Raw genomic sequence first — 57,671 nt, forward strand, 5'->3', positions numbered from 1 at the left:
GAGCCGATAGGACGCCGGCACGCCGTCGAGGATGTCGCGCCGCGCCCGCTCGTCGGCGGCGAAGGCGCGTTGCATCGCGGTGTCGGTCGAGCCGGGCGAGACGATGTTGCAGCGGATGCCGAACGGCGCCAGCTCCAGCGCCAGACAACGCAGGTACTGGTGCGCGGCGGCCTTGGAGGCGGCATAGGCGGCCATGCCGATCCGCGGCGCGGCGGCGGCGTTGGAGCCGACGGCGACGATGCTGCCGCGGCCGCGGTCGCGCATGCGCCGGGCGACCGCGCGGGTGGTCGCGAACACCGCCCGCGCGTTGACCGCCATGCAGGCGTCCCAATCTTCGAGATCGAGCTCCAGGCTGGCGCCGACGCGCAGGATGCCGGCGACATGGGCCAGGTGCTCGATCGGGCCGCGCTCGCGCTCGATCGCCGCGACCGCCGAATCCACCGCTGCGGCGTCGGCTAGGTCGAGCGCGATCGCGCCGACTTCGGCGCCGCATTCGCGCAACCTCGCGGCGGTCGCCGCGAGCGTGTCGCCGTCGCGATCGATCAGCGCCAGCCGCGCCCCCTCGCCCGCCAAGCGCTGCGCGGTGGCGGCGCCGATGCCCCGGGCGGCGCCCGTGACCAGCACCAAGCGGCCGGCGAATTCGCCTGCGCTCGCGCTCGCAGCGACGGCGTTCATGCCGCCGCTTCCTCGAACGCATCCATGATCCGATGCCGCTCTTCGTGATACCGGTCCTCATCCCAAGTTTCTTTCCAGTACGGCACGGCGTACATCATCGAGCGCGGCACCTCGCGCTCGCGGGCGAGGAAGTCGCGGATCGCCACCACTTGAGCGGTTTCGCCGGCCAAGGTCACCGACAGCCTCTGCCCGGTCGGCCATGGCATGGCCCGCAGCGCGTCCAGCAGCCGTCGGCTCGGCGCCGCCGGCGCTCCGTCGCGCGAGAACCAGCGCGCATGCAGGCGCGGGTGCGACGGCAGGTCGAGTATCTCGCCGGCATCGGGCACTTCCAGCAACGCGTCCACCCGAGCCTGCGCCGGCAGTTGCGCGATCACCGCGCACAGCAATGCGTAACTGCTCGGGTCGCCGATCAGCACAAAGCGTTCGGCTTGCGGCTGGAACAACGGCGGACCGCCCGGACCGGCCAGGCCGAGCGGGTCGCCCGGGCGTGCAGTCGCCGCCCAGCGCGAGGCCGGACCGTCGTCGCCGTGCAGGACGATATCGACATCCAGCTCGCAGGCCTGCGGGTCGTGGCGCGCCACGGTGTAGGTGCGCACATGCGGACGCGGCGCATCGGCCGGCCACACCGGCCCGCGCTCGCCCATGCCGGGCAGCGCCGGCGCCTCGCCGGCCACGGCCGGGAACAACAGCTTGATGTGGGCGCCCTCGCAACCGCCCGGAAACCCGGCCAGGTCCGCGCCCGACAAAGTAATGCGGCGCATCTGCGGACTGCGTTGGACGATGCGCGCGACCCGCAGCAACCGCGGCCGCGACGGCGCGCTCATGCGGCCTCCGCGGCGGTGCCGCCGCAGTGCGCCGCCAGCGTCGCCAGACTGGTGTCCGGGCGGGCGATGACCGCATCGAGCAAGTTCAGCAGGGCCGCTTGGTGCGCTTCCAGCACCTCAGCCGGATAGGCCTGCGGGTTCGCCTCCAGGTCCAGGCGCAGGCCGTCGGGCAAAGGCGAGACGGTGATATCGAGGTCTTCGACCGAGCCGACCGAAATCGGATGGGCGCGGCTGCGCAAGCCGTCGAAGACGAAGCCGCGGTCGAACGGCATCAGGTTCAGCACCGGCCCATACAATTGCGCGTGGCTGTCGGCCAGGCCGAGGTCGCCGCGCAGCCACTCGTAGTTGTAGCGTTGGTGCGGGCGCAGGGCGCGCAGTTCGCTGGCGACCTCGCGCACCAGCGCATCGAAGCTCTGGCCCGGGTCGAGCGCGATCCGCAGCGGCACCACGTTCATCGCCATGCATGGGACGCCCAGCGCGGCGCTGCCCAGCCGGTTCATGACCAGCAGACCGAGCGCGATCTCGCGCGCACCGCTGCGGGCATGCATCCAGGCCGCGATCGCTGCGACCAGCCAGCTCGCCCAATCCGCACCCGCCGCCCTCGCGGCGGCTTGCCAGGCCGGGTACTGCGCCGACGGCAGCAAGTGGCGCAACGAATGCGCAGCGGCGTCGGGCGCGCACTTGCGCCCCAGCGTGACCGGCTCGCCCGCGCCCTGGAAACGCCCGAGCCAGAACGCGCGGTCTTCTGCACAGCGCGCCGAGCGCCGGTAAGCGGCGTCTTCGGCCACCACCGGCGCCAACGACCAGTCGCGCGCCGCCGACGCCGCGGGCCCGCCGACGGCGGCGCTGTACAGTTCGGCGACGCGATGGATCAGCAGCAAATAGGCGAAGCCGTCCAGCGCGATGTGGTGGACGCGCAGATACCACAGATGCCGTCGCGGCCCGAGCCGGAGCAGCGCGCTGGCGAACAACGGCCCCTGCGTCAGATCGGCGCGGCGCGCGAGGTCCTTGTGCATCCAGCCCAGCGCCTCGCTCCATGGATCGGCGGCGGTGGAGAAATCGATCGACGGCCATTCGACGCAGCGAGCCGGGTCCAACGCCTGGATCAGACCGCTTGCACCGTCGCGGTAGCGCATATGCAGCGCATCGCAGGCACGCAGGGTCTGCGTCACCGCCGCCTGCAGGGCCTCCACATCGAGTTCGCCCTCCAGTTCCACCGCTTCGGCGGTCCACAGCGACGGGCTGTCGGGGTCGAGTTGCTGCGCGGCCCACATGCCGTATTGCGGCCCGGTCAGGCCCAAAACCTCCGGTCCGCTCATCAGGCTGCCCGGCGCGAATCGATCAACCGCCACCAGTCGGCGACGCTGGCGCGTTCGGCCAACTCGACCAGGCCGATGCGCTCGCCGCCGGCCGACCAGCGTTCCAGCAAGCTCATCAACCGGATCGAATCCAGGCCGATCTCGAACGGATTGTCGTCGGCGCCGACTTCATCCAAGGGCAATTCGACGATCTGCGCCAGTTCGCTGCGCAGCTGCACCAGGCTGCGCGGCAGTCCCAGGCCCGCGCTCAGCGCCGCCTCGCAGCCGGCGCGGTCGATCACCACGCCGCAGCGGCGCGAGACGTAATCCAGCGCCATCGCATGTTCCTGGGCGGAAAAATCCGCGACCGCGTCGCCGACCAGGAACGGCTGAATGTCGTGCATGAAGGCGTCGGCCACGGTCATCATGCAGCCGATATGGGCGTAGATGCCGCACACGATCAGTTGATCGCGGCCTTGCGCGCGCATGCGCTCGCCCAGGTCGCTGGAGACGAACGCGCTGTAGCGCCACTTCGTCAGCACCGTGTCCTGCGGCCGCGGCGCGATCTGCGCCGCGACCGGGGTCAGCTCCGGCTTGGCGGTGATGCCCGGCCCCCACCACGGCTGCAGCAGCCCGCGCTGGGCCGCGCTCTGTGCGCCGGGCTGGGCGGTGTAGACCACCGGCACGCCGGCGCCGTCGCAGGCTTCGCGCAAGGCGCGGATATTGTCGATCAGCGCCGGCACCGGCGCCTGGCTGCGGTCGTAGAAGCCGAGGAAATAGTCCTGCATGTCGTGGATCAAGAGCACGGCCCGCGCCGGCTCGGGTCGCCAGTCGACGCGGTTGGCAGGCAGGCGCTCGGCGCCCGGCATGGGGTAACTGGCAATAGTCGGGATCGTCATGAAGGGTCTGCGATAACGGTAGGGAAAGCCGCCGCGGTCGGCGCGGCGGCGGAAACGGGGGCGCCCGGGGCGAGGCGCGCGCGCAAGGCCTTCTTGTCGATCTTGCCGACCGCGGTCCGCGGCAGCTGCGCGACCACTTCGATCCGGTCGGGCACCTTGTAGGCGGCCACGCCACGCTCGCGCACGAAACGTTGCAGCTCGCGCGGCGCCGGCGCCGGCTCGCGCAACACCACGAACGCGCAGCTCTTCTCGCCCAGCCAGCGGTCCGGCATCGCCACCAGGGCGGCGTCGAACACCGCCGGATGGGCGAGCAAATGGCTTTCGACTTCTTCCGCGGCGATCTTTTCGCCGCCGCGGTTGACCAGGTCCTTGGCCCGCCCCTCCACCACCAGATGACCGCTCGGCAGGCGGCGCACGCGGTCGCCGGTGCGATAGAAGCCGTCGACGGTGAAAGCGCGCGCGTTATGCGCCTCGGCCTTGTAGTAACCGCGGATGGTGTAAGGGCCGCGGGTCAGCAAATGCCCGACTTCGCCCTCGGCGACCTCGACGTCTTCGTCGTCGACGATGCGGATCTCGTCGTCGTCGCTGATCGGCCGGCCCTGGCTGCCCAACACCAGCTCCGCCGGATCGTCGTCGCGGGTGTAGTTGACCAGCCCCTCGGCCATGCCGAATACCTGCTGCAGGCGGCAGCCGAAGGCCTCCGGCACGCGCCGGGCGACCTCGCCGGCCAGATGCGCGCCGCCGATCTGGATGGTGCGCAGGCTGGACAGGTCGTAGCGGCGGCGCGCGGCCGACTCCAGCCAGGCCAGCGCCAGCGCCGGCACCACCGCGGTAAGGGTGACCCGCTCGCGCTGGATCAGTTCGAAACAGGCGTCCGCCTCGGGGCGTCGCGCCAGCACCACGCAGCCGCCGGCATCGAACACGCCCAGGGCGCCGGGCGAACTCATCGGGAAGTTATGCGCGGCCGGAAGAGCGCACAGATAAACGCAATGCGGGTCCAGGCCGCAGATCCGGGCACTGGCGCGGACGCTGTACAGATAGTCGTCGTGAGTGCGCGGGATCAGCTTGGGCACGCCGGTGCTGCCGCCGGACAGTTGCAGAAACGCGACCTCGCCCGCATCCGGGCCATCGACCGGCTCCCCGGCCGGCAGCGGTTCGTCGTAGAGCGCGTCGAACGCGTGGAATTCCTGCGCGTCGCCGACCACGATCGCCGACTCCAGGCAAGCGTGCTCGGCCTGCAGTTCGCGCAGCATCGCCCGATAGTCGAAACCGGCTTCGCGGTCGGCGACGATCGCCGCACGGGCCTGGGCGTGGCCGACGAAGTACCCGATCTCCGCGCGCCGGTGCGCCGGCAACGCGAACACCGGCAGCGCGCCGACCCGGAACAGCGCGTAGCAAGCGACGTAATGCTCGGCCAGATTCGGCAGCTGCAACACCACCCGGTCCCGCGCCGCGATCCCCACGCGGCGCAATCCGGCGGCGAAGGCGCGCACGCGCCTGTCGAACTCCGCATACGACCAGCGGCGATCGCCGCAGACCAGCGCTGTGCGCCCGGAATGCTGCGCGGCGAGCTGCGCCAGCCGCGTGTACAGGCCGATGCCGGCCCAGTGGCCGCGTTCGCGGTAGCGTCGGGCGAATTCCGCCGGCCAGGGCACGAAGCCGTCCAGGCGATCGGGCCCATTCTCCGATGCGGCGCTCATGCCCCGCCCTCCCCCATTGCCGGCTCCACGGCGTGCGCCAGCCCCATCGCTCCCAGCATGGTCCTCAGCTTGGCGCTGGTTTCGGTCAGCTCGGCCTCCGGCTCGGACCCCGCGACGATGCCGGCGCCGGCAAACACCGTTGTCCGCTGCTCTTCGACCAGGGCGCAACGGATGGTCACCGCCCATTCGCCGTCGCCGTCGGCATCGCACCAACCGACCAGGCCGGTGAACAGTCCGCGGTCGTAGCCTTCCAGTTCGCGGATCGCGTCGCGCGCGCGCTCGGTCGGCGCGCCGCACACCGCCGGGGTCGGGTGCAGCGCCAACGCCAGGCGCAGGGAGCCGGTCGCCGGGTCTTTCAGCACGCCGTCGACCCGGGTCGACAGGTGCCACATGGTCGGCGTCGCCAGCAACGACGGCATCGGCGGCACTCGCAACTCGCGGCAATACGGCGCCAGATTCGCCGCCACCGCCTCGACCACCAGGGCGTGCTCGTGCAGGTCCTTGGCCGATTCCAGCAAACCGCGGGCACGGCGCGCATCTTCGTCGGGATCGGCGGCGCGCGGAATCGACCCGGCCAACGGATTGGACACGATGCGCGCCCCGCGCTTGGCCAGCAGCAACTCCGGGCTCGAGCCGATCAGGCAAGCCGGCGCCCCTTGCAACGCGGCCAGGTCCATGGCGAAGGTGTACGCCGAAGGCGCACGCGCCAGCAGTTGCGCCAACAACTGCGGTACGTCCACTCGCGCGCCGATGCGCAGGCTGCGCGACATCACCACCTTGCGCAACGCGCCGTCGCGGATCTGCGCCAGCGAGCGTTCGACGTTGCGCTTGAACTGGGCCGGCGCCGGCACCGGCTCGATCGCCGGCCGCGCGCGCGCTTCGCCGCCGGGCACGGCGCTGAGCGCCGCTCCGCGATGGCGCGCGCGTCCGGCCGCGAACACCGCCTGGGTCGGCAACCACAACCGCGCGCCCTGGCTGCGGTCGAACGGCACCGCGCCGAGCAAAGGCAAACGGCCGTGTTCGATCGCGATGTCGGCCAGCAGGCCTTCGGCGGCGCCGGCGAGATCCTCGTCGATGGCGCGGCCGAGCGGCGCGAGCAGGCCGCGCGCGTGCAGTTGTTGCTGCGACGAGGAAAACAGCGAGTCCTGCGCCTGATAGCCGGACAACAACGGTGGCGCAGCGACGGTCGCTTGCGCCGAAACGGGAGCGGAATCCTGACGCGCCAGTCCATTGGCTTCGCCGATCATGGCGCGCCTCCGCAGGCGGCGGCGACAAGGTGGGACGTGTGCGGCCGCGGAAGCGCGCGCGCAAGGACACGGACTGGCGCGATATGCGCGCCGCGAGAGGATTTCACGGAAGCACCTGCAAGCTCTGGGAGAGGGGCGAGCTTGCGGGCGCGGGCGCCGGCTGGCTGAGAGACGGCCGCAACAGCGCCGTCGAGTGCCGGATAAAGTAAGCGCAGCGGGCGGCGTTGGCAAGGCGAAGCGCGCGCGCTTCGCTGCGAGTTGTGTGCTGCGCCGCACGGTCCGGAACGACCGTGCGGCATCGCATTGCGTGCGATCGTGCGCGGCGATCAGTAGTCCTGGTAGTAGACGTTGTCGACGAAGACGTCGACGTTGCTGCCCGGCGGATCGGCCGCGAGCATGAACATCTGCTTCAAGGCGCGCAGATCCAGATCATGGAAAGCGCTGAATGGAATACTGACCTCGTGCCAGCGGCCGTCGCGCACCAGCCCGTACTGCTGGCCGCCCGGAGCGAACACGATCCAACTGTCGCCGAAGGAGCTGTTGAGGCCGATCTTGAAGCTGTTCGTCGCGGTGGTGCGCATATGGAACTTGAGCCGGCCGTTGCCGAAACGGCTCAGGTTGCGATAGCCGGTATACACCCCGAGGCCGTACCAGGCGCCGGCGTTGGCGCGGAACGCCATCGACTGGCTGCCCTCGTAGGCCGGCGCGGCGATCGGCGTCAGGTTGTTCCACAGATACAGTTCCGCGTCGCGGCCGTAGTTCAGACGCGCGTTCATATCGCCGCGCTCGGTGTACACGCCGAATTTGCCCGCCGGCGCTTCGGCGCCGGTGTAGAGCTCGCTGCCCGGGTTCTGGTACAGGCGGATGTAGTCGATTTCCATCCTGCCCGGCAGCGGCGCGCTGATGCCGGCATTGGACAGGATGCCGGTATAGCTGCCGCCGACGGCCAGGTTCAACAGCAGAAAGTGCTGTTGGTGAAACTCGTGCAGCGACGCACCTTCGATGTCGGAAATCGCGAATTCGAAGAACTGCCGGCCGTCGACCGACACGCGGATGAACTGCGGGTCCCAGGTCATGCGGTACACGTGGAAACCGCCGGCGAGGTCCGACGCGCTGTCGTAGTCGCGGCCGTAATCGGCCTGCGAACCGCGGTAGTCCCAATGCACCGCCGCGCCGACACGGCGATTGGTCAAGCCGGCGCCGATCGCCGCGGCCGAGCCCATCTCCATCAGGTCGATTTCGCCGCGCGCCGGCCAGTTGCCGACCGTGCCCAGCATCCAGTACGCCGGCCACAGGCCGTTGCGCAGGTCCGGCACCTTGATCCGCGCCTCCAACGTGCCGTATTTGAAGTGCAGGCGACCTTCGGTCTTGAGTCGCGCCGACGTGAAACCGCGGCTGCCGAAGGCCTCCCGCCGCGCTTCGATCACCAGGCGACCGTTCTCGATCCGCGCATTCTCCGGCCGGCTGGTGTAGTACTGCAGCTCGCTGTTGCCCCAGCCGCACAGGCCGATCTGGCAGCCGTCGCCGACGTCGTAGGTCCAGCGGTTGCGGTCGATGGCCGGGCCGTTGAATTCGTCCTGCCAGACCAGGGTCTGCGCGGCGGCCGGCGACGGTGCGCAGACGGCGCCGAACAGCGATGCCAGCAAGGCCGAAGATGCGAAGCGTACGAGGTTCATGGGCGGACTCTCCTGCAGCCAGTGGGGGCGTCTGCCGCGGCAGACCGGCCGAATGTCCTCGCTATGACAGCGCTGTCAACGGCTGAGGCCGCTTACCGCGGCGCGGATGCGCCGGATTGCCGGCCGGGTTCACGCTTCCGGTGTGGCCGGCGTGCGGCTGCGCTGCTCCGCGTGCTGCAGGACAGCACCCGCCGGCGTCGCGCCGGGCTCGCGGATCGGACGCGGACGGTGATAATCGGGCTTTGCTTCCGGTCCCGGCCCGCATGCCCCTGTCGCGCCTGCTGCTACGTACGCTCCTGCCCGCCGTCTTGCTGTGCGCCGCCCTGCCCGGCCGCGCCTTGGACCTGCCGCAGCGCTGGGTCCATGGCGCCGCCGGCGAACCCACCCTGCAAGTACAGGCCGCCGCACCGGGGCTATGGGTGCTGCGCCAGTCCAAGCGCTCCAATTTCGAGGCGCCGTTCCTGTATCTGATCGCCGGCGAACGCCGCGCCCTGCTGCTGGACAGCGGCGCCGAACCCGTCGCCGGCAGCGATCTCCCGTTGCGTGCCACCGTCGACGCATTGCTCGCTCAATGGCAGCGCGAACACGGCCGCGGCGAAACCTTGCCGCTGGTCGTCGCGCACACCCATTCGCATCGCGACCACACGCACGGCGACGCCGCTTTCCGCGATCGCCCGCAAACCCATGTCGTCGGCCGTTCCGTCGAGGAAGTCGCCGCGTTCTTCGGCCTGACGCGTTGGCCCGAAGGCGAGGCCGGGTTCGACCTCGGCGGCCGCGAACTGCGCGTGCTGCCGCTGCCGGGGCACGACCCGGCGCATATCGCGGTCTACGATCCGCCCACCCGCAGCCTGTTCAGCGGCGACAGCCTGTATCCGGGACTGCTGACCGTGCGCGATCTGAACGCCTACCGCGCCAGCGCGGCGCGCCTGGAGGCATTCGCCCGCCGCCGGCCGGTCGCGCAGGTCCTGGGCGCGCACGTCGAGATGAGCGCCCGCCCCGGCGAGTTGTATCCGATCGGCACGGCATTGCAGCCGGACGAGCACGGCCTGGCGCTGGACGGTGCGGTCCTGCGCCGCTGGCGGGCCGATGTCGAGGGGCTCGGCGATTTCCTCCACCAGGACACGCGCGCTCAGTACGCCTTCGCCCGCGTGCCCCACGCCGGCGAGTTCGCCGATGCGCCCAACACCCACGGCATGCTGGTGGCCGGGGTCGATACGGTCTATCTCTCGCATCTGCCGATGCTGCATTCGCCGCACGACTACCAGTTGATCTTCGAGGCCGAACTGCCGGCGCAAGCGCTGGCGTCGTACCGCGACGACGCCGGCCGCCACCCGCAGGACTACTACACCCTGGCGCCGAGCGAGCGCTGGGCGCTGGTGCAGACGATCAAGCCCGAAGCGCGCTTCCGCGCCGACCTCTATCGCGGCCATTTCGAACGCGACGGGACGCCGATCGCGCGCGAGGTGGAAGTGACGGTGCGCCGGATCGTGCATTTCCGCCGCTTCGAACCCGGCCGCAGGCCCGACCCCGGCGCCTGGATCGCCTTTGGCCGCGGCCGCGAACGCTTCCTGGCCCATCGCATCGAAGGCGCTCCGGACATGGACCAGATCGTCCGCATCGACGGCGATGCGGCGCCGGAAGGCCAGACGCTACGCCGTCCGCAGGCGCGCGGCAGCGGCGAGTTGCGGGTCGGCGACGGCATCGGCCGGGGCCGGGTCGAGCGCGTGCTGTACACCGAATACGGCGATCTGGCGCGGTGAGGGGCGCGACCCGCGGCTTGACCTTCCCACGTGGGAAGGTTGCATGCTGCATCGCGCGGACCCATCGGCAGCGGCTTGAAACCCGGCGGCCGCTGCACCATTCTGTGCCCCGCCCTCCTGTCGGCGTTTCATGACTCTGTATTCGCTCCTGTTGCGCGTGCTGCTGGTCGTCGCCCTGAGCCTGAACGGCTATGCGGCGGCGGCCATGTCCGTGAGCGGAGCGCATGCCATGCATGCCGCCCCCGACCGCGCCGTCGCGCTGGCCGCGACCGGATCGGCGGCGGACGACGCTTCAAGCGATTGCCATGGCCGCGAACGGGCGACCGATTCCGCACCGGCCCTCGCCCCCGAATCGCCGGCGCCCGACCGCGGCCCGCCGACCGACGACTGTTGCGGCAAAGCCTTGTGCCAGTGCGACTGCCTGCAAGCCGCCGCGATCGTCCGCATCGCTCTGCCCCTGCCGGCGCCGCTGGCCGCCGCGCGCCCGGCGCCGGCGCCGGACACGGTTGCGCCCGACGCCGGCTCGAACCGCCTGATCCGACCTCCCATCGCCTGAGTCCTTCGCCGGAGCTCGCGCTCCGCTGACCGGCATCGCCGCGCGCCTCCCGCGTGCGCGCCTGCCGCGACTGTCCGTGGCCGCTGCGCCCCTTGCGCGTGCCGCTTGCCCGGACCCGAACGCTTCGCGACACTGCTCGCGACGCTTCCCGCAAGGAAGGTCTCATGAACCGATATCCCCGTCTCGGCGGCAACGACGCCGCGCATCCGCCCGACGCCAGCCGGCGCCGCTTCGTCACCGGCCTCGCCGTCGGCGGCCTCGTCGCCGGCAGCGGCTTGTGGCGCCACGCCGCGGCCGCGCCGCTGGCCGGCGCGCCGCAGGTGCTCAGCGGCACCGAATTCGACCTGTCGATCGGCGCCGCGCCGGTCGATTTCACCGGCCGCGTGCGCAGCGCGATCACCGTCAACGGCAGCCTGCCGGCGCCGCTGCTGCGCTGGCGCGAAGGCGACACCGTGACCCTGCGCGTCGCCAACCGCCTGCGCGAGGGCATGACCTCGATCCATTGGCACGGGCTGATCCTGCCGGCCAACATGGACGGCGTGCCAGGACTCAGCTTCGACGGCATCCGCCCGGGCGAGAGCTATGTCTACCGGTTCAAGGTCGGCCAATCCGGCACCTACTGGTACCACAGCCATTCCCTGTTCCAGGAACAGGCCGGCCTGTACGGCGCGATCGTGATCGACCCGCGCGAACCGGCGCCGTTCCGCTACGACCGCGAGCACGTGCTGCTGTTGTCGGACTGGACCGACCTGGACCCGGCGGCGCTGTTCCGCCGGCTCAAGAAGATGTCGAGCTACGACAACTACTACAAGCGCACCGTCGGCGATTTTCTCCGCGACGCGGGCGAGCGCGGTCTGCGCGAGACCCTGCGCGACCGCGGCGAATGGGGACGGATGCGCATGACCCCGACCGACCTGTCCGATGTCAACGGCCACACCTACACCTATCTGCTCAACGGCCGCACGCCGGCCGGCAACTGGACCGGCCTGTTCCGGCCCGGCGAGAAGGTGCTGCTGCGTTTCGTCAACGGCTCGGCGATGACCTACTTCGACGTGCGCATTCCGGGGCTGAAGATGACCGTGGTCGCCGCCGACGGCCAGTACATCCACCCGGTCACGGTCGACGAATTCCGCATCGCCGTGGCCGAGACCTTCGACGTGCTGGTCGAACCCAGCGGCCAGGACGCCTACACCATCTTCTGCCAGGACAACGCCCGCACCGGTTATGTACGCGGCACCCTGGCGGTGCGCGAGGGCCTGCAGGCCGAAGTGCCGCGCAACGATCCACGGCCGTTGCTGACCATGGACGACATGGGCCACGGCGGCATGGGTCACGGCGGCCACGACATGGGCGGCATGAAGGGCATGGAAGGCGGTTGCGGCGCCAACATGGGCCACGGCGGAGGGACCAAGGGCATGGAAGGCGGCTGCGGCGCGAACATGGGCGGCGGCGCTCACGCCCAGCACGGCGCCGCGGCGGCGCCCCAGGGCGACCCGCGCCTGATCGACATGCGTGCGATGAGCGTGGCGCCCAAGCTCGACGACCCCGGCATCGGCCTGCGCGGCAACGGCCGCAAGGTGCTGACCTATGCCGACATGCGCAGCCTGTTCGACGATCCCGACGGGCGCGAGCCCGGCCGCGAGATCGAGCTGCACCTGACCGGCCACATGGAAAAGTTCGCCTGGTCCTTCGACGGGCAGAAGTTCGAAGGCGCCGAGCCGATCCGCATGACCTACGGCGAGCGCCTGCGGGTGGTGCTGGTCAACGACACCATGATGACTCACCCGATCCACCTGCACGGCCTGTGGAGCGACCTGGAGAACGAGCGCGGCGAATTCCACCTGCGCAAACACACCATCGACATGCCGCCCGGCACGCGCCGCAGTTACCGCGTGCGCGCCGATGCGCTCGGCCGCTGGGCCTACCACTGCCACCTGCTCTACCACATGGAAGCCGGGATGATGCGCGAAGTGAGGGTCGAAGAATGAGCCGTCGTCGTTCGCGTATTTCCGCACTGAGCCTGGCGCTGTGCGCCGCCGGCCTGGCACCCGGCCTGGCCGCGGCGCAATCGGCGCACGCCGGGCACGCTCCGCAACAGACTGACGCGCCCGCTGCGCAATCGGCCGAAGTCGATCATTCGAAGATGGATCATTCGAAGATGGGCCACGGCGAAGGCGACCCTTCGCAGACGGATCACTCGAAGATGGGTCACGGCGAGGCCGATCATTCGAAGATGGGCCACGGCGTAGCCGATGGCTCGCCCGCCGCGGCCGCGGTTGCCGGCGAACCGCGCGAGCCGATTCCGGTGCCGACCGAGGCCGACCGCGCCGCGGCGTTTCCGCCGCTGCAGCACCACATGCAGCACGCGCCCGCGGTCAATCACTATCTGTTGTTCAACCGGCTCGAATCGGTCGAGGCCGAGCACGGCGGCGCCCAGGCCTGGGAAGCGCAGGGCTGGATCGGCACCGACACCGATCGGCTGTGGCTGCGCAGCGAAGGCGAGCGCGAGCACGGCAGCACCGAATCGGCCGATCTGGAAGTGCTGTACGGCCGCGCGATCTCGCCATGGTGGGATGCGGTAGTCGGCATCAAGCACGACTTCCGCCCCGAGTCGTCGCAGAGCTGGGCCGCGTTCGGCGTGCAGGGCTTGTCGCCGTACAAGTTCGAAGTGGCCGCGACCGCCTATGTCGGCGAATCCGGACGCACCGCGCTCAACCTGGAAGCCGAGTACGAACTGCTGTTGACCAATCGGCTGATCCTGCAGCCGCTGATCGAGGTCGACCTGAACGGCAAGGACGACGCGCGGCGCGGGGTCGGCCGCGGGCTGAGCACGGTCGAAGCCGGCCTGCGCCTGCGCTACGAGTTCAGCCGCCGCTTCGCGCCGTACATCGGCCTGAGCCGCGAGCGCGCCTTCGGCGACACCGCCGATTACCGGCGCGCCGACGGCGAGGACGTGGACGACACCCGATTCGTCGCCGGCATCCGGCTCTGGTTCTGACGAGGACGCCATGAACAACACGCTACGCAATACGCTGCGGCTCGGCGCCGCGGCGACGGCCGCGCTCGGCCTCGGCGCGGCAGCGCTATGGGCCGGGCTGTACGACGTCGGCGCCGACGCGCCGCACACGCGCCCGGTCTACGCCCTGCTGGACTACGCACGCGAACGTTCGGTCGCCGTGCGCGCTCGCGAACTGTCGGTCCCGACGCTGGACGACGCCGAACGCATCCGCCAGGGCGCCGGCAACTACGAGGCCATGTGCGCAGGCTGCCACCTCGCTCCCGGCCGCGGTCCGACCGAACTCTCGCGCGGGCTGTATCCGGCGCCGCCGAACCTGAGCCGGCATTCGGTCGACCCGGCCCAGGCGTTCTGGACCATCCGCCACGGCATCAAGGCTTCGGGCATGCCGGCCTGGGGCGCGAGCATGGACGAGGCGCACCTGTGGAATCTGGTCGCATTCGTGCGCCGCATGCCGCGCATGGACGCGGCCGAGTATCGCGACTGGATCGAGCGCAGCGACGGGCATTCGCACGGCGGCGGCGAAACCGCCGGCGCGGGTTCCGGCCACGCCGGTCCCGGACATGCCTACCCGGCGCACGCCCACTCGGAGCAGGCCGACGCCAGGAGGGGCGATTCCGCGAGCGCCGACCCGGCGGGCCACGCCGCCATGACGCATCCCGCAGCGAAACCGCGCCGGCCGGCGACGGCGGCTTCGCCGCAGGCCGCACCGGCGGCACCGCCGCCGCCCTCGCCCTCCGATACCGCCGCCGCGAGCGCACACGGACACGACGGACACGGCGGAAACCCTGCTCATCCTCCCAAGCCCGCGCCGGCTCGCTCTGGCCCGACGCCCTCAACGCAGCCCCCGAGCGATGTCGAAACCACGCCCGCCGACCATGAAGCACACTCGCATCGGCACTGAATGCGCCCTCCGGTCTGTGTAACGCCCCCGGCCGCGGCGATCCGGCATCGCCGCGGCCGACCGGCGCCGATCTTTGGGGCGACGAGGCCGACAGGCTATGATCCCCCGCAGGACGATCCGGCCCGAGTCGAGGAGCACGCCATGTCGATCACCTCCAAGGCCCGCCGCGACGCCAAGAAGCGCAAGCTGGCCAAGGCGCGCAGCGCGCCGCCGCCGGGCCCCGGCATCGAACCCCATGCCGAGCTGCGCGACGACGCCGGCCGCCTGCTCGGCGGCATCGTGCGTCGTGAAGGCGAATGGACCCTGGGCCTGGGCGGCCGCATCGTCGGCGGCTCGGAAAGCGCCGCGCGCGTGCTGGCCCTGCTCGAGCGTGCCGCCAGCCTGCACCGCCGCGAAGGCCGCGAAGTCAGCCTGGGCTGCTCGCCGGCGCTGCGCCGCGCCGCCGACAGCGAAGTCGCCGAACGCGGAATCAGCTTCGAACAATTCCGCGCCGAACTCGAACGCGAACTGGCGCTGGAACCCGACCCGCAACACGGCGGGCTCGGCGCCGCCGACGGCGTGCGCCACTGATCCGCTGCGGCGCGCTTGCGCCGCGCCCCGCCGCCGCAATCACTCCGCGCTGACGCCGCAGCGGTTTTGCTGGGCGCATGCCCCGGATGCAGCGCCGGTCATGATGGACCTCAAGAGCGGCACCCCGTACTGGGCGATCCGCAACGGCCTGATGCACGCGTTTCCGCCGCTGCGGCAGGACCTGCGCTGCGAGGTCGCGGTGATCGGGGGCGGCATCAGCGGCGCCCTGATCGCCGACGAACTGGCCGCGCACGGCATCGAAACCGCGCTGTTCGAGCAGCGCGACATCGGTTGGGGCAGCACCGCCGCCAGCACCGCCCTGCTCCAGTACGAAATCGACACGCCCTTGCTCGAGCTGTGCCGGCGCTACGGACAAGACGCGGCGGTCGCCGCGTACCGCGCCTGCGCCGACGCCATCCCGGCCCTGCAATCGGTCGCGCACGGCCTGCGCGACGTCGATTTCGCCCGCTGCGACAGCCTGTACTACGCCAGCAAGCCGCGCCATTGCAATGCCTTGCGCGATGAGGCCGCGTTACGGCTGCGCCACGGCCTGAAGCTGCGCTGGCTCGACGCCGGCGAACTCGCCGCCGGTTACGGCCTGCGCGCGCCCGGCGCCATCCTCAGCGCCTGCGCCGCGCGGGTCGACCCGTATCGGATGACCCTGCGCCTGCTGGCCCGCCTGCAACGGCGCGGCATCGCCGTGCACGACCGCACCCGCCTGGAGCTCGTGCGCGCGGGATCGCGGTCGGTCGAACTGCGCAGTCAGGACGGCTTGCGCGTGCGGGCCGGTCATGCGGTGATCGCCGCCGGTTATGCCGGCCAGCATTGGATCCGTCAGCGCCTGGCGCGCAACCGCAGCAGCTACGCCTTCGTCACCGATCCGCTCGACGAGGCCATGCTCGACGGCCTGCGCGACACCCTGGTCTGGGAAACCGCGCGGCCGTACCTGTACCTGCGCTCCACCGGCGACGGTCGCCTGCTGGTCGGCGGCGCGGACGATGCGGTCGACCGGCCCGCCCGCCGCGACCGGCGGGTGCCGGACAAAGCGAAAAAACTGGTCGAAGCGGTCGCGCATCGCTTCCCGCGGCTGGCCCTGCAGCCGGTCTTCGCCTGGGGCGGCACTTTCGCCGAAACCGCCGACGGCCTGCCCTGGTTCGGCGCGCACCCGCAGCACGGCCCGCGGGTCTTGTTCGCGATGGCCTACGGCGGCAACGGCATCACCTACAGCATGATCGGCGCCGGCCTGCTGCGCGCGGCGATCGAACGCCGCGCGCATCCGCTGGCGCAGTTGTTCTCGTTCGAACGATCGCGTTGAGGCGGTAACGGCGCGCTCGCGCCGGCCCCTGCCCGGATCAGCGTTCGGCCGGCGCGAACTCGGCGAAGGCCGGATGGCCCTCGGCGGCCGCGTGCACCTGGGCGGCGGCCGTCGGTCTCCACGGTCGCGCCGCCCGCGATGCGCTGGCGGCGGATCTGCGCAGGCGGCACCGAGGCCAGGAGGGTGAAATTCACCCGGCCAGTGGATCCACTCCAGCGAGCTCGCGGCTACGTCCAGCGATCGCAGCGCGATCCGGCTCGCGCCGATGCGGGGGGCGGCATCGCCGGCGAACACCGGGACCGCGTCGTCGGTGCCGGCGCCAGGCGAGCCGGCGCTGGGGGCCTTGAGCAGCGCGTTCGCGCTCGTGCGAGGGTTTCAGCCACGCCACCTGGCAGCAGGCGTTTTCGTCATCTCGGGCCACCGGGGTGGGCATGGCGCGCACGAACACGCGATCGGCGTCGCGTTCCGCCGCACGGTTCGCAATCGCGGCCGAGACGACGACGGGCCGCTTGCGCGGCCCGTCGTGTACTTCGCATCGCGTTGATCCCGCCGGTCGCGGACGCGGACGCGGCGGTCGGGCTCCGTGGATCAACTCAGCACGGTTCGCTCGCTCAGGAACGCACCGGCACCAGGGTGATTTCGACCCGGCGGTTCTGCGCCCGGCCGGCCTCGGTGTCGTTGCTGGCGATCGGCCGGGTCTTGCCGGCACCGGTAAGGATGAAGCGATCGCGCATCAGGCCCTTGGACATCAGGTAATTGCCGACGCTGGCGGCGCGCTGTTCGGACAGGCGCTGATTGACCGCGTCGGTGCCGATGCTGTCGGTGTGGCCGGCGACCTCGACGATGGTCTGGTTGTACTCGGTCAGGGTGCCGGCGACGTTGTCGAGCACCGGATAGAACTGCGGGTCGAGGTTGGCGCTGTTGAAGGCGAAGGTGATGTTGCTCGGCATGTTCAGGGTGATGTTGTCGCCGTTGCGGACCACGTCGACGCCGGTGCCGGCCATGCGTTCGCGCAGCGCACGCTCCTGGCGGTCCTGGTAGTTGCCGATCGCGCCGCCGGCCAGGCCGCCGACGCCGGCGCCGATCAGGGCGCGCTGGCGACGCTCGGTGGCGTCGTCGCCGCTGAGCAGACCGGCAGCGACGCCGGCCAGGGCGCCGATCAACGCGCCCTTCTGGGTCTTGCTCATGCCGCCCTGCTGCTGCGGCGGCGGGTTTTGATTCGGATAGCTCTGATTCGGATAGGGCTGCTGCGGCTGTCCGCCGTAGTAACCGCCTCCGCCGGTCGCGCAGCCGGCGAGCATCGCAGTCATGGTGGCGGCGGCCAGGGCGAGCTTGATCTGGGTTTTCATGGACGTTCCTCGGGCGGTGGCTGCGTTACGTGCGCGCTCAAACTAATCACGCCGCCGTCGCGGGCGGGTGACGAGCGCGCGCGGCGCTGCGCCGCGATTCAGCTTGCGAGGAGGCGTACCGACCGCTCAGGCGACGACCGGCTCCGGCATCAGGGCATCGGCGCCGGCTGCGTCCAGGGTCACGTCCCAATTGCCCATCAGCGCCAGGTACAGCAGCTTGTCGAATTCGCTGCCGAAACGCTGGATCACCGCGTCCGGGTCGGGGATCAGCTTGCCGTCGGCGATCAGGCCGAAATGAACCTTGCCGTTGTAGCTGAGGATCGAGATGCCGACGCCGATCGAGCCGGTCTGCGGCACCCAGAACATCATCCCGTCGAGCCGGCAACCGGCCAGGTACAGCGGCTGCTGCGGCCCGGGCACGTTGGTCGCCACGGCGGTGGCCTTGCGGCTGAACAGCTCCAGCGCCAGCCCCTGCACCTGCGACGGCGCCATGCCGAGCGCCGCCAAAAGGCCAAATGCAACAATGGCTTGGCGTGAGTTCTTGAGGTTATTCATACACTCGGCGACCCGCTCGACCCGGCGGATCGGGTTGTCCTCGCCGACCGGCAGGTCGAGGAATACCAGGCCGAAATGGTTGCCGAGCTTGCGCGCGTGCTCGAGCGGACGCAGGTTGACCGGCACGGTGGCGCGCAGGGTCAGGCCGTCGACCTGGTCGCCGCGTTCGATCATGTAGCTGCGCAGGGCGCCGGCCGCGGTCGCCATCAGCACGTCGTTGACCGTGCAGTCGCAGGCGCGCCCGACCGCCTTGACCTCTTCCAGGTCCAGCGGCTCGGCCCAGGCCACTCGCTTGCTGACCCCGAGCTTGCCGCGCAGCAGCGACGGCGGATCGTCCGACAGCGACAGAGCGTGCAGCAGTTCGCGCGCGATCTCGCCGCCCTCCTTGGCCAGCATCGCCGCCAGGGTCGGGTCGCGGTACATCTCCATGCCCTTCTCGACCACCTTGCTGCCGAGCTTCATGTAGCGGTCGACCGCACCGACCCGGCGGGCGACATCGACGCCGTCCTGCTTGAGCCAGGCCTGGGCCAGATCGCTGCCCTTGGCCGGCTGCGCGGTGGTGTCGGTCAGCGACAACAGCACCTGCACCAGGGCGATGCCGTCGGCGTAACTGTGATGGATGCGGGCGACCAGGGCCGAGCCGCCGTTGTATCGCTCGACCAGATGGAACTGCCACAGCGGCCGGCTGCCGTCGAGCGGACTGGACGCGAGCTGGCTGACGAAGCGCTCCAGCGCGCGCTTGCCGCCGCGCCCCGGCAGCGCGGTGTGCTGCACGTGCCAGTCGATATCGAAATCGTCGTCGGTCTGCCAATACGCGCCGGCGGCGGTGTCGACCGCCTTCTGCCGGAACCGGGTATAGGCCAGGAAGCGCTGCTTGACCACGCGCTTGAGCGCCTCGACCGACATCGGCTCGGCGAACATCAGCACGCCGGTGATCATCATCGGGTTGGTCGGGCGCTCCATCCGCAGCCAGGCCGTATCGACCCGCGACATCGGTTCGCGCCGAGCGCGCTTGCGCGATTGCGTCGCCGATCCCGATCCCGCCTCTGCCTTGGCCATGCGTCCTCCCCGGATGTCCGGCGAGTGAATCATGCGGTCGCGGGAGCGGTCAACGCGCTTGCTCGGGATTAGAGATTCGGGATTCGGGATTGGCTAAAGCGGGATCGTCTGCTCTTGCTCGACGAATCCCAAATCCCCAATCACGAATCCCGGCCCCGATAGGCCTGCAACGCCGCATCCCGCCCCGCGGCCAGGTCGACCAGGGGCTGCGGCGGGTAGTCGGGGGCGACGCGGCGCAGGCGGGCGGGGTCTTGCCAGGGGGCGAAGCGCAACGGCAGCGGCAGCGGCGCCAGTTCCGGCAGCCAGCGCGCGATGTAGGCGCCGTCGGGGTCGAACTTCTCGGCCTGGGTCACCGGGTTGAAGATGCGGAAGTACGGTGCGGCGTCGGCGCCGGTGCCGGCGACCCACTGCCAGCCCAGGGTGTTGTTGGCCAGGTCGGCGTCGACCAGGGTGTCCCAGAACCAGCGCGCGCCGTGGCGCCAGTGGTAGCGCAGATGCTTGGTCAGATAGCTGGCGACGATCATGCGCACGCGGTTGTGCATCCAGCCGGTGGCCCACAGCTCGCGCAGGCCGGCGTCGACGATCGGCACGCCGGTGCGGCCCTGTTGCCAGGCTTCCAGCTTGAGCGGCGACAACCGCGCCCAGGCGAAGTCGTTGAAGCGCGGATTGAAGTTCTGCTCCGGGGTGTCCGGGAAGTGATGCAGCAGGTGGTGGGCGAACTCGCGCCAGCCCAGCTCGCGGATCGCCGCGTCGACGTCGCCCGCGTTGCCGGCGTTGCGTTCGGCCTGCAGCGCCGCGACCGCGCGCCAGGGCGCGATCTCGCCGAAGTGCAGATGCGGCGACAGGCGCGAGGTGCCGACCCGGTCGGGCCGGTCGCGTTGCTGCGCGTAACCGCGCAGTGCGCCTTCGACGAAGGTATCCAGCGCCGCCTGCGCCCCGCCCTCGCCCGGCGTCCAGTGCGGCCAGAACGAGGCGTCCCAGTCCAACGCCGGCGCCAGCTTGAGCGCCGCCAGCGGCACGCCCTCCGGCCCCTCGGCAACGTCCGGCAGCGACGCCGGCGCCGGCCAGCAGGCCGCATCTCGCCAGTCCGCCAGCGCGGCGCGCCAGAACGGGGTGAACACCTTGAACGGCCCGCCCTGCTTGGTGCGCAACGTCCACGGCTCGAACAACAACGCGCTGTTGTGGCTTTCGGCCCGCACGCCCATGCGCCGCAGCGCCTGCTTGATGCGGGTGTCGCGACGCTCGATGTACGGCTCGTAGCGCCGGTTCCAGAACACCGCGCGCGCGCCCATCGCCAGCACCAGCGACTGCAGGGTCGCCAGACTGGGGCCGAAGAAATGCCGCAGGTGCGAACCGCGCTTGCGCAAGTCCGCGTCCAGCGCGGCCAGTGCGCGATGGCGCCAGGCGTCGGAGGCCGCCCCGGGACGCCAACTGCCGTGCTCGTCGGGAGCATGGATATAGACCGGCACCGGCGCATAGCCGGCCTCGAGCGCGGCGCGCAAGGCCGGGTTGTCGGCCAGGCGCAGGTCGTTGCGGAACCACACCAGGGCGACGGGCGGAGCGTCGGGCATGCGGCGGCGAGCGGCGTCAGGGACCGGCAGTATGCATGAGCGAGGAAAAAGTGGAGAGGAGCGGAAACGAAACAGGGACGGAGGGGGCAAGCGATGCTTGATCCCCTCCGCCCCCGGCACGTCCCCTAACCCATCGACGCCAGGAACGAGCGTGGCGTAGCCGCCGGTTCCTCCGAGGCGGCGCAGCCGCCGCCTCGTTTCAGCTTACTGCGCCTGCAGCTCGGCGATGGCCGCCTGGGTCTGGACCAGGCCCCAGCCGGTGTTGTCGTCGCGGCCCGGCGCGTCCAGATCGATCGCGGTCACCGCCAGCGCATCGCGCACCTGCTGCGCGGTCGCGGTCGGCTTGGCGCTCCACGCCACCGCGGCCACGCCGGACACATGCGGGGTCGCCATCGAGGTGCCGTCCATGTCGACGTAAGCCGTGTTGCTGGCCTGCGGCACGGTGTCGACGGTCGCGCTCTGGCCGGACAGGCCGGCGATGATCGCCTCGCCGTCGGCCTTGGCGATGCCGACCGCCGGGATGGTGCTGTGATTGGCCGCACCGGTCGCGGTGACGCCGAGGGTGGCGTGCAGAGCGCCGTCGACGTTGTTGTAGATCACCACGCCGACGCCGCGGCCCTTCTGCACCGCCTGCACCTTCTCCAGGAAGCTGTTGGTGCCGCGCTGGCACAGCACGACCTTGTTGCGCCAGGTCGAGCTGGACGCCGTGCATAGGCCGCCGTTGACCCAGCCCGCACTGGCGGTGGCCTGCTTGGAACCGTCGATCGGGTTCATCGCGAAGCTGCTGTTGCCGACCTTGAGCGGGTCGTCGACCAACGGGAACGTGCTGTGCACGCCGACGCCCGGCGCGGACAGCTCGACCTCGCTGTTGTACTGGGAGAAATCGGCCTTGGCGTTGTTCGCGTCGACCGCGGCCACCGAGACCACGCTCGGATACGAGGCCGGGTAGCTCAGCGTCGCGTTGCCGTCGTTGCCGGCCGCGGCGATGTTGAGGATGCCCTGGTCGGCCAGGCTCTGGAACGCGTTGCGCTCGGTGGTCGAGCTGCCGCTGCCGCCCAGGCTCATGCTGATGATCTTGGCGCCGGCGGTAGCGCAGCGGTTGGCCGCGTCGACCAGGGTCGAGCTGTACGTCCAGGAGCACTGGCCCTCGCCGGAATAGCCGTTGGTGCCGAACACTTTGATGATGTGCAACGAGACCTTGCCCGGGCTGACGCCGACCACGCCGGTGGCGTTGTTGGCCGCAGCGATGGTGCCGGCGACATGGGTGCCGTGGCCGCAAGTGTCGTTGTTCCAGCCGGTCGGATAGCCGGTCATGGCGATGCCGGCGAAATCTTCATGGGCGGAATTGATGCCCGAGTCGATCACGCAGACCTTGATCCCGGCGCCGGTCGCGGCACCGGCATCGATCGTGCCGTCGCGGTTGGCGTCCCACACGTCGCGGGCCTGCACCTTGTCGATGCCGTAAGGCACGGATTGGGCCGAGGGATAACGCGGCAGGTCGGGCTCGATCGAGGCGATGTTCGGGTTGTTGCGCAGGGCTTGCTGCGCCTGCGGCGGCAGGGTCGCCACGAAAGCGTTGAGCTTGTCGAACTGGAAGTGGATCGCACCGCCGCCGGCCTGCAGCGCCTTGCGCACGTTCTCGCGCTCGGCCGACTGCTTGAACTTCACCCAGACGCGATTGGGATCCGGGCCTTGCGCCGCGGCCAGATTCGATACCGCCAGCATGGACAGACCCAGGCCCAGTGCGCACACCAACTTGCGTTGCTTCATTCGTGACTCCCCGAGATGAAAGGCGGCCCGGACGCGCCGGACCGATAGCGATACGTCGCGGTCTGGGCCGCGACGCACATCCGACGCTAGCCGCATCGGTGGCGGCACGGGAATGAGTGAAACCCCTCAGGGAACATATAATTTTGTGACTTTCGTCACAAATTTATTATGATGAATGCAGCGGTTCTGTCCGCTGTAGGGTGGACACGACGTTTATGCGTTTCGTTAGATCCAGTCGGGAAAACGCGCGACGCCAGCTCGGTCCACGGCTACGCACGCTCGAAGCCGGCAGGCGCCTTGGCTATCGCAAGGACCACCCGCGCCGGACGGTGACCGCCGGCTCAGCCCGGCGGCGCGCGAGTCGGTGGATCGGTCCGACGGAAGAATACCGACGCCCCCGGGACCGGCCTGCGGACGCCTCCCCTAGAGTGCAGGCCCGCCCCGCCTGCAGGCATCCGGGGAAGGGCCGCCGGACGGGGCCACACCGTCGGGTCCGCGCCGCTCAGCTTTCGACGAAGCGCACCCGGCGGGTGATCGAGCAGGTCAGCTCGTAGCCGATGGTCCCGCTGGCCCGGGCGATACGCTCGACCGGCAGCTCCGGCCCCCACAGCTCCACCGGGTCGCCGACCTTGGCTCCGGGCACGCCGCGCAGGTCGATGGTCATCAGGTCCATCGATACCCGGCCGATCACCTGGGTGTCGTGGCCTGCGACCCGCACCGGGGTGCCGGACGGCGCCGCGCGCGGATAGCCGTCGCCGTAGCCGATCGCGGCCACGCCGACCCACATGTCCTGCGGGCACTCCCAGGTCGCGGCATAGCCGATCTTCTCGCCCTTGCGCACGCGGTTGACCGCGATCAGCCGGGTCGACAGGGTCATCGCCGGGCGCAGGCCGAAGTCGGCGCCGCTGCGGCCCTCGACCACGCTGATCCCGTACAGCAGGCCGCCGGGGCGGATCCATTGCGCGTGCGCGTCCGGCCAGCCCAGCACCGCGGCCGAATTGGCCAGCGAACGCGGCCCGTCCAGGCCCTCGGTGGCGGCGGCGAATGCGCGCAACTGGGCGCGGGTCTGGCCGTAACCGGCCTGGGCCGGGTCGAGCTCGTCGGAACTGGCGAAGTGGTTCATCAGCACGATGCCGTCGGCGACCGCGGCGCTGGCGCGCAGGCGCGCGTGCGCTTCGCGCACCTGGTCGGGGGCGAAGCCGAGCCGGTGCATGCCGCTGTCGACCTTGAGCCAGCAGCGGATCGGTTCGCCGGGAGCGGCCTGTTCCAGCATCTCGATCTGGCTGGGATGATGGATCACCGATTCGACCCCGAGCCGGCGCAGCTGCGGCAGATCGTCGGCCTCGTCGAAGCCTGACAGCAGCACGATCGGCTGCGACAGGCCGGCCGCGCGCAGCCGGTCGGCGTCGGACAGGGCCGCCACGCCGAAGGCGTCGGCGCCTTCCAGGGCGCGGGCGACCCGTTCCAGACCGTGGCCATAGCCGTCGGCCTTGACCACCGCCATGACCCGGCTGTGCGGAGCGAGCGCCCGGGCCTGGGCGAGGTTATGACGCAACGCGTCGGTGTGAATGTTTGCGCAAGTCGGTCGTGCCATGCGCCGCATTCTAGCGACCGCAGCCGGCCGCCCTATGAGCTGAGTGTGAAGTCGCCGCGCTTGCGCAGGACGGGCAAAGCCCGGGGACGCCGGCTGCGGGACGGGGTCACGAAGCAGGAGCCGATCCCCCTCCCCCATTTTCAAGGGGGAACAGCGACAGCTCGGGAGAACAGCAGTGCCGGAAAATGGCAGCAGCTCGTGGCAGCCGCGCGAAACATCGCCGGCGCGCGACGAATGTTCTTGTAGGAGCGGCGTGAGTCGCGACCGCTGGCCCGCGCAGCCCATTCGTCTCGCTGAGCACGCCAAGGGGTAGGCGCGGCGCAAGCCGCGACGACGAGCTGGCGGAAGCGGCGAAAACTACGGCAGGCCGATCCCCCTAGCCCACTTTTCCAACAGAACTGCGGCAAGAACGAAAAAGCCGCGCGGACAAAAGCCCGCGCGGCTTCGAGTTCGAGCCTGGAACGGTCGCCGGGCGTGCGGAACTTCGACGGAAAACGGGCCAGCCCGCAAACCGCCGTCCGATCCGCCGCCGCCTAACTCCTACGCGCCAACTCCCGAGCTATCAGGCTCAGTCGCAGCGACGCTCGATCACCGTCTCGGTCTTGTTCTGCTGGTGCTCCTGGATCTTGCGGCCCGCGAAGGCGCCGCCGACCGCACCGGCCGCCGTCGCCAGCTTCTTGCCGTTGCCGCCGCCGACCTGGTTGCCCAGCAGGCCGCCGGCGACCGCGCCGATCGCGGTACCGGCGATCTTGTGCTGGTCCTTGATCTGCTTGGGACGCTGCACTTCCACGTCGTAGCAACGCGGGGTCTTCTTCGACTTGCTCTGAGCGCCGGCGACGCCGGTCGCCGCGACGCAGGACATCAGCACGATCGCGAGGGTGGATTTCAGGTTGGAGTTCATGGACGCACCGATGATAGGGAGGAAAGAATCGAGCGATACGATGCGCCGCGCTGCGTCACGAACACGTCAACCGAAAGGCGGCGGCGGTTCGTGCGACGCGCAGCGGCCGCATCGCGCAGCAGGCTAGCGCGGTGCGGCTGAACGGGCGATGCAATATCGGCGCGCCGGCATTCGCGGTGCCATGCCGCATTCGACAACGTGCGCGCCATCACCGATTCGCGGGCTCTCATCGCCCGGCGCCGGGCGGTGGCATCCAACCGGGTCGCTGCGCCTCGCCCGTGAGGCCGGTCCGCGCGGCCGCGTGCGCTCATGCGCTCAACGCGGCTTGCTGTGCCAGAGCGCGTTGACGATGATCCACTTGCCGTCGAAGCGGCCCATATGGAAGTAGTCGACGAACCACGGCGTTTCCACCCGCACCGCCGCGGCATTGCCGGCCACGTCGAGCACCCGGCAGCTGCGGTTCCATTGCTCTTTCGGGGTTTTCAGCACGCCCTGCTTGGTCAGCTCGACCAGTTCTTCCTTGGACATACGGCGCAGCCCCAGGCGTTCGTACGGCGTGTCGCCGATCACCGCGCGCTTGGCCAGGTCCGGATGCAGGGCGCGGGCCACCCGCTGCGGATCGCCCTCGAGCTGGCCGTCGACGTAATCGAAACAGGTGGCCTCGATCGCGGCGATCGTCGCCGGATCGGGTTGTGCGGCCGGTGCGGCGGCGCTTGCGGCGGCAAACAGCAGGGAAAACATCGACATCCTGGCCTCCATCGAACGCGGACGCGAACCGGAGCGGTTCGCCGGCGCCGAGCATAGCCGGGCGCCGAAGCCCGGCCAGTGCCGGTGGTCGGGGGCCGGGACGAACCGCGCGTATCGCGGTGCGGACCCGGCCGGACCGATTCACTCGAACGAGCCGATCGAGTCGTGGCTGAGGTTGTCGAAGCGGGTGTATTCGCCGAAGAACTTGAGCTTGAGCGAGCCGGTCGGGCCGGATCGCTGCTTGCCGATGATGACCTCGGCCAGGCCTTTGTCCGGCGAGGTTTCCTTGTTGTAGTAGTCGTCGCGGTAAATGAAGATGATGATGTCCGCGTCCTGCTCGATGGCGCCGGATTCGCGCAGGTCGGCCATCACCGGGCGCTTGTCCGCGCGCTGTTCCAGCGAACGGTTGAGCTGCGACAGCGCGATCACCGGCAGGTTGAGCTCCTTGGCCAGGTGCTTGAGCGAGCGCGAGATCTCGGAGATTTCGGTGGCGCGGTTTTCGCTGTTACCCGGCACCGACATCAGCTGCAGGTAGTCGATCACGATCAGTCCCAGGTCGTGTTCGCGCTTGAGTCGGCGCGATTTGGCGCGCAGCACTTCCGGCGACAGGCCCGGGGTGTCGTCGATGAAGATCTTGACCTCGCGCAGCTGGCGGATCGCACCGGTGACGCGCGCCCAGTCCTCGTCCTCGAGCTGGCCCGAACGCAGGCGCTGGGCGTTGACCCGGCCGACCGAGGAGATCAGGCGCAGGGCCAGCTGGCTGGCCGACATTTCCATCGAGAACACCGCCACCGCCTTCTTGGTACGGAAGGCGACGTGCTCGGCGATGTTGAGGGCGAAGGTGGTCTTGCCCATCGCCGGGCGCGCGGCCAGGATCAGCAGGTCGGTGTTCTGCAGACCGGCCGTCATCTCGTCGAATTCGGTGTAGCCGGTCGGCAAGCCGGTGACCGCGCCGCCGTTGGCGTAGCGCGTCTGCAGCACGTCGAACGCTTCCGACAGCGCCTTGGTCACCGGAGTGAAGTCGGTGCGGCCGCGGGCGCCGGCTTCTGCGATCGCGAACACCTGCTGCTCGGCCTTGGCCAGGATTTCGCCGCTGTCGCGGCCGTCGGGCTGGAAACCGTCGTTGACGATTTCGGTGCCGACCTCGATCAGCTTGCGCATCACCGCCTTGTCGCGAACGATCTCGGCGTAGGCGGCGATGTTGGCCGCCGACGGCGTGGTGCTGGCCAGCTCGATCAGATAGGCGCCGCCGGCGACCTGCTCGGACAGACCCTGCGAGTCGAACCACTCGCCCAGGGTCACGGCGTCGAACGGCCGGCTGCGCTCGGCCAGCTCGCGGATCGCGCGGTAGATCAGCTGGTGATCGCGGCGGTAGAAGTCTTCCTCGACCAGTTGGTCGGCGATGCGGTCGTAGGCGTCGGGCGCCAGCATCAGGCCGCCGAGCACGGCCTGCTCGGCCTCGACCGATTGCGGCGGCACCCGCAATTGGTCGACGCGCTGCTCGGCGCGGGTCTCGAAACGCTTCTCGCCGCGGAAACCGGATCGTGCGCTCATCGGGAAGGCGTTCCTCTGCTCAGCAGGGCCGCAATGGCGGCCGATCGGAAATGGACAAGGGCACGGCGGCGGCTCTCGCTGCGGCCACGCGCGAACTCGCGCAGCGGCCCGGGCCGGACCCTCATCGTAGTCGCGACATCGCTCATGCCGTTGCAGACAAGTCTGTGGATAAGAAGGGGACAACTGCCCCTGCTATGCCCGTCCACCATCTCACGGACTGAGACCGGCGTGGAAACGGCGACGGACGGCCGCGATCGCGCGGAGTCGCGGTGCGGCGATGTGATTCGGCAAAAAACGAAAGGCGCCGTGACGGCGCCCTTCGCATGCCACGGTTGGGCGGTCGATCAGGCGGCTTCGGCCGCGACGATGACCTTGACCGTGATTTCGACGTCGGCGTGCAGATGCAGCAGCACGTCGTATTCGCCGGTGCGGCGGATCGGGCCTTCGCCCATGATCACTTCCGACTTGCCGACTTCGTAGCCGGCCTTGGTCAGCGCCTCGGCGATGTCGCGCGGGGTCACCGAACCGTACAGCTTGCCTTCGGTCGCGGCATTGGCGTAGACCGTGATCTGCGCGCCTTCCAGCTTGGCCTTGCGGCCTTCGGCGCCGTCCAGCTGGGCCTTGGCCTTGGCTTCGTACTCGGCGCGGCGCGCTTCGAACTCGGCCAGGTTGGCGGCGGTGGCCGGGACGGCCTTGCCCTGCGGCACCAGGAAGTTGCGGCCGTAGCCCGGCTTGACGTTGACCTTGTCGCCGAGGTTGCCGAGGTTGGTGACCTTCTGCAGGAGGATCAGTTGCATGGGTGTGCTCCGTATTCGTTAGCGGGCCTTTAGGTCCGCAGCAGGATTCGCTGTCCGAAGAGCTGGAATCGGGATGCGCTCGGAGGCAAGGGTCGGATCGCGAAAGAACTGCGCGGCCCGCGCCCTCGCTCCTGCCCTCTCCCGCGAGCGGGAGAGGGGGACAAAGCGTTCGCCCGCTTCAGCGGGCGGACCGCTTCACTCAAGCGTTGTGGTTGTCGGTGTACGGGATCAGGGCCAGGAAACGGGCGCGCTTGACGGCCGTGGCCAGCTGGCGCTGGTACTTCGACTTGGTGCCGGTGACGCGGCTCGGCACGATCTTGCCGGTCTCGGTCAGGTACTGGCGCAGGGTGTTGAGATCCTTGTAATCGATCTCCTTGACGCCCTCGGCGGTGAACTTGCAGAACTTGCGGCGGCGGAAGAACTTGGACATGGGGGCGATCCTCAGGCGGCTTCGGCGTTGTCGTCGGCGTTGTCGGCGGTGCCGACAGCGTTGTCGCTGTCGTCGTCACGACGACGGCGCTCGCCGCGCTCGGGCTTGTCGCCCTTCTCGTCCTTGAACTTCATGATCAGCGACTGCTCGGTGTCGGCTTCGTCGCGCTTCATGACCAGGTGACGCAGGACGGCGTCGTTGAAACGGAAGCCGTCGACCAGCTCGTTCAGCACGGTCTGGGTGACTTCGATGTTGAGCAGGACGTAGTGGGCCTTGACCAGGTTCTCGATCGGGTAGGCCAGCTGACGGCGGCCCCAGTCTTCGAGACGGTGGATCTTGCCCTCGCCGCCTTCGATCAGCGACTTGTAGCGCTCGATCATGGCCGGCACCTGCTCGCTCTGGTCCGGGTGGACCAGGAACACGACTTCGTAATGACGCATGGTGTGATTCCTTGTGGATGAAGGGCCGCCGACGGCGGCCCGGTTCAGCCCCCCAACGCCGCAACGGCGCGGTGGAGCAAGGTCCCCTGCCCGGCCTGAGGCCGCGCGGGAGCCGGAAAGTATGGCAGCCCGGGGCCTGTGGGGCAAATCGCCCCCATCCGCCCCCGACTCGGGCCGACCGTCGCAGGCGGCCTTTCTGGCCCGACGCCCCGGCTTCAGCGAATCCCGAATTCTGAATCTCAACCCCCTCTGAGACCATTGCGCTTGCGGGCGATCCAACCGTCGATGTGCTTTTCCAGCACCGCCAGCGGCACCGAGCCGGTCGACAGCACCTCGTCGTTGAACTCGCGCAGGTCGAAGCCCTCGCCCAGGGCCTGGCGCGAGCGCTCGCGCAGCTCGGAGATCTTCAACTGGCCGATCTTGTAGGCCAGGGCCTGGCCCGGCCAGCCGATGTAGCGGTCGATCTCGTTGACCACGTCCTGCTCGGTCTTGGGCGCGTTGTCGAGGAAGAAGGCGATCGCCTTGTCGCGGCTCCAGCCCTTGCTGTGCATGCCGGTGTCGACCACCAGCCGCACCGCCCGCCACATGTCGTAGGCCAGCTGGCCCATGCGGTCGTAGGGGTCGTCGTACAGGCCCATGTCGTAGCCCAGGCGCTCGGCGTACAGGCCCCAGCCCTCGCCGTAGGCGACGAAGTAACCGGTGCGGCGGAACATCGGCGCATCGGCCAGCTCCAGGCCGCTGGCGAACTGGAAGTGGTGGCCCGGCACCGCCTCGTGCAGCGACAGCGGGATCATTTCCCAGGTCGGCCGGGTCTCGGGCTTGTACAGGTTGACGTAATAGAAGCCGGCCCGGGTGCCGTCGACCGCGCCCGGCAGGTAGTAGGCGGTGGTCGTGTCGGGAGCCACGTTGTCGGGGATCGGACGCACGCCATAGGGCTGGCGCGGGATCTTCTTGGAGATCTTGACCAGCTCCGGATCGATTCGCTTGGACACCGCGCGGTAGGCGGTCAGCAACGCCTCCGGCGTCTTGTGGAAGAACTTCGGATCGCTGCGCAAGTAGGCGAAGAACTCGGCCAGGCGGCCCTTGAAGCCGACCTCGGTCTTGACCTTCTCCATTTCGGCGCGGATCCGCGCCACTTCCTTGAGCCCGATCTGGTGGATCTGCTCGGCGCTCAGCGCGGTGGTGGTGAAGTCGGCGGCGAGGAAGTCGTAATAGGCCTTGCCGTCCGGCAGTTCGCTGGCGGCGATGCCGCTGCGCGCGGCCGGCAAGTATTCCTTATCGAAATAGGCCGCGAAGTCGCGGTAGGCCGGCACCACCCGCTCGCGGATCAGCTGCTGCGCCTCGCCCTGCAGGGCCGCGCGCTCGGCCGCCGGCACGCCCTCGGGGAAGCGCGCGAACGGCTTGTACAGCGGACTCTTGGCCGGATCGTCGACGATCTGCTTGGCGATCTGAGCCGGCACCCGCTGCATCAGCACCTTCGGCGGCACGATCCCGGCCTTGACGCCTTCGCGCATCAGCGCCTGGTTCTGCTCGATCAGGGCCGGCAGGCCGCGCAGCCGCGCCAGCCAGTCGCGGTAGTCCTTGACGGTCTGGAACGGCTGGGCCTCGAGGATGCCGTCGGCCAGTTGCACGCCTCCGCTCTGCCCGATCGGGATCAGGTACTCGCGGAACTTCTGCCGCTGCACCGACTTTTCCAGGTTCCAGGCGAATACGTCGTAATTGAGCTGGTCGGCTTCCGACAGCTGGCTGCGGTCGATCGCCTTCAGCCGCGCCAGCGCCTCGCGGTCGGCGGCCTGGCGGGCCTGGATCGCACCCAGGCTGACATCGCTCCAGCGGTCGTTGTAACGCTTGTCGCCGTTGAACGTGGCGCCTTCCGGGTTTTCGCGCAGGCCGCGCTGCCACTCCTCATCGAACAGGCGATGCAGGGCTTGGGCGCTGGCGTTGCGCTGGACCGCAGCGGCCTCGGGCCGGGCCAGCGCGTCGGCGGCGGGCATGGCGAGGCCGGCCGCGATCGCGGCGGCGAGCAGGACGGTTCGGAGCATGGCGGGGCTTCCCGGGAAACAGCCCCCGAGTCTAGCCGGCGACGCCGGCGGCGCCTTATGACGAAAGTTGGGACGCGCGCCGCCGCTCGGCGGCAGCCGGCGGAATCCGTGCCGCGTCGTGCGGCCTCAGGCCGCGTCGGCCGAGGTAGTGAAGCTCTCGCCGCAACCGCACTCGGCGGTCGCGTTGGGGTTCTGGAACACGAACATCTCGCCCAGGCCCTGCTTGAGGAAATCGATGCGCGTGCCGTCGACCAACGGCAGGCTGATCGGATCGACGTAGATGCGTACGCCGTCCTGTTCGAACACCGTGTCGCCTTCGCGCGCCTCGCGCGCCAGGTCGGCGGTGTGCTGCCAGCCCGAGCAGCCAGTCTTGGTCACGCCGAAGCGCAGACCCAGCGCGCCGGGCGATTCGGCCAGGAAGTGCTGGACGCGGGCGAGAGCGGCGGGAGCGAGGGTGACGGCCATGCGGGGTTCTCGTAGGGGCGGCGGCCTGACGCGGCGCCGGGTTCATGTTAGCAGTCCGGCCGCGGCCGGCTGTTCCCGATATGGCGGCTGGCCCGGCCGGTTCAAGCCCGGGTTCATGCCACGGCCCGCCCGCGGGGAGCGGATCACCCGGGCCGGTTCGCCGATGCCGGATCGGCCGATCGGCGCGCCGTGACCGCGGCCGCGGTTCCCGCGGGCCGCGCCCCCGGCGCGTGCGGCCTGCGCCATCCGTTATGATCGCCCTCCCTCACACGCAACGCGCTAAGGCGGCACGACATGACGGTGGTAAGCGTCGAACAGGCACTCGCAGGCAAGGTTCCGGCGGGCGGCGAGGTCACGGTACGCGGCTGGGTGCGCACCCGGCGCGACTCCAAGGCTGGTCTGAGCTTCGTCAACGTCAGCGACGGCTCCTGCTTCGCGCCGATCCAGGTGGTCGCGACCGGCGACCTGGCCAACTACGACAGCGAGATCAAGCACCTCAGCACCGGCTGTTCGGTGATCGCCACCGGCACCCTGGTCGCCTCGCAGGGCCAGGGCCAGAGCTTCGAGATCCAGGCCAGCAAGGTCGACGTGGTGGGCTGGGTCGAAGACCCGCTGACCTACCCGATGCAGCCCAAGCAGCACTCGCTGGAGTACCTGCGCGAATTCGCCCACCTGCGCCCGCGCACCAACCTGTTCGGCGCGGTGACCCGCATCCGCCATTGCCTGTCGCAGGCGGTGCACCGATTCTTCCACGAAAACGGCTATTACTGGATCAGCACGCCGATCATCACCACCTCCGACGCCGAAGGCGCCGGACAGATGTTCCGCGTGTCGACCCTGGACATGGCCAACCTGCCGCGCAACAAGGACGGCTCGGTCGATTTCTCGCGCGACTTCTTCGGCAAGGAAACCTTCCTGACCGTGTCCGGCCAGCTCAATGTCGAGGCCTACTGCCTGGCGCTGAGCAAGGTCTACACCTTCGGTCCGACCTTCCGTGCCGAGAACAGCAACACCACCCGCCATCTGGCCGAGTTCTGGATGATCGAGCCGGAGATCGCCTTCGCCGACCTGATGCAGAACGCCCAGGTCGCCGAGGACTTCCTCAAGTACCTGTTCCGCGCGGTGCTGAACGAGCGCGGCGACGACATGGCCTTCATCGCCGAGCGCGTCCAGCCCGACGCGGTCACCCGCCTGGAAGCCTTCATCAATTCGCCGTTCGAGCGCATCGACTACACCGACGCGATCGCGCTGCTGCAGAAGTCGGGCAAGAAGTTCGAGTTCCCGGTCGAATGGGGCCTGGACCTGCAGACCGAGCACGAGCGCTGGCTAACCGAAGAGCACGTCGGCCGCCCGGTGGTGGTGCTGAACTATCCCGAGCATTTCAAAGCCTTCTACATGCGCCTCAACGACGACGGCAAGACCGTCGCGGCGATGGACGTGCTGGCCCCGGGCATCGGCGAGATCATCGGCGGCAGCCAGCGCGAGGAGCGCCTGGACGTGCTCGACGCGCGCATGGCCCAGTTCGGCCTGGACCCGGCTCACTACGGCTGGTACCGCGACTTCCGCCGCTACGGCACCGTGCCGCACGCCGGCTTCGGCCTGGGCTTCGAGCGCCTGGTGGTCTACGTCTGCGGCCTGGCCAACATCCGCGATGCGATCGCGTATCCGCGCGCGCCGGGCAATGCCGAGTTCTGAGCGCGGGCTCCCGTGGCCGATCGGCGCCGCCGGCGAACCCGCGCCAGACCGCAATCCCAACTAGAGGCAGCGAGTGATCCTGTTCCTGGCCCTGACCTTCGTCGGCATCGCGATCTCCGCGGTGTGCGCCTTCGCGATCTTCTGGCCGCTGGCGCTGGTGCACCTGCGCGACCGCCACCCCGCGCTGCGCGGCGAGCTCGGCGAGGCCGCGTTCGTCAGCCCGCAGGCCTGGCGCTGGCTGCTGACCCAGCGCTATCGCGGCGCTGGCGACCGCAACCTCGACGGCCTGGCGACGCCGGCGCGGATCTCGTTGCTGATCGTATTCGCCGCACTGGGCTGCGCCGGCCTGTTGTGGCTGCTTTCCATGGTGGTGTCATGACCGAATCCGAACTCCCCTCCGCCGGCGATGCCGGCGGGTCCCGCAGCGAGCAGTGGTGGCTGGCCACCCTCGGCCGCACCGTGATCTGGGCCCGGCTGCGTGTACGCGAAGCCGGCACCGCCGAGGTCTTCGACAGCGACGGCAATACCCTGCCCTACGACAGCGAAGACACCGCCCGCGCCGCGTTGATGGACGCCGAGTTCGTCGAACTCGACGGCCTCGACGAGGACGATGCGCGTTCGCGCGGCTTCGTCCTGGCCGAGCTGGCGCCGCCGCAGGCCGGCGACGATGCGGCCCTGTCCGCGCTGATGATCCAGAAACTGCCGCAACGGCACTGAGCCCGGCCATGTACCTGCCACGCGCTTTCGCCGAGACCGACCTGGGCGCGCTCGACCGCCTGGCCGACGCCTACGACTTCGCCAGCCTGATCACGGTGCGCGACGGCGCGCCCGAGGTCAGCCATTTGCCGCTGCTGTACCGGCGCGAGGGCGAGCGCATCGAACTGCGGGGCCACTGGGCGCGGCCCAACCCGCAGGCGCGCCATGCCGGCCCGGCCCTGGTGGTGCTGCAAGGCCCGCACGCCTATGTCTCGCCGGGCTGGTACCCGGACAAGGAAAGCGCGGCGCGGGTGCCGACCTGGAACTACGCGCTGGCGCATCTGCACGGACAATTGCAGCCGTTCGAGGACGAGACCGCGCTGGCGCAGTTGGTCGACGAGCTGAGCCGCCGCCACGAAAGCCGCATCGGCAGCGACTGGCGCTTCGAATTCGAACGCGACGACCATCGCCGCCAGCTGCGCGGCATCGTCGGCTTCCGTTTCGTGGCCGAGCGGATCGAACTCAAGTTCAAGCTCAGCCAGAACCACCCCGCGGCCAATCGCGACAGCGTCGCCGCGCAGTTGCAGGCGCAGGACCGCGACGACAGCCGCGCCGTTGCCGCGCTGATGCGCGAGCGCGCCGAACCGGCGACTGCGGGCGACTGAGCCGGCGCGCGGATCGATCGCACCGACCGCGCGCTCGGTCGCGCCGCTCCGCCGCCTCCCGTGGTCCGGCTGGACGAATCGTCAGGGTGACTCGTTCGAGTGAATCGACCGGGTGAGTCGGCCGGATCAATCGAAATCCTCGAAACGGAGACTGCGTATGGATCTGAACCTCAGCGGCAAGCATGCCCTGGTCTGCGGCGCCTCCGAGGGCATCGGCCGCGCGACCGCGCACGAGCTGGCCCTGCTCGGCTGCGACGTCACCGTGCTGGCGCGCCGCGCCGACGCGCTGGCCGCAGTCGCCGACGCGCTGCCGCGCCAGGGCGCGCAGGCGCACGGCTGGATCGCCGCCGACGTCGCCGATGCGGCCGGCCTGGCGGCCCAGGTCGAAGCCCTGGCCGCCGGCAAACCGGTGCAGATCCTGGTCAACAACACCGGCGGCCCGCCGGGCGGACCGGCCCACGCGGCCGCCGACACGGCCTACTTCGACGCCTTCCAGCGCCACCTGATCGCCAATCACACCTTGGTCCGCGCCGTGCTGCCGGGCATGCGTTCGGCGCATTGGGGCCGCATCGTCAACGTGATCTCGACCTCGGTGCGCGAGCCCATCGTCGGCCTGGGCGTGTCCAACACCATCCGCGGCGCGGTCGCTAGCTGGGCCAAGACCCTGTCGCGCGAACTCGCCGGCGACGGCATCACCGTCAACAACGTCCTGCCGGGCTACACCCGGACCGGCCGCATCGAGCAGATCATCGCCGATCGCGCGCGCAGCAGCGGCCAGTCCGAACAGGAGGTGATCGAGGCCATGCGCAAGACCGTGCCCGCGCAGCGCTTCGCCGAGCCGGGCGAAATCGCCGCCTGCATCGCCTTCCTGTGCTCGCCTGCGGCCGGCTACGTCAACGGCGTCAGCCTGGCCGTCGACGGCGGGCGCATGCAGTCCATCTGAGCGCCCTGCCCTTCTTGTAGGAGCGGCGCAAGCCGCGACCAAGCGACTCGCCCTCCCCCAGCCTGCCGTCCCCTACGGAAAGGCAGCCATCCGCAGCTTCAGCGCCATGGCGCGATGAAGCCGCGGATTACCGCTTCCGCGGGGAGCACGTGCTGCAGCCGCTCGCGCCGCTGCCGCCACACAGTGCGACGAAACCGTGACCGGCGACCTCGCGGCGGGTCCGTCCGGCTCGGCGCTGTCGCGGCTTACGCCGCTCCCGCAGAGGCGGTATTACGCCGGCCCAGACGCGAACGCTCGAACCACCACAACGCCGCAGCCGCCGCCAGCCAGGCCAGGAACCACGGCCAGGCCGGCATGCGCGCCGACGCCGCCGGCGCGAACCAACGCGGCGGCGCCGCGCCGGCGACGATCGTCGCCGGCGTCGACCGCACCAACGCCCAGGTCCCCTGGCGCAACTCGTTCGCGCGCAAGCCCGGCGCTTCGTCCTGCGCACGCACCACGAACGGCACGCGCCGTTCGTCGTCGATCAGCAGATGCCAGCCGGGATGCTGCGGCCAGAATCCGGCGCAACGCCGTGCGCCGGCTGCCGGATCGATCGGCAAGGCCGCGACGCGGCCGTCGGGCTGCATCACCCGGGCCGAATCGCCAAGCCCACACAGCGCGCTGCGCCGGTACTGGCGGAACGGATCGAGCGGCGACGCCTCGTCGCGCACCGGCGCATCTTCGGCACCAGCCCGCGCCACCGTGGCCAGCGCCTCGCTCCACAGCTGCGCATGCAGTTCGTCGCGCCCCGCCAACACCAGCCGGAAGCTGTCGCTGAGCGTCCACACCGCGACCCGGCCGCGGCCGTAGGGGCGCCACGCCGCCAGCGCGGCGCCGTCGGCCGCGCGCAACCAGATCTGCGCATCCGCCGGCAAGGCCAAGGCACGCCGGCTCAGCAACGGCGCCTCGCCGGGCGCCTGGTCCGCTCGCCGTGGCGCATCGGCACTGCCCGGCCCCAGCCGCGCCCGCACCGCAGCCTCGTCGCGCGGCTGCGCCGGCCAGCGCGCCGGCAGCGCATCCGCGCCGCCGCCGAGCGCGAACCCCAGTCCGCGCCACTGCGCCCGGGTGCGCGCCGACAAGGGCCCGGTCGCGCGCAACAGCACGCCGAGCCCGTCGCGCGCTGCGGCCGACACCGCAGCCCGCGACGCATCGCTCAATCCATCCCAGGCGCGCTCGTCAATCAACAGCAGGTCGAAACCGGCCAGAGTCGCGGCATCGATCGGCAGCGGCGCGTCGCCGATCTGCAGGCCGGCACCGAGCGCGACTTGAGTGTGCAGGCGCACCCCGGCGTCTTCGGCCCAGCGCCGCAGATACTTCGACTCCGGGTTCGGCGCACCGGCCAACAGCCACACCCGTGGCGTCGGCGGCGCGACCACCGTCAGCGGCAACGACAGCGTTTCCACCGCCGTGCCGCGCGCATCGCGCAAGCGCAGCGCGAACTCCACCGGTCCGGCCGCGCGCGCCAGGCCTTCGAGGCGGAAACCGCCGTCGCGTCCTAGCTCGACCCGGTCGATGCGTTGTCCGGCCGGATCGAGCAGTTCCGCGCTGCCGCCGGCGAGGTCGTGCGCGCGGCCATGCAGGACGAAGGCATTGCCCAGGCCGGCCCGCTGCGGCGGCCACCATTCGAGCAGGCCGCGCGGCTGCGATGCGGGGACGAAGCTCAAGGCCAGTCCCTGCGCGGCCTCGCGGTCGCGCGCCTCCAGGCCGGCGCCGATCACGCGCAGGCGTCGTACCTGCGGGTGCCGGCGCAAGGCGGTGGCCAGATCCGGCGCGCGTTCGCCGCTCAAACCGGCGGGCGCTTCCGGCAAGGACACCCGGGCCGTATCGGCGGCGAACGCGCCCGGCGCCGCCGCCGCGGTCAACACCGTCAGCTCCGCCTGCGGCGTGCGCAGCGGCGGAGGGAACAGCGTCAAGTGCAACAAGGCCGCGCACAACGGCTGGGCGAGCAACAACAGCCCCAGGCGCCAGGCGCGCGCGCGGTGCGGGGGCTCGGCGCGGTACTGCCGCCACAGCAAGCGCAGCATGCCGGCGAACGACGCCAGGGCGAGGACCACGGCGGTCAGCAGGCCCGGAGTCATCGCCCGGCCTCCGCCTGCAAGGCCTCGAAATAGCGCCGGTCGCCGGCATCGCCCGCGGCGCGGCGCGATACCGCGGCCGGCGGTCGCGCCAGCACCGGCCACAGCAGGGCGCGCAAACGCGCCCGGCAGTCGGCGCAATCGCTGCGCTGGCGGACCGCATCGAGCGCGGCCGCGAAGGCGAGCGGGTCGCTCACGCGCTCGGGATGCGCGTCGAGCCAGCGTTCCAGCGCGGCGTAGTCCACCGGCGCCGCGGCGGCGCCCGGCACGGGCTGCAGCGCCTGCCACAATGCCGCCGGCAAGGGATCGGCCGCAGTCGCCGCCGCCAGCGGATCGTCGCGTCGCGCCAGGCCGGCGCGCTCGCCGCTCAGGCGACGGGTGAAATCGATCGGCGGCAGTTCCGGGCCGACACGCGCCAGGTAGATCCGGCTCGCCTGCTGCACCTGCTTGATGAAACGCAGGGCGCGGTAGGCATAAGGCAACGCCTGCTGCGGCCGGCCCTGGCGCAGGTGCAGCTCCGACTGCCACATCTCGTCCAGGGCCGACTTGAGCAAGGCCCGGGTCTTGGGATCGAGCAAGGTCGCCGCCTCGGCGATGTCGTGGGTATGACCGAATTGCTCCAGCACCGAACCGGCCTCGCCGAAGCGCGCGGGCACGGGCGGCCGGGCGTGGTCGTGTCCGTCTTCGTCCGGCGGCGCCGGCTTGTCCGCCACGCCGCCCTCGCCCCCCTCCTGCGCGTGCCCGTCGCGGCCTTGGCCATCGCGCTCGGCGTCGCCGTCGTCGTGCGCATCGCTGGTCGGCAGGGGCGGCACGCCCTCGGACTCTTCGCCGAGGAACTGGCCGTAGCGCAGCCGCAGCAGGCGCTGATCCACGCCGATCGCGTCGGAGCGCTGGACGAAGCGTTCGCCCTCGAGCTTGCGCCGTTGCGCGATCAGCGCCTCGGCATCGATGATGATCTGGCGCTGGCTGCGGAAATAAGCCGGCATCACCGTCTTGACCAGCCCCTCCACGCCGGTCGCTTCGCTGCCCTGGTCGGCCGGCCAGCGCAGGATCAGGCTGGCGCTGCGCACGTTTTGCGCCTGCGGGCGACGGTTGTCGTCGACGCTCAACTGCACGATCAGATCGTCGCCGCGGGCGAAGCCCAGCGCGGCCAGGTCCAGCCGGTGCGCATAGCGCTTGGCGGCGGCGCCGCCGCGGCCGGGCACGCGCAGGGTCCGCTCGCGGAAAACGATGTTCTCGCCGCTGCCTTGGGCCAGGGTGACGCGCAGGCTGGCATCGGCGGCGAGACCATAGTCGTCGTTGGCATCGAAGATCAAGGACCAGGAACGCTGATCGGGTCCGACCAGACTCAGGCTGCGATCCGGCGCGATCGCCCGCAGTTGTGGCGGCCGGTCGGGGATCGCGTCGAGCCGATGCAGGCGCTGCGACTGCGCGGCCGGCGCGCCGTGGGCGACGATCCGGTACAGCGCGGAGCGGATCAGCGGGCGTTGCGCGCGCCAGTCGCCGTCCTCGCCGCGCTGCAGCGGCAGGCGCTGGCCGTCGAGGAACACCAGTTCGGCGCCCGTCGGCTGCGGTGCGAACCGCAAGGTCCAATCCAGCCTGGAGCCTTCGGCCACGCGCCCTTGCAAGCTGGGTTCGTCGCGCGCCGGCAGCCCGGTATAAGCCGGCGCGCGCACATGCAGGTTCTGCGCCAGCAGGCGCGGCTGTCCCGGCGCCGCTGCCACCTCGGGAGCCGGCGCCAGTGCGGTTTCGCGCCGCGCCGACGGCGAGGTCGGCCACAGCAGGACGGCCGAGATCGCAACGCTCGCGGCGACGCCGGACAGGGCGATACCTCGCCCCGACCACGCCGGTCGCAGGTCGGGCGGCGCGCCGGCGGCCAGGCGCGCTTGCAACCGGGCCCGCTGCAGGCGCTGCAGTTCGTTGAGCGTTTCGCTGCGCGCGAACAACAGTTCGGCGCTGTCGTCCATGTCGCGGCGCAGACCGTCGAGCCGGCGGATCAGCCAGCGCCGGTCGAACGCGGCCGCCGCGCGCCACGCCCAGGCCGCCACCACGACCGCGGCGAACGCGAAACCGGCCGCAGCCAGGCTGGCGCCGGACGCGCGCCACAGCACTGCGGCGGCCGCAGCCGCCCAAGGCAACGCCAAGGCGGCGCGATCCAGGCCGCGGCGCCAGCGCGCCGCGCGCCACGCTTGTTGCAGTCGTTGCGCGGCCGCCGCTGCGTTCACGGCCCACTCCCGCCGCGCGCTCGCGTCGCCAGCCAACGTTCCAACAGCGCCGCCAGCGCGATCGCCACGGCCAGCCAAGGACGCAGATCCTGCGGCGGGAGGGCCGCGGCGACCGCGCCGGTGCGCGGCGCGATGTCGCGCGCCAGCGCCAGGGCGGGCGCCGGCGGGAGCGGCTGAAACATCGCACGCAAGGCGGCGACGAAACCGGGTTCGAGCAGTTCCGGCAGTTGCGCCGGCGCCAACGGGCGGGTCAATCGCAGCAGACGGCCGCGGCCGTAGTGCACGCCCTCCGCCAACACGGCGCCGCTGCGATCGCGCCACGCCGCCGTGCGCCGTGTGCCGACGCCGCGCGGCCATTGCGCCTGCGCATCGAGCAGTACGATGGCGCCGTTGCGCGCTTTGTCCAGCACCGCTGCCGGCACCGCGCCGGGCGCGAGCCAGATCAAGCCGTTCGCGTCCGACCGCGGCGGCGTCGACGCGGTTGCGATGTCGGCAGGCCGGTGGGGCCCGGCGCTGCCTGTCTCCCAGGCCGACAGCGCGGCGCGGATGTAGCGCGCGTCCGGCGTGCGCTCGGCGACGTACCGTAACGCCGGCGGCGGCACCGTCGCGTCCGGCGTTGCCGGCGGCTGCGATGCGCCGCCGGCAACGATCTCCCACTCCACCCGCCGCGACAGCTGCAACCGTTGCGCGTCCAGGCCATGCAGACGTTCCGGCACGAACACGGTCAGCCGGGTCTGCGCCGGCAGCAGCGCGTCGAGTTCGCGCAGCAAGCTGCCGGCCGGCACAGCGCGGGCCTCGGCGGGCGGCGCGGAAGCGCCGTCGGCGACGGCCGGAAAGCCCGGCGCCAACCAACGCAGTTCCGCGTCGTGCGCGGCGGCCGCGGCACGCGCCGCGCTCGGGTCCGCACCCGCCGCCAGTGCGATCCAGGGCCGGTCGCCCTCGGCGCCGGACAGCACCGGCCGCGCCAGCCACAGCGCCAGCAAGGCCAGCAACAACAGGCGCAGCAGCAACAGCGGCCAATCCTCGAAGCGCAGCCGGTGGCGCGGCTTCGGCCTGTGCCGCAGCCAACGCAGCGCGGCGAAGTCGGTCGGCCGCTGTTCGCTGCGCCGCGCCAGGTGGATCAACATGGGCAACAGCCACGCCGCCAGCGCGGCCAAGCCCAGCGGCAGCAACAGCGCCAGACTCACGCGCCCTCCGCCGCGTCGCGGCCGCCGAACAGCCGGCGCAACGGCAGATCCAGTGCTTCGTCGAGCACGAACTCGGCATGGCGGATGCCGCAGGCCTGCAGGCGCGCATCGACCGCGCGACGCGCGGCGGCGAAGCGGCGCAGGAAGTCCTCGCGCAAGTCGGCGCCGTCGCCGAGCAACTCCTCTCCGGTTTCCGGATCGCGGAAGCGATGGCCGCCGCGATACGGAAAGTCGCGCTCTTCCACAGTCAAAATACGGATGCTCAACACTTCGCGCCGCGCCGCGGCAAGCCGTTCGGCCACGTCGAGCGCGGCTTCGTCGAAGCCGTCGCCGAGCATCAGCACCAAATCGCCGGCGCCGATGCGCTCCCATAGCGGCCGCAGCCGCTCCGGCGCCGGCCAGCGGCCGCGTGCGCGCAGCGCGTGCAGCTCCCGCCACAGCCGGTCGCGCTGACGGGTACCGGTCGCCGGTGCGATCAGGCGCAAACCGTCTTCCTGCAATGCGATCAGGCCGAAACGATCGCCCTGGCGCAGCGCCAGCTCCGCCGCGCACGCGGCCAGAGCCTTGGCCGCGTCGAGCCGGCTCCAGCCCGGACGCGCCGCGTCGCCCTGCCCCATCGACGCGCTCGCGTCGATCAGCAGCCACAGCGCCAGCGGGCTTTCGCGCTCGGCCTCGCGGACGAAGAAACGATCCGAACGCGCGTACAGCTTCCAGTCGATCTGGCGCGGCTCGTCGCCGGGCTCGTAAGCGCGGTACTGGGCGAATTCCAGGCCGGCGCCGCGGCTGCGGCTGCGGTGCTGGCCCAGGCCGTGCGCGCCGACCGCGCGCCGAGACACCAGGCTCAGGCTGCGCAGGCGGGCCCGCACCGACGGCGGAATCAGCTCGTGCATCCGCGCCGGCTCAGGCGTCCGGCGCGGGCAAGGCGCGCAGCAACGCGGCGACCACGTCGTCGGCGCTGCGCGATTCGGCCTCGGCCGCGAACGACAGCAACAGGCGGTGGCGCATCACCGGCGCGGCCAGGGCGATCACGTCCTCGCGGGTCGCGGCCAGGCGCCCGTGCAGCAGGGCGCGCGCCTTGGAGGCCAAAGCCAGCGATTGGCCGGCACGCGGGCCGGCACCCCACTTCACCCACTGCCGGACCTCGGCCGGCGCGCCGTCGCCGGGCCGGCTGGTGCGCACCAGGCGGGTGATCCAGCGCAGCAGGTCTTCGCTCAGATGCACCTCGCGCACCCGCGCCTGCAGCGCCAGCAGGTCCGCGCCGTGCATCACCCGCGGCACCTGTGCGCCGCGGCTGCCGGTGGTCTGGCGCAGGATGTCGTGTTCTTCGTTCTCGCTCGGATAACCGACCCGGATATGCAGCAGGAACCGATCGAGCTGCGCCTCAGGCAAGGGATAGGTGCCGGCCTGTTCGAGCGGGTTCTGGGTCGCCAGCACGAAGAACGGCGCCGGCAGCGCATGGGTGACGCCGGCATAGCTGACGGTGCGCTCCTGCATCGCCTCCAGCAGCGCGGCCTGGGTCTTGGGCGGGGTGCGGTTGAGCTCGTCGGCCAGCAGCAGGTGGGTGAAAATGGGGCCGGGCTGGAAACGGAAGTGGCGGTGGCCGGTGCCGTGGTCCTCTTCCAGCAGCTCGGTGCCGAGCAGGTCGCTGGGCATCAGGTCGGGAGTGAACTGCACGCGCCGGAACTGCAATTCCAGCGCCTGCCCCAGCGAGCGCACCAGCAAGGTCTTGCCGAGCCCCGGCACGCCTTCGAGCAGGCAGTGGCCGCCGGCGAGCAGTCCGATCAGCAGTTGTTCGACCACTTCGTCCTGGCCGACGATCGCCTGCGCGATCGCCCCGCGCAACTCGCCCAATCGCGCCAGCAACGCCTGCAATCCGGCTTCGCCGCCCACTTCGTCCGCTACCGCCTTGGTGTTCATGTCTGGTCCCGATTCCTACTGCGTCGAATGCAACGGCAAGAGCGAAAGCAACAGCAACAGCAAATCCCCCGCGTTCGCTGCGCGGACGCCACCCCCTTTGTCGAAGGGGGCAAAGGCGCGAGCGCTGGTCGCAAGCGCCCGGCCCTTAGCCTTTCCCGCGCCTTTCCCGCGCCTTTCCGAATCTCTGCCCTGCCTTTGCCTGCGCCTTCGCCCGTGCCCCTACGATTCCCTATTCCCTATTCCCTATTCCCTATTCCCGCCCCTCACCCCATCAACGCATACATCGCGATATTGACCGCGAACTTGGTGTTGTCCTCGGCCAGGAAACGCTTGTTGCGCCAGTCGTAGTCCCATTCGCAACCGTAATCCTTGTTGCTGTAGAGCACGCCGAGGCGGCCGTCGATCTCGATGCCCTGCAGGTAATCGTGAACCAGGTCGTCGCCCCAACCGTTGAGTTCGAAACCGGTCGCGGGCGGGCCGTCGAAAACGAAGAAGCTGCGGTAGATGGGGTGGTTCCGGGGCAGGCGCTTGAGCGCCTTGCGGCCGAAGATCGCGGCCATCTGGCTTTCGAACGAACGCGCGAACAGGCCGTCGATGTCGTGGTTGCAATCGTCGACGAACACGAAGCCGCCGTTGCGCACGTAGCGCTCGAAGTTGCGCCGCTCCTCGGGGTTGAACTCGACCAGTTTGTGCCCGGCCAGGTAGCAGAACGGCGCGCCGAGCATCTTCGGGTCGGACAAGGCCAGCACGTGTTCCTTGGGGTCCACGCGCAGGTCGGTGTAGTCGATCAGCGCGGTGAGCAGATTGGCCGGCATGCGCTGGTCCACGTCCCAGTCGCCGGAGTCGTACTTGAGCCGGGTGAACCAGAAGTCGTAATCGGCCGCAGCCCGCGCCAGCGGCGAGCGCGCCAGCCAGGCACCGGCCAGGCCGCCGGCGAGCAGGCGCAGGAAGGCGGCGCGGTTCACCGCCGCCCTGGCCTGCCGGCGTGCGCCGACCGGGGCGGTCCGCGATGCCGCAGCGGCGAACCGTCCCGCACCGCCATGCTCAGACCGCGTCCGAAAGCGAGGTGAACGTGAAATCGCGCAGCTTCATCGGCGGGATCATCATCACGAAGCTGGACTCGTCGCCCGCCACCCGCACCGGGCGGCCGAGTTCTTCGATGTTGTTGAGCATGATCACCGGCGATTCGTTGAAGCGGAAATTCTTCACCGGGTGCTTGATGACGCCGTTTTCGATGTAGAAGGTTCCGTCGCGGGTCAGCCCGGTCAGCAGCACCGTCTGCGGGTCGACCAGTCGGATGTACCAGGTGCGGGTGACCAGGATGCCCTTCTGGGTGCCTTTGATCAGCTCGGCGGTGGACTTGTCGCCGCCAGCCATCAGCAGATTGCCCGGCCGGCCGACCGCCTTCTTGCCCTGCTTCTGGGCCCAGTAGCGCGAATAGCCCAGCGCCGCGATCTTGCCGTTCTCGACCACGGCCATCTTCTCGCGCGGCAGACCTTCGTTGTCCCAGGGCAGCACCGCGGCGCGGGCGTCCCAGGGATCGGCGGTGATGTTGACCCGGCTGTCGTAGACCTGTTCGCCGAGCTTGTTGCCGCCGCCCTTCTTGGACAGGAAGCTGCGGCCTTCGTCGGCCTGGCGGGCGTCGAAGAACCCCATCATGAACGAGATCAGCCCGGCGGCCGCGGCCGGTTCCAGGATCACCGTGTACTTGCCCGGCTCCAAGGCCTTGGCCTCGGCCGACTCGGTCGCCTTGCGCATGGCGATGCGCACTTCGTTGTCGGCCTTGAAGTCGGCGGCGTCCTTGAGGTTGCGGCCGACCCAGCCCGAACCGCGGCCGTCGTCGGTGCGCACGGTGCAGGTGTAGTTGAAATTGGTCGCCTTCTGATAGCCGAAGTTGCCGTTGCTGTTGGCGATGGCGACGAAACTCTGGCCGTCCTCGAGGAAACCGGCGGCGGTCAGCTTGCCGGCGCGGCACGGCGCGATCGAATCGGAGGCGGCCTTGGCGCGGAATTCGGGATCGATCGCCGCGGTGGATTCGCTGAAGGTCGGGCTGGGCTTGTAGTCCTGCTTGCCGATCGCCGGCACGAACTCGGGATTCTCCGGCGCCAAGCGGGCCAGGTCCTCGGCGCGGCGCACCACGCGCTCCAGCGCGGCATCGTCGAACTCATTGATGGTGGCCACGCCGACGCGCTTGCCGAAGGCCACCTGCACGGCCAGGTCGACGTTGCTGACGATGCCGCTGGTCGAAACGTCGTTGAGGGCGAAGCGGATGTTGCCGTCGATCGAGCCGGTCAGGGTCGCGGTGCATTCGTCGGCCTTGGACAGCGCGATGACCTTGTCCAGGATGGCCTTGGCTTCGGCTTCGGTGAAGATGCTCATGGTCGTTTCTCCTGCGCCGGTCAGCCGAGCTTGCGGGCGGTGTTGATGACGTTGACGCCGTTGAAGCGCGCCGTGGCGGAGCCGTGCGAGACCGCCGAGACCTGGCCCGGCTGCCCCTTGCCGTCGAAGAACGAGCCGCCGAGGCGGTAATCGCTTTCGTCGCAGACGGCGACGCAGGAGTTCCAGAATTCCGGCGTGCGGATCTGGTAGGCGACGTCCTCGAGCATGCCGGTGATCTTGCCGTTCTTGATCTCGTAGAACAGCTGGCCGCCGAACTGGGCGTTGTAGCGCTGCTGGTCGATGGAGAACGAACCGTCGCCGACGATGTAGATGCCGTTCTCCACGTCCTTGATCATGTCGGCGACACTGAGCTTGTTCTTGCCCGCCGCCAGCGACACGTTGGCCATGCGCTGGAACTGCACGCTGGACCAGGAGTCGGCGTAGCAGCAGCCGTCGGATTCCGTCTTGCCCAGGATGTGGGCCTGGTCGCGGATGGTCTGGTAGTCGACCAGCACGCCGTCCTTGATCAGGTCCCAACGCTTGGTCTTGACGCCCTCGTCGTCGAAGCCGACCGCGCCCAGGCTGCCGGCCTGGGTCTTGTCGGCGAACACGGTGACCTGGTCGCTGCCGTACTTGAACCCCGACTTGAGCTTGTCGACGGTGGCGAAGCTGGTACCGGCGTAGTTGGCCTCGTAGCCGAGCACGCGGTCGAGCTCGAGCGGGTGGCCGATCGACTCGTGGATGGTCAGCCAGGTATGCGAGGGATCGAGCACCAGGTCGTACTTGCCCGGCTTGACCGAGGGCGCGGTGAGCTTCTGCCGCGCCTGCTTGGCCGCGGCGATCGCGTCCTCGACCATGTCGTAGGAGTGGCTGTAATTGACCACGCCGTTGGGCGACACCACCTTGCCCGACGCCGCGCCGTCCAGGTACTCGAAGCCCATGCCCATCGGCGAAGACAGGCCCTCGCGGGTGCGGAACTTGCCGCTGGCCTTGTCGATCGCGGTGACCGTCATCGGCGCCCACACCCGGTGCACGTCCTGGTCGATGTAGGAGCCGTCGGTGGAGGCGAAGTACTTCTGCTCGTTGACCAGGAACAGCATCGAGTTGACGAAATCGGCGCCGGCCTTGAGCGCGGCGGCGTTCACGCTCAACAACAGGTCCGCCTTGTCTTTGATCGGCACTTCCATGGCGTTCTTGCGGATGGGAGTCTTCCAGGCCACCTCGCCCACGCCCGGGGCCTGGGCCAGCTCGACCTTGGCGGTCTGGGTCTTGGCGTTGGCGCGGGCGATCGCCGCGGCCTGCCTGGCCGCCTCGGCCACGCTCTTGTCGTCCAGGCGGTTGGTCGCGGCGAAGCCCCAGGCGCCGTCGACCAGCACGCGGATGCCGATGCCGGTCGACTCGGTGTTGACCACGTTCTCGACCTTGTCCTCGCGGGTGATCACGAACTGGCGCAGGTAGCGGCCGATACGCACGTCGCAGTAGCCGGCGCCGGCGCCGCGGGCGGCGGTCAGCGCGGTGTCGGCCAGGCGCTTCTTGCGCGCCACGTCGAGCGGAACCAGCAGCGCTTCGGCGGCGATAGCGCTGCCGAAGGGAATCATCAGACCGGCGATGCCGAGCCCGGTCATGCCCAGGAAGTTGCGTCTGTCCACGTGATTGTCCTGCCCTGAGTGGCCCCGCGCGAGCGCGCCGGGCATGAGTGAATGAACCCGCCGGAATGTGCGCAGCGTCATTCACGGGCGTCAAGTGCATACCGGCACGTTTGCGCACGACGCGTACCGAATCGGGCGAACAATCACCCGGCAATGCAGGCGATTGTGCCGATGTTGCGTTGCGGGCATGACTTTCGACCTAGACCGCCGACCGCCAGATCGCTGGCCGGGTGCGATCGGCGAAGCCTCGGCGTCCGCACCGGGGCTATCATCGCCGGCGCGAACCTTACAGGCGGCCGACGTTGGGCATCTACGCGAACATTTTGATCCGCCGCGTCGCCGCCGACCGCGTCGACGACGCATGGCTCGACGCGATCTCGGCCGGACTTTGCCGCGCCATCGGCACAGACCGGTTCGTCTGGATCGAAAACCGGGCAGACCCCGATCTGCATGCGCTTCTCGTCGCTTGGCATGCACGACTCGCCGCACATCCGCTGGCCGAGGCTTATTGCCTTTGCGACCCAGACCTTTACGAGCCTGGCCTGTGCCACGAAGCCGACCGACGCAAGCACGAACTGTGGGCGCTGATGCAGGACGACCTGGATCCGCGCCCCCTGCAAGGCCAGCGGGTCGTCCAGCGCAGCATGAATCTCAGCCGCGAACCCGACGATCCGCCGCCGGGTTCGCGTTACGAGCAAGATGGCCCGCCGATAGACGCCGATCCGGGCGAATGCCTGCTCCAAATCCGCTTGTCCGGCAGCTACTACTATGAAGACTACCCATGCGGCGATCCGGTGTTGCATGCGGCGGTGGCCGACTGGCTCGATGCGCACATCCCCGGCTGCGAAGTCTGGTACGGCGGCGACGCCAGCGGTGTGCTCGCGGTACCGTTCGGACCGGACCGGCGCCGGCAATTGATCGAGCACGCCCGCGCCCGCGGCGATCTGAACCGATACTGGCAACCGCCCTCACGCGCCGATTGAGGCCCGCCCTGCGGCTCGACAGCGAACTCGCCCTCGCCGCCCGCATCGCCGACACCACCCGACCGCGCTATGGGCGCCGCCCGGCCCACGCGTTAAGCTTGCGCCATGCACACATTCCGGCACTGGATCGACGGACAGGCCCGCGATGCGGGCAGCGGCCGTTGGCTCGATGTCCACGATCCGGCCAGTGCGCTGGCGTATGCGCGGGTCGCCGCCGGCGGTGCCGGCGACGTCGACTTGGCCGCAGCGGCGGCGCAACGCGCTCTGCCGGGGTGGGCCGGGCTGCCGCCCAGCGAGCGCGCACGCTGGCTGGAGGCGCTGGCCGCGGCGCTGGAAGCGCGCACGGACGACTTCGCCCGGGCCGAGTCGCGCGACAGCGGCAAGCCGATCCGGCTCGCCCGCGAAGTCGAGATCCCGCGCGCCGTGGCCAACCTGCGCTTCTTCGCCCAGGCCGCGACCCAGTTCGCCAGCGAATCCCATCACGGCCAGGCCGGGCTGAACTACACCCTGCGCTCGCCGCTGGGCGTGGTCGCGACGATCTCGCCCTGGAACCTGCCGCTGTACCTGTTCACGTGGAAGATCGCCCCGGCCCTGGCCGCCGGCAATACGGTGATCGCCAAGCCCTCCGAGGTGACCCCGGCGACCGCCACCCTGCTCGGCGAACTCGCCGCGCAGATCGGTTTCCCGCCGGGCGTGCTCAATATCGTCCACGGCCTAGGCCCCGAAGTCGGCGAAGCCATGGTCCGCCACCCCGCCGTGAAAGCGGTCTCCTTCACCGGCAGCACCGCGGTCGGTCGACGCATCGCCGGCATCGCCGCGCCGATGTTGCGCAAGCTCTCGCTGGAGCTGGGCGGCAAGAACCCGACCTTGGTGTTCGCCGACAGCGACTGGCGCGCCCAGCTCGACACCCTGGTCCGCTCGGCGTTCCAGAACTCCGGACAGATCTGCCTGTGCGGTTCGCGCCTGCTGATCGAACGCGGCATCTACGCCGAAGTCCGCGACGCCCTGGTCGAGCGCGCGCAGGCGCTGCGCGTCGGCGACCCTAGCGACGAAGCCACCGCGCTCGGCCCGCTGGTCTCGCAGGCGCATTTCGACAAGGTCGTCGCCGCGCTCGAGCGCGCCCGCGGCGAAGGCGGCACCGTGCTGTGCGGCGGCCACGCGCTCGACCGGCCCGGCTGGTACGTCGCCCCGACCCTGATCGAAGGCCTGGGCCCGGACTGCGCCAGCAACCGCGAGGAGATCTTCGGCCCGGTCGCGACCTTGCAGGCCTTCGACGACGACGAGCAGGCCCTGGCCCTGGCCAACGCCAGCGACTACGGGCTCAGCGCCAGCGTGTGGACGCGCGACCTCAACCGCGCCCACCGCCTGGCCGCACGCCTCAACGTCGGCATGGTCTGGATCAACACCTGGCTGCAACGCGACCTGCGCACGCCGTTCGGCGGCGTCGGCGCGTCCGGCCTCGGCCGCGAAGGCGGCGTCGAGGCGATGCGTTTCTTCACCGAGGCCAAGAACGTCGGCCTCCATCTGGGATGACCGCTGCAATGAGTAGTACCGCCACCAGTCCGCTCGAAGACCTGCTCGAACGCAACCGCGAATGGTCCGAACGGATCAACGCCGAAGACCCCGAGTTCTTCGCCCGCCTGTCCCGCCAACAAGCGCCGGAGTATCTGTGGATCGGTTGCTCCGATTCGCGCGTGCCGGCCAACCAGATCATCGACATGGCCCCGGGCGAGGTCTTCGTCCACCGCAACATCGCCAACGTGGTCGTGCACACCGACCTCAATTGCCTGTCGGTGATCCAATTCGCGGTCGACGTGCTCAAGGTCAAGCACATCCTGGTGGTCGGCCACTACGGCTGCGGCGGCGTGCACGCCGCCCTGCACGGCCAGCGCGTCGGCCTGGCCGACAACTGGCTGCGCCATGTCGCCGACGTCGCCGACAAGCACGCCGGCTGCATCCACCACGCGCACAGCGACGAGCGCCACGACCGCCTGTGCGAGCTCAACGTGATCGAACAGGTACAGAACGTGTGCCTGACCACCATCGTCCGCGACGCCTGGACCCGCGGCCAGCCGCTGGCCGTGCACGGCTGGGTCTACAGCCTGCGCAACGGCCTGGTCCACGACATGGGCATCGACGTCGACGCCTACGACAAACTCGACGGTCTCTATGCCGCCGCGGTGGCGCGGGTCAACGGCTATCGTGGGGATTCGCCGCGATGAGCGACGCGGTGAGCGCCGCGCCGCGCCCGGTCGGCCGCTACCCGCACGCGCGCCGGGTCGGCGACCTGCTGTTCCTGTCCGGAGTCGGCCCGCGCGACGCGGCCAGCAACGCCGTGCCCGGCAATGTCCACGACGCCGAGGGCCGGCTGATCGCCTACGACATCGAGCTGCAATGCCGCTCGGTGTTCGCCAACGTACGCGCGGTGCTGGAAGCCAGCGGCGCGTCCTGGGACGACTTGGTCGACGTCACCGTCTACCTGACCGACATGGCGCGCGATTTCGCCGCCTACAACGCGGTCTGGGCCGAGTACTTCCCCGACATCGAACGCGCGCCCTGCCGCACCACCCTGGGCATCACCGCCTTGCCGACCCCGATCGCGATCGAACTCAAATGCATCGCCCGCCTGCCGACGGGCGTCGCCGAGGACTGACCATGCTGCCCGGCCCGATCAACCTGCAAGCCTGGATCGACGAACACCGCCACCTGCTCAAGCCGCCGGTCGGCAACAAGGTGATCTACGTCGGCGACTTCATCGTCATGGTGGTCGGCGGGCCCAACCAACGCACCGACTACCACTGGGACGAAGGCCCGGAGTGGTTCTACCAGCTCGAGGGCGAGATGATCCTGCGCATTCAGGAGGACGGCGCGGTGCGCGATATTCCGATCCGCGCCGGCGAAACCTTCCTGCTGCCGCCGCGCGTGCCGCATTCGCCGCAACGCCTGCCCGACTCGGTCGGCCTGGTGATCGAGCGCAAGCGCCTGGCGCACGAGGACGACGGCCTGATGTGGTTCTGCGAACGCTGCAACCACAAGCTGTACGAAGAATTCTTCAAGCTGCGCAACATCGAGACCGATTTCCCGCCGGTATTCGACCGCTTCTACTCCTCGCGCGAGCACCGCACCTGCGGCCAGTGCGGGCATTTGAACCCGGCGCCGGCGCGCTACGCGATGCCCGACACCTGAGCCTCGACCGATGCGGGCGCCCTCGCCACCGCCGTCGCCCCCGCCCAACGGCCGGCTCGCGGCCGCCGCGCAACACGTGCGCATGGTCATGAAACACGACCGGCCCGCCTGCCTGAACGACCGCGCCGAACCCAGCCCGGGATCGCCAGCGCCGGAACCGGCCAAGTAGACTGCCGTCATGCTCAAGATCGACACCCACGCCCACTACCTGCCGCGCGACTGGCCCGACCTGGCGCGCAAGTACGGCGACGACCGCTTTCCGGTGATCCACCACACCGACGACGGCCGCCACCGCATCTACAAGGACGGCAAGTTCTTCCGCGAGATCTGGTCCAAGACCTGGGACCCGGAAGAACGCATCGCCGACTACGCCCGCTTCGGCGTGCAGGTGCAGGTCATCAGCACCGTGCCGGTGATGTTCAGCTACTGGGCCAAGGCGCACCAGGCGCTGGACCTGCACCAGGCGCTCAACGAGCACATGGCCCAGGCCTGCCGCGACTACCCGCGCCACTACGCCGGCATCGGCACGGTGCCGCTGCAGTCGCCGCGGCTGGCGGTGCAGGAGCTGGAGCGCTGCATGGACCAGCTGGGCCTGCAGGGCGTGCAGATCGGCAGCCACGTCAACGACTGGAACCTCGACGCGCCGGAACTGTTCGAGTTCTTCCAGGCCGCCAGCGAACTCGGCGCGGCGATCTTGGTCCACCCCTGGGACATGATGGGCACGCCGAGCATGCCCAAGTACTGGCTGCCCTGGCTGGTCGGCATGCCGGCCGAACAGTCGCGCGCCGCCTGCTGCCTGGTGTTCGGCGGCGTGCTCGAGCGCCTGCCGAAGCTGAAGATCTGCCTCGCCCACGGCGGCGGCAGCTTCCCCTACACCATCGGCCGGATCGAGCACGGCTTCAACATGCGTCCCGATCTGGTCGCGACCGACAACCCGCGCAATCCGCGCGATTATCTGTCCCAGTTCTATTTCGACTCCTGGGTCGCCGATCCGCGCGCCTTGCAATACCTGCTAGACACCTGCGGCGTGTCGCGGGTCATGCTCGGCACCGACTATCCCTTCCCGCTCGGCGAGCAGTCGCCCGGCGCCGGCATCGCCTCGCTGCAGCTGCCGGCCGCCGATCAGGCCCGGCTCTACCACGGCACCGCGCTGGAATGGCTGGGACTGCCGAAGTCGCGCTTCGAATGAGCCGCTGCCGCATCGCCGCGTCCTGCGCCGCAACGCGTCCGCACCGAACCGCCACGAGCCCCGCATGCCGCACCTGACCCTGCACTACACCGCCAACCTCGCCGGCTTCGACGCCGATGCCGCGCTGGCGGCGATCAACCGCGTCCTCGCCGACAGCGGTCATTTCGATGAGGTCTCGATCAAGAGCCGGGCTCTGCGCCTGGATCACTACCGGATCGGCACCGCCGATGCCGGCCGCGGTTTCGTCCACGTCCAGCTCAAGATCCTGCCCGGCCGCGACGCTGCGGTGCGCGCGGCGTTGTCGCAGGCCGTGCTCGACGCGCTGCGCACGCTGTTGCCGGCTTCGGCCGGCGCGGCCGAATTCCAACTCTGCGTCGAAGTCGACGAGATCGTCGCCGACGTTTATCGCAAACATGTACTCGCACCGGACCCGCTTTGAGCCCATGACCGACCTGCATTCCGCGGCCCACGCCGCCGCCCTGGACGCCGCCGATCCGTTGCCGAGCCTGCGCGATCAGTTCCTGGTCCCGCGCCACGGCGGCGCCGAACAGGCGTATTTCGTCGGCAACTCGCTCGGCCTGCAGCCGCGCGGGGCCCGCGCCCACGTCGAGGAAGTGCTGGACAAGTGGGCGACCGAGGCGGTGGAAGGCCACTTCACCGGCCAGGCGCAGTGGATGCCCTACCACGAGCTGGTGCGCGAGCCGCTGGCGCGCCTGGTCGGCGCGCAGCCGCAGGAAGTGGTGGCGATGAACTCGCTGACCGCCAACCTGCATTTGATGATGGTCAGCTTCTACCGCCCGACCCGCGAGCGGCCGGCGATCCTGATCGAGGCCGGCAGCTTTCCGTCGGATCGCTACGCGGTGGCTTCGCAGATCGCCTTCCACGGTTTCGACCCGGCCACCGACCTGATCGAGCTCGAACCCGACCGCCCCGGCGGCCTGATCTCGATGGAACGCATCGAACGCGCCATCGCCGAGCACGGCCCGCGCCTGGCGTTGGTGCTGTGGCCGGGCGTGCAGTACCGCACCGGGCAAGCCTTCGACCTGGCCGAAATCGCCCGCCTCGCCCACGCCCAGGGCGCGCTGTGCGGCTTCGACCTCGCTCACGGCGTCGGCAACCTCGACCTGCGCCTGCACGACAGCGGCGCCGATTTCGCGGTCTGGTGCCATTACAAGTACGTCAACGCCGGCCCCGGCGCGGTCGCCGGCTGTTTCGTCCACCAACGCCATGCCGACACCGACCGGCCGCGCTTCGCCGGCTGGTGGGGCCACCAGGCCGCGACCCGCTTCCGCATGGGGCCGGAATTCGTCCCCACCGTCGGTGCCGAAGGCTGGCAGCTCAGCAACCCGCCGATCCTCGGCCTGGCGCCGCTGCGCGCCTCGCTGGCGCTGTTCGACCGGGTCGGCATGGCGGCGCTGCGCGACAAGTCGCGGCGCCTGACCGGTTACTTGGAAGCGCTGATCCGCACGCGCCTGCAACAGACCCTGGACATCGTGACCCCGGCCGACCCGGCCCAGCGCGGTTGCCAGCTCTCGCTGCGGGTGATCGGCGGCCGCGGCTTGGTCGGCCGCGAGGCCGGCCGCGCCTTGTTCGACCACCTCGCCGCGCACGGCGTGTTGGGCGACTGGCGCGAACCGGACGTGATCCGGATCTCGCCGGCGCCGTTGTACAACACCCATGCCGACGTGCAGCGCTTCGCGGCGACCGTCGAAGCCTGGGTCCATCCCGCCTAAGCACGCATCGCCAACCCGCGCTTCGTCGATCCCAAGGACCCGACGCCTTGAACAACGCCGCTCCCAAGCACCTCACCATCATCGGCGCCGGCCTCGCCGGCGCCCTGCTCGCCACCCTGCTCGCCCGCCGCGGCTGGCAGGTGGACGTGTACGAGAAGCGCGGCGATCCGCGCCAGCAGGGTTACCAGGGCGGACGCTCGATCAACCTGGCCCTGGCCGAGCGCGGCCGCCACGCGCTGCGCTTGGCCGGGGCGGACGACGCGGTGATGGCGCAGGCGGTGATGATGCGCGGCCGCATGGTCCACTTCCTCGACGGCCGCACCGACCTGCAGCGCTACGGCCGCGACGACAGCGAAGTGATCTGGTCGGTGCATCGCGGCGAGCTCAATCTGATCCTGCTGCAGATCGCCGAGGACGCCGGTGCGCAGCTGCACTTCCATCGCGGCCTGCACTCGGTCGATTTCGAGCGCCGGCTGGCGGTGTTCCACGACGACCGCGACAGCAGCTCCCACGAGATCGTGTTCGACAGCCTGGTCGGCGCGGACGGCGCAGGCTCGGCCCTGCGCGGGGCGATGAAGCAGGCCGCCGACCTGGGCGAACGCACCGAATTCCTCGGCCATTCCTACAAGGAACTGGAGATCCCGCCGGCCGCCGACGGCGGCTTCAGCATCGAACCCAACGCCCTGCACATCTGGCCGCGCGGCCGCTACATGTGCATCGCCCTGCCCAACGACGAGCGCACCTTCACCGTCACGCTGTTCCTGCCCAACGAAGGCGAGCCGAGCTTCGCCAGCGTGCGCAACGGCGCCGACGCGCGGGCTTTGTTCGAACGCGATTTCGCCGACGCGCTGCCGCTGATTCCGCAATTGGAAGAGGACTTCGAGCGCAATCCGACCGGCTTGCTGGCGACCCTGTACCTGGACCGCTGGCACCTGGACGACCGCGCCGTGCTGCTCGGCGACGCCGCGCACGCGATGGTGCCGTTCCACGGCCAGGGCATGAACTGCGCATTCGAGGACTGCGTCGCCCTGGCCGAGCGCCTGCTCGCCGACGACGATCGCGCCCGCGCCTTCGCCGAGTTCCAGGCCCGGCGCCTGCCCAGTGCGCGCGCGATCCAGGCCATGGCGCTGGAAAACTATCTGGAGATGCGCGACCGGGTCGACGACGACGACTACCTGCTGCAACGCGCCCTGGAGCGCGAGCTGGCCGAGCGCCACCCGGACCGGTTCATGCCGCGCTACGCCATGGTCACCTTCCACCGCATGCCTTACGAAGTCGCGTTCGAGCGCGGCCAGCGCCAGCGCGAACTGCTGGTCGAACTGACCCGCGGCCACGACAGCCTGGGCAGCCTGGACTGGGACGCGGTCGACGCGACCGTGCGCGCGCGCCTGAGCCCGCTGCCCACGGACGAGTGAGCCCATGGCCGCGAGCTTCCTGTTCTACGACCTGGAAACCTTCGGCGCCGATCCGCGCACGACGCGCATCGCCCAGTTCGCCGCGATCCGCACCGACCCCGACCTCAACCCGGTCGAGACGCCGATCAGCATGTTCGTCAAGCCCGCCGACGACCTGCTGCCCTCGCCGATCGCCACCCTGATCACCGGCATCGCGCCGCAGGACGCGCTGCGCGACGGCGTCGGCGAGGCCGAAATCTTCGCCCGCATCTTCGACGAGATGGCGCGCCCGCAGACTTGCAGCGCCGGCTACAACTCGCTGCGTTTCGACGACGAATTCGTCCGCCACGGCCTGTTCCGCAACTTCTACGACCCGTACGAGCGCGAGTGGCGCAACGGCAATTCGCGCTGGGACCTGCTCGATGTGCTGCGCTTGGCGCACGCGCTGCGCCCGGACGGCGTGGTCTGGCCGCAACGCGAGGACGGCGCGACCTCGTTCAAGCTCGAACACCTGGCCGAGGCCAACGGCGTGCGCGAAGGCGACGCGCACGAGGCCTTGTCCGACGTGCGCGCCCTGATCGGCATCGCGCGCAAGTTCAAGACCGCGCAGCCGCGTCTGTGGGAGTACGCCCTGCGCCTGCGCGACAAGCGCTTCGCCGCCGGCTTGCTCGACGTCATCGGCATGACTCCGGTGCTGCATGTCTCCCAGCGCTATCCGGCCGCGCGGCTGTGCGCCGCGCCGGTGCTGCCGCTGGCGCGGCACCCGCGCATCGACAACCGGGTGCTGGTGTTCGACTTGGCCCAGGACCCGCTGGCGCTGCTGAACCTGGCGCCGGACGAGATCGCCGACCGTCTGTACACGCCGACCGCCGACCTGCCCGAGGGCGAGGAGCGGATCGCGCTCAAGGAAGTGCACCTCAACCGCTGTCCGTCGCTGATCGCCTGGAACCATCTGCGTCCGGCCGATTTCGACCGACTTCGGATCGACCCGTCCCAGGTCGAGCGCCGCGCCGCGCAAATCCGCGAGGCCGGGCCGGAGCTGGTCGAGAAAGTCCGCTGCGTCTACGCCCAGGACTCGGCGCGCGAGCCCGGCGATGTCGACGGCTCGCTCTACGATGCCTTCATCAACGAAGCCGACAAGCGCCTGTTCCGGATCGTCCGCAGCACCGCGCCGGAAGCGCTGAACAGCGTGGTCTTCGACTTCCGCGACGCACGCTTGCCCGAGCTGCTGTTCCGCTACCGGGCGCGCAACTGGCCGCATACCCTGGACGCCGGCGAACGCCGGCGCTGGGACGACTACCGGCGCCGGCGCCTGACCCAGGACGCTGGCCTGGCCGAATACGGGTTCGAGCGCTTCGGCGCCGAACTGCAGCAGGCCCGCGCGATGGCCGGCGAGGACGGCGCCAAGCAGGTGCTGCTGGACCGGCTGCAGGCCTGGGCGGCGGAGATCGAGCGCAGCCTGGGCTGAGTCGGGGCCGTAGGGCGAGCAGCGAGCACGGCCGGGACGCGCTTCCGCCGCGCCCGGCCGAACGCGACCTCCACACCGCTCCGTCCCGCCCCGGGCTACTCTCTCTCCGCCGGTTCCGTTTCGGCCGTCTACCCACTCTGCCGCCAACTTCCGCCTTATGCCCAGCTACTTCTCCGAGGCCAGCTTCAAATTCCTGCGTTCGCTGGCGCGCAACAACAACCGCGAATGGTTCCACGCCCACAAGGCGGCCTTCGAGGAGCACGTACGCGGCCCCTTCCTGCGCCTGCTGACCGATCTACAACCGGTGCTGGCGCAGGTCAGCGAGCACTACCGCAGCGAGCCCAAGAACGTCGGCGGCTCGTTGTTCCGGATCCAGCGCGATACCCGCTTCGCCAACGACAAGGCGCCGTACAAGACCCATCAGGGCGCGCGGCTGTTCCACGAGCGCGGGCGCCAGATCGAAGCGCCCTCGTTCTACATCCACCTGCAGGGCGGCGAGTGCTTCATCGCCGCCGGCGTCTGGCATCCGCA

General features: G+C 70.1%; 52 protein-coding genes (1 of these 52 running past the window's edge). 23 read left to right on the forward strand and 29 right to left on the reverse strand.

Translation table 11 applies throughout. The annotated features are described in order from the left end of the window. The 7 genes from TX83_RS12255 to TX83_RS12285 form a co-directional block, all read right to left on the reverse strand. A partial coding sequence (locus TX83_RS12255) for an SDR family NAD(P)-dependent oxidoreductase (protein WP_064748235.1) occupies positions 1-675 on the reverse strand: 675 nt, incomplete at its 3' end. Further along, complete coding sequence (locus TX83_RS12260; protein WP_064748236.1) at positions 672-1,499, reverse strand: siderophore-interacting protein; 828 nt, start codon at positions 1,497-1,499, stop codon at positions 672-674. The genes TX83_RS12255 and TX83_RS12260, both read right to left, overlap by 4 nt. Further along, a complete protein-coding gene (locus TX83_RS12265; RefSeq protein ID WP_064748237.1) occupies positions 1,496-2,818 on the reverse strand; it encodes a condensation domain-containing protein in 1,323 nt (440 codons plus the stop codon). The genes TX83_RS12260 and TX83_RS12265 overlap by 4 nt, the downstream gene beginning before the upstream one ends. After that, positions 2,818-3,696, reverse strand: coding sequence for an isochorismatase family protein (locus tag TX83_RS12270; protein WP_186442588.1), 879 nt, complete (start codon positions 3,694-3,696; stop codon positions 2,818-2,820). The genes TX83_RS12265 and TX83_RS12270 overlap by 1 nt, the downstream gene beginning before the upstream one ends. Next, positions 3,693-5,396 carry a (2,3-dihydroxybenzoyl)adenylate synthase gene (locus tag TX83_RS12275; RefSeq protein WP_064748239.1) on the reverse strand — a complete coding sequence of 568 codons (1,704 nt, stop codon included), beginning with the start codon at positions 5,394-5,396 and terminating at the stop codon, positions 3,693-3,695. Before TX83_RS12275 ends, TX83_RS12270 begins: the two co-directional genes overlap by 4 nt. Further along, complete coding sequence (locus TX83_RS12280) at positions 5,393-6,643, reverse strand: isochorismate synthase (RefSeq protein ID WP_075575138.1); 1,251 nt, start codon at positions 6,641-6,643, stop codon at positions 5,393-5,395. Before TX83_RS12280 ends, TX83_RS12275 begins: the two co-directional genes overlap by 4 nt. Before the next feature lie 326 nt (positions 6,644-6,969). Beyond that, positions 6,970-8,319 carry a glycoside hydrolase family 16 protein gene (locus tag TX83_RS12285; RefSeq protein WP_064748241.1) on the reverse strand — a complete coding sequence of 450 codons (1,350 nt, stop codon included), beginning with the start codon at positions 8,317-8,319 and terminating at the stop codon, positions 6,970-6,972. A gap of 263 nt (positions 8,320-8,582) precedes the next feature. On the opposite strand from TX83_RS12285, the gene TX83_RS12290 reads away from it, so the two are divergent. The 7 genes from TX83_RS12290 to TX83_RS12320 all read left to right on the forward strand — a co-directional run bounded on the left by TX83_RS12290 (position 8,583) and on the right by TX83_RS12320 (position 16,440). Continuing rightward, on the forward strand, positions 8,583-10,079 hold the full coding sequence (locus TX83_RS12290; protein WP_064748242.1) for an MBL fold metallo-hydrolase: 1,497 nt from the start codon (positions 8,583-8,585) through the stop codon (positions 10,077-10,079). 157 nt (positions 10,080-10,236) lie between these two features. Continuing rightward, on the forward strand, positions 10,237-10,635 hold the full coding sequence (locus TX83_RS12295) for a CopL family metal-binding regulatory protein (protein ID WP_261370123.1): 399 nt from the start codon (positions 10,237-10,239) through the stop codon (positions 10,633-10,635). Positions 10,636-10,799: 164 nt separating this feature from the next. Beyond that, positions 10,800-12,623, forward strand: a complete 1,824-nt coding sequence (locus tag TX83_RS12300) for a copper resistance system multicopper oxidase (RefSeq protein WP_064748244.1) — start codon at positions 10,800-10,802, stop codon at positions 12,621-12,623. Continuing rightward, entirely contained in the window at positions 12,620-13,633 is a 1,014-nt protein-coding gene (locus TX83_RS12305; protein ID WP_064748245.1) for a copper resistance protein B, read from the forward strand. The genes TX83_RS12300 and TX83_RS12305 overlap by 4 nt, the downstream gene beginning before the upstream one ends. A 10-nt stretch (positions 13,634-13,643) precedes the next feature. Then, positions 13,644-14,555, forward strand: coding sequence for a c-type cytochrome (locus tag TX83_RS12310; protein WP_064748246.1), 912 nt, complete (start codon positions 13,644-13,646; stop codon positions 14,553-14,555). Positions 14,556-14,696: 141 nt separating this feature from the next. Continuing rightward, the gene (locus TX83_RS12315) at positions 14,697-15,125 is read left to right on the forward strand and encodes a hypothetical protein (RefSeq protein ID WP_064748247.1); all 429 of its coding nucleotides are present in this window, start codon (positions 14,697-14,699) and stop codon (positions 15,123-15,125) included. A gap of 103 nt (positions 15,126-15,228) precedes the next feature. Next, positions 15,229-16,440 carry an NAD(P)/FAD-dependent oxidoreductase gene (locus TX83_RS12320; RefSeq protein WP_064748291.1) on the forward strand — a complete coding sequence of 404 codons (1,212 nt, stop codon included), beginning with the start codon at positions 15,229-15,231 and terminating at the stop codon, positions 16,438-16,440. A 611-nt stretch (positions 16,441-17,051) separates the two neighbouring features. Here the strand turns inward: TX83_RS12320 and TX83_RS12325 are convergent. From TX83_RS12325 to TX83_RS12385, 14 genes are all read right to left on the reverse strand, one after another. Further along, positions 17,052-17,789, reverse strand: a complete 738-nt coding sequence (locus TX83_RS12325; protein ID WP_064748248.1) for an OmpA family protein — start codon at positions 17,787-17,789, stop codon at positions 17,052-17,054. A gap of 126 nt (positions 17,790-17,915) precedes the next feature. After that, entirely contained in the window at positions 17,916-19,337 is a 1,422-nt protein-coding gene (locus TX83_RS12330; RefSeq protein WP_186442590.1) for a WS/DGAT/MGAT family O-acyltransferase, read from the reverse strand. A 206-nt stretch (positions 19,338-19,543) separates the two neighbouring features. Next, positions 19,544-20,974, reverse strand: a complete 1,431-nt coding sequence (locus tag TX83_RS12335; RefSeq protein WP_064748250.1) for a cryptochrome/photolyase family protein — start codon at positions 20,972-20,974, stop codon at positions 19,544-19,546. Positions 20,975-21,178: 204 nt separating this feature from the next. Next, entirely contained in the window at positions 21,179-22,744 is a 1,566-nt protein-coding gene (locus TX83_RS12340) for a S8 family serine peptidase (protein ID WP_064748251.1), read from the reverse strand. Positions 22,745-23,246: 502 nt separating this feature from the next. After that, entirely contained in the window at positions 23,247-24,338 is a 1,092-nt protein-coding gene (gene alr / locus TX83_RS12345) for an alanine racemase (protein WP_064748252.1), read from the reverse strand. Between the two features lie 568 nt (positions 24,339-24,906). After that, positions 24,907-25,239, reverse strand: a complete 333-nt coding sequence (locus TX83_RS12350; protein ID WP_064748253.1) for a glycine zipper 2TM domain-containing protein — start codon at positions 25,237-25,239, stop codon at positions 24,907-24,909. Beyond that, positions 25,236-25,469 carry a hypothetical protein gene (locus TX83_RS22810; RefSeq protein ID WP_141233493.1) on the reverse strand — a complete coding sequence of 78 codons (234 nt, stop codon included), beginning with the start codon at positions 25,467-25,469 and terminating at the stop codon, positions 25,236-25,238. Before TX83_RS22810 ends, TX83_RS12350 begins: the two co-directional genes overlap by 4 nt. A gap of 85 nt (positions 25,470-25,554) precedes the next feature. Next, on the reverse strand, positions 25,555-25,986 hold the full coding sequence (locus TX83_RS12355; RefSeq protein ID WP_064748254.1) for a nuclear transport factor 2 family protein: 432 nt from the start codon (positions 25,984-25,986) through the stop codon (positions 25,555-25,557). 141 nt (positions 25,987-26,127) lie between these two features. Continuing rightward, complete coding sequence (locus TX83_RS12360) at positions 26,128-27,540, reverse strand: replicative DNA helicase (RefSeq protein WP_064748255.1); 1,413 nt, start codon at positions 27,538-27,540, stop codon at positions 26,128-26,130. A 344-nt stretch (positions 27,541-27,884) separates the two neighbouring features. Further along, positions 27,885-28,337 (reverse strand): 50S ribosomal protein L9, encoded by a 453-nt coding sequence (gene rplI / locus TX83_RS12365; protein ID WP_064748256.1) that lies wholly within the window; start codon positions 28,335-28,337, stop codon positions 27,885-27,887. 199 nt (positions 28,338-28,536) lie between these two features. After that, on the reverse strand, positions 28,537-28,767 hold the full coding sequence (rpsR, locus tag TX83_RS12370; RefSeq protein ID WP_031372470.1) for a 30S ribosomal protein S18: 231 nt from the start codon (positions 28,765-28,767) through the stop codon (positions 28,537-28,539). A gap of 11 nt (positions 28,768-28,778) precedes the next feature. Continuing rightward, positions 28,779-29,207: a 30S ribosomal protein S6 gene (gene rpsF, locus TX83_RS12375; protein ID WP_064748257.1), complete on the reverse strand. Its 429-nt coding sequence runs from the start codon at positions 29,205-29,207 to the stop codon at positions 28,779-28,781. Between the two features lie 239 nt (positions 29,208-29,446). Further along, positions 29,447-31,249: a DUF885 domain-containing protein gene (locus tag TX83_RS12380; protein WP_064748258.1), complete on the reverse strand. Its 1,803-nt coding sequence runs from the start codon at positions 31,247-31,249 to the stop codon at positions 29,447-29,449. A gap of 126 nt (positions 31,250-31,375) precedes the next feature. Continuing rightward, entirely contained in the window at positions 31,376-31,714 is a 339-nt protein-coding gene (locus tag TX83_RS12385) for a HesB/IscA family protein (RefSeq protein ID WP_064748259.1), read from the reverse strand. A 294-nt stretch (positions 31,715-32,008) separates the two neighbouring features. Here TX83_RS12385 and asnS point away from each other — a divergent pair, with 294 nt between their 5' ends. The 5 genes from asnS to TX83_RS12410 all read left to right on the forward strand — a co-directional run bounded on the left by asnS (position 32,009) and on the right by TX83_RS12410 (position 35,713). After that, a complete protein-coding gene (gene asnS, locus TX83_RS12390; RefSeq protein WP_064748260.1) occupies positions 32,009-33,409 on the forward strand; it encodes an asparagine--tRNA ligase in 1,401 nt (466 codons plus the stop codon). Positions 33,410-33,482: 73 nt separating this feature from the next. After that, positions 33,483-33,788, forward strand: coding sequence for a hypothetical protein (locus TX83_RS12395; protein ID WP_064748261.1), 306 nt, complete (start codon positions 33,483-33,485; stop codon positions 33,786-33,788). After that, positions 33,785-34,126 carry a hypothetical protein gene (locus TX83_RS12400; RefSeq protein WP_064748262.1) on the forward strand — a complete coding sequence of 114 codons (342 nt, stop codon included), beginning with the start codon at positions 33,785-33,787 and terminating at the stop codon, positions 34,124-34,126. Before TX83_RS12395 ends, TX83_RS12400 begins: the two co-directional genes overlap by 4 nt. An 8-nt stretch (positions 34,127-34,134) precedes the next feature. Then, positions 34,135-34,770, forward strand: coding sequence for an FMN-binding negative transcriptional regulator (locus TX83_RS12405; protein WP_064748263.1), 636 nt, complete (start codon positions 34,135-34,137; stop codon positions 34,768-34,770). Between the two features lie 157 nt (positions 34,771-34,927). Further along, the gene (locus TX83_RS12410) at positions 34,928-35,713 is read left to right on the forward strand and encodes an SDR family NAD(P)-dependent oxidoreductase (RefSeq protein WP_064748264.1); all 786 of its coding nucleotides are present in this window, start codon (positions 34,928-34,930) and stop codon (positions 35,711-35,713) included. 245 nt (positions 35,714-35,958) lie between these two features. On the opposite strand, the gene TX83_RS12415 is transcribed toward TX83_RS12410, so the two are convergent. The 8 genes from TX83_RS12415 to TX83_RS12450 form a co-directional block, all read right to left on the reverse strand. Next, complete coding sequence (locus TX83_RS12415; protein ID WP_064748265.1) at positions 35,959-37,833, reverse strand: hypothetical protein; 1,875 nt, start codon at positions 37,831-37,833, stop codon at positions 35,959-35,961. Then, entirely contained in the window at positions 37,830-40,055 is a 2,226-nt protein-coding gene (locus tag TX83_RS12420) for a hypothetical protein (protein WP_064748292.1), read from the reverse strand. The genes TX83_RS12415 and TX83_RS12420 overlap by 4 nt, the downstream gene beginning before the upstream one ends. Then, positions 40,052-41,242, reverse strand: coding sequence for a BatA domain-containing protein (locus TX83_RS12425; RefSeq protein WP_064748266.1), 1,191 nt, complete (start codon positions 41,240-41,242; stop codon positions 40,052-40,054). Before TX83_RS12425 ends, TX83_RS12420 begins: the two co-directional genes overlap by 4 nt. Further along, positions 41,239-42,132, reverse strand: coding sequence for a DUF58 domain-containing protein (locus TX83_RS12430; protein ID WP_064748267.1), 894 nt, complete (start codon positions 42,130-42,132; stop codon positions 41,239-41,241). Before TX83_RS12430 ends, TX83_RS12425 begins: the two co-directional genes overlap by 4 nt. A gap of 10 nt (positions 42,133-42,142) precedes the next feature. After that, positions 42,143-43,159, reverse strand: a complete 1,017-nt coding sequence (locus TX83_RS12435; protein WP_064748268.1) for an AAA family ATPase — start codon at positions 43,157-43,159, stop codon at positions 42,143-42,145. Positions 43,160-43,422: 263 nt separating this feature from the next. Next, positions 43,423-44,124: a DUF4159 domain-containing protein gene (locus TX83_RS12440; RefSeq protein WP_064748269.1), complete on the reverse strand. Its 702-nt coding sequence runs from the start codon at positions 44,122-44,124 to the stop codon at positions 43,423-43,425. Positions 44,125-44,203: 79 nt separating this feature from the next. Next, on the reverse strand, positions 44,204-45,538 hold the full coding sequence (locus TX83_RS12445) for a TldD/PmbA family protein (protein ID WP_064748270.1): 1,335 nt from the start codon (positions 45,536-45,538) through the stop codon (positions 44,204-44,206). Positions 45,539-45,558: 20 nt separating this feature from the next. Next, positions 45,559-47,187 (reverse strand): TldD/PmbA family protein, encoded by a 1,629-nt coding sequence (locus TX83_RS12450; RefSeq protein ID WP_064748271.1) that lies wholly within the window; start codon positions 47,185-47,187, stop codon positions 45,559-45,561. 302 nt (positions 47,188-47,489) lie between these two features. Between TX83_RS12450 and TX83_RS12455 the strand changes: the two genes are divergently transcribed. The 11 genes from TX83_RS12455 to TX83_RS12505 all read left to right on the forward strand — a co-directional run. Further along, a complete protein-coding gene (locus TX83_RS12455) occupies positions 47,490-48,170 on the forward strand; it encodes a hypothetical protein (RefSeq protein ID WP_064748272.1) in 681 nt (226 codons plus the stop codon). A 105-nt stretch (positions 48,171-48,275) separates the two neighbouring features. Next, a complete protein-coding gene (locus TX83_RS12460; RefSeq protein ID WP_064748273.1) occupies positions 48,276-49,703 on the forward strand; it encodes an aldehyde dehydrogenase in 1,428 nt (475 codons plus the stop codon). An 8-nt stretch (positions 49,704-49,711) separates the two neighbouring features. After that, positions 49,712-50,392: a carbonate dehydratase gene (gene can, locus TX83_RS12465; protein WP_064748274.1), complete on the forward strand. Its 681-nt coding sequence runs from the start codon at positions 49,712-49,714 to the stop codon at positions 50,390-50,392. Then, the gene (locus TX83_RS12470; RefSeq protein ID WP_064748275.1) at positions 50,389-50,823 is read left to right on the forward strand and encodes a RidA family protein; all 435 of its coding nucleotides are present in this window, start codon (positions 50,389-50,391) and stop codon (positions 50,821-50,823) included. The genes can and TX83_RS12470 overlap by 4 nt, the downstream gene beginning before the upstream one ends. Before the next feature lie 2 nt (positions 50,824-50,825). After that, positions 50,826-51,356, forward strand: coding sequence for a 3-hydroxyanthranilate 3,4-dioxygenase (locus TX83_RS12475; protein ID WP_064748276.1), 531 nt, complete (start codon positions 50,826-50,828; stop codon positions 51,354-51,356). 178 nt (positions 51,357-51,534) lie between these two features. Beyond that, positions 51,535-52,545 (forward strand): amidohydrolase family protein, encoded by a 1,011-nt coding sequence (locus TX83_RS12480; RefSeq protein ID WP_064748277.1) that lies wholly within the window; start codon positions 51,535-51,537, stop codon positions 52,543-52,545. A 64-nt stretch (positions 52,546-52,609) separates the two neighbouring features. After that, on the forward strand, positions 52,610-52,984 hold the full coding sequence (locus TX83_RS12485) for a 5-carboxymethyl-2-hydroxymuconate Delta-isomerase (protein WP_064748278.1): 375 nt from the start codon (positions 52,610-52,612) through the stop codon (positions 52,982-52,984). A gap of 4 nt (positions 52,985-52,988) precedes the next feature. After that, a complete protein-coding gene (gene kynU / locus TX83_RS12490; protein WP_064748279.1) occupies positions 52,989-54,278 on the forward strand; it encodes a kynureninase in 1,290 nt (429 codons plus the stop codon). Between the two features lie 47 nt (positions 54,279-54,325). Continuing rightward, positions 54,326-55,693 (forward strand): FAD-dependent oxidoreductase, encoded by a 1,368-nt coding sequence (locus tag TX83_RS12495; RefSeq protein WP_064748280.1) that lies wholly within the window; start codon positions 54,326-54,328, stop codon positions 55,691-55,693. A 4-nt stretch (positions 55,694-55,697) separates the two neighbouring features. Further along, the gene (gene sbcB / locus TX83_RS12500; protein ID WP_064748281.1) at positions 55,698-57,140 is read left to right on the forward strand and encodes an exodeoxyribonuclease I; all 1,443 of its coding nucleotides are present in this window, start codon (positions 55,698-55,700) and stop codon (positions 57,138-57,140) included. A 157-nt stretch (positions 57,141-57,297) separates the two neighbouring features. Then, positions 57,298-57,671 carry the 5' portion of a DUF2461 domain-containing protein gene (locus tag TX83_RS12505; protein ID WP_064748282.1) on the forward strand. The gene runs 313 nt beyond the window's last position, so the window shows 374 of its 687 coding nt (coding positions 1-374); the start codon lies at positions 57,298-57,300; the stop codon falls past the right edge of the window.

It is taken from the genome of Lysobacter antibioticus HS124, assembly GCF_000336385.2.
Lineage (GTDB): Bacteria > Pseudomonadota > Gammaproteobacteria > Xanthomonadales > Xanthomonadaceae > Lysobacter > Lysobacter firmicutimachus.

Coding starts and splice junctions, on each gene's coding strand:
- TX83_RS12435 (WP_064748268.1), bottom strand. CDS start 43,159: ATGAACACCAAGGCGGTAGCGGACGAAGTGGGCGGCGAAGCCGGATTG.
- TX83_RS12355 (WP_064748254.1), bottom strand. CDS start 25,986: ATGTCGATGTTTTCCCTGCTGTTTGCCGCCGCAAGCGCCGCCGCACCG.
- kynU (WP_064748279.1), top strand. CDS start 52,989: ATGACCGACCTGCATTCCGCGGCCCACGCCGCCGCCCTGGACGCCGCC.
- rpsR (WP_031372470.1), bottom strand. CDS start 28,767: ATGTCCAAGTTCTTCCGCCGCCGCAAGTTCTGCAAGTTCACCGCCGAG.
- TX83_RS12485 (WP_064748278.1), top strand. CDS start 52,610: ATGCCGCACCTGACCCTGCACTACACCGCCAACCTCGCCGGCTTCGAC.
- can (WP_064748274.1), top strand. CDS start 49,712: ATGAGTAGTACCGCCACCAGTCCGCTCGAAGACCTGCTCGAACGCAAC.
- TX83_RS12470 (WP_064748275.1), top strand. CDS start 50,389: ATGAGCGACGCGGTGAGCGCCGCGCCGCGCCCGGTCGGCCGCTACCCG.
- TX83_RS12265 (WP_064748237.1), bottom strand. CDS start 2,818: ATGAGCGGACCGGAGGTTTTGGGCCTGACCGGGCCGCAATACGGCATG.
- TX83_RS12430 (WP_064748267.1), bottom strand. CDS start 42,132: ATGCACGAGCTGATTCCGCCGTCGGTGCGGGCCCGCCTGCGCAGCCTG.
- TX83_RS12360 (WP_064748255.1), bottom strand. CDS start 27,540: ATGAGCGCACGATCCGGTTTCCGCGGCGAGAAGCGTTTCGAGACCCGC.
- TX83_RS12305 (WP_064748245.1), top strand. CDS start 12,620: ATGAGCCGTCGTCGTTCGCGTATTTCCGCACTGAGCCTGGCGCTGTGC.
- TX83_RS12315 (WP_064748247.1), top strand. CDS start 14,697: ATGTCGATCACCTCCAAGGCCCGCCGCGACGCCAAGAAGCGCAAGCTG.
- TX83_RS12415 (WP_064748265.1), bottom strand. CDS start 37,833: ATGACTCCGGGCCTGCTGACCGCCGTGGTCCTCGCCCTGGCGTCGTTC.
- TX83_RS22810 (WP_141233493.1), bottom strand. CDS start 25,469: ATGAGAGCCCGCGAATCGGTGATGGCGCGCACGTTGTCGAATGCGGCA.
- TX83_RS12350 (WP_064748253.1), bottom strand. CDS start 25,239: ATGAACTCCAACCTGAAATCCACCCTCGCGATCGTGCTGATGTCCTGC.
- asnS (WP_064748260.1), top strand. CDS start 32,009: ATGACGGTGGTAAGCGTCGAACAGGCACTCGCAGGCAAGGTTCCGGCG.
- TX83_RS12410 (WP_064748264.1), top strand. CDS start 34,928: ATGGATCTGAACCTCAGCGGCAAGCATGCCCTGGTCTGCGGCGCCTCC.
- TX83_RS12310 (WP_064748246.1), top strand. CDS start 13,644: ATGAACAACACGCTACGCAATACGCTGCGGCTCGGCGCCGCGGCGACG.
- TX83_RS12340 (WP_064748251.1), bottom strand. CDS start 22,744: ATGAAGCAACGCAAGTTGGTGTGCGCACTGGGCCTGGGTCTGTCCATG.
- TX83_RS12335 (WP_064748250.1), bottom strand. CDS start 20,974: ATGCCCGACGCTCCGCCCGTCGCCCTGGTGTGGTTCCGCAACGACCTG.
- rplI (WP_064748256.1), bottom strand. CDS start 28,337: ATGCAACTGATCCTCCTGCAGAAGGTCACCAACCTCGGCAACCTCGGC.
- sbcB (WP_064748281.1), top strand. CDS start 55,698: ATGGCCGCGAGCTTCCTGTTCTACGACCTGGAAACCTTCGGCGCCGAT.
- TX83_RS12475 (WP_064748276.1), top strand. CDS start 50,826: ATGCTGCCCGGCCCGATCAACCTGCAAGCCTGGATCGACGAACACCGC.
- rpsF (WP_064748257.1), bottom strand. CDS start 29,207: ATGCGTCATTACGAAGTCGTGTTCCTGGTCCACCCGGACCAGAGCGAG.
- TX83_RS12445 (WP_064748270.1), bottom strand. CDS start 45,538: ATGAGCATCTTCACCGAAGCCGAAGCCAAGGCCATCCTGGACAAGGTC.
- TX83_RS12380 (WP_064748258.1), bottom strand. CDS start 31,249: ATGCTCCGAACCGTCCTGCTCGCCGCCGCGATCGCGGCCGGCCTCGCC.
- TX83_RS12325 (WP_064748248.1), bottom strand. CDS start 17,789: ATGAAAACCCAGATCAAGCTCGCCCTGGCCGCCGCCACCATGACTGCG.
- TX83_RS12270 (WP_186442588.1), bottom strand. CDS start 3,696: ATGACGATCCCGACTATTGCCAGTTACCCCATGCCGGGCGCCGAGCGC.
- TX83_RS12280 (WP_075575138.1), bottom strand. CDS start 6,643: ATGATCGGCGAAGCCAATGGACTGGCGCGTCAGGATTCCGCTCCCGTT.
- alr (WP_064748252.1), bottom strand. CDS start 24,338: ATGGCACGACCGACTTGCGCAAACATTCACACCGACGCGTTGCGTCAT.
- TX83_RS12405 (WP_064748263.1), top strand. CDS start 34,135: ATGTACCTGCCACGCGCTTTCGCCGAGACCGACCTGGGCGCGCTCGAC.
- TX83_RS12330 (WP_186442590.1), bottom strand. CDS start 19,337: ATGTCGCGGGTCGATACGGCCTGGCTGCGGATGGAGCGCCCGACCAAC.
- TX83_RS12290 (WP_064748242.1), top strand. CDS start 8,583: ATGCCCCTGTCGCGCCTGCTGCTACGTACGCTCCTGCCCGCCGTCTTG.
- TX83_RS12285 (WP_064748241.1), bottom strand. CDS start 8,319: ATGAACCTCGTACGCTTCGCATCTTCGGCCTTGCTGGCATCGCTGTTC.
- TX83_RS12385 (WP_064748259.1), bottom strand. CDS start 31,714: ATGGCCGTCACCCTCGCTCCCGCCGCTCTCGCCCGCGTCCAGCACTTC.
- TX83_RS12480 (WP_064748277.1), top strand. CDS start 51,535: ATGCTCAAGATCGACACCCACGCCCACTACCTGCCGCGCGACTGGCCC.
- TX83_RS12300 (WP_064748244.1), top strand. CDS start 10,800: ATGAACCGATATCCCCGTCTCGGCGGCAACGACGCCGCGCATCCGCCC.
- TX83_RS12460 (WP_064748273.1), top strand. CDS start 48,276: ATGCACACATTCCGGCACTGGATCGACGGACAGGCCCGCGATGCGGGC.
- TX83_RS12400 (WP_064748262.1), top strand. CDS start 33,785: ATGACCGAATCCGAACTCCCCTCCGCCGGCGATGCCGGCGGGTCCCGC.
- TX83_RS12275 (WP_064748239.1), bottom strand. CDS start 5,396: ATGAGCGCCGCATCGGAGAATGGGCCCGATCGCCTGGACGGCTTCGTG.
- TX83_RS12260 (WP_064748236.1), bottom strand. CDS start 1,499: ATGAGCGCGCCGTCGCGGCCGCGGTTGCTGCGGGTCGCGCGCATCGTC.
- TX83_RS12320 (WP_064748291.1), top strand. CDS start 15,229: ATGGACCTCAAGAGCGGCACCCCGTACTGGGCGATCCGCAACGGCCTG.